Origin of the sequence: Paractinoplanes durhamensis (genome assembly GCF_016862175.1) — a bacterium.
Taxonomy (GTDB): Bacteria; Actinomycetota; Actinomycetes; order Mycobacteriales; family Micromonosporaceae; genus Actinoplanes; species Actinoplanes durhamensis.
Map to the genome: position 1 here is coordinate 223,619 of NZ_BOML01000021.1, position 57,671 is coordinate 281,289.

The 57,671-nt window shown below is 70.5% G+C and carries 48 protein-coding genes (2 of these 48 running past the window's edge); 37 read left to right on the plus strand and 11 right to left on the minus strand.

The features are described from left to right. The 3 genes from Adu01nite_RS13035 to Adu01nite_RS13045 form a co-directional block, all read left to right on the plus strand. On the plus strand, window positions 1-337 hold the end of the coding sequence (locus Adu01nite_RS13035; protein WP_203726879.1) for an NAD(P)H-binding protein. The gene continues 584 nt to the left of window position 1, outside the view; only the last 337 of its 921 coding nucleotides appear in the window; its start codon lies beyond the left edge, outside the window; the stop codon is at window positions 335-337. Further along, window positions 334-1,050, plus strand: a complete 717-nt coding sequence (locus Adu01nite_RS13040) for a CPBP family intramembrane glutamic endopeptidase (RefSeq protein WP_203726880.1) — start codon at window positions 334-336, stop codon at window positions 1,048-1,050. Before Adu01nite_RS13035 ends, Adu01nite_RS13040 begins: the two co-directional genes overlap by 4 nt. A 106-nt stretch (window positions 1,051-1,156) precedes the next feature. Further along, entirely contained in the window at window positions 1,157-2,599 is a 1,443-nt protein-coding gene (locus Adu01nite_RS13045) for an RNA-guided endonuclease InsQ/TnpB family protein (protein ID WP_203726881.1), read from the plus strand. Here the strand turns inward: Adu01nite_RS13045 and Adu01nite_RS13050 are convergent. Beyond that, entirely contained in the window at window positions 2,596-3,663 is a 1,068-nt protein-coding gene (locus Adu01nite_RS13050) for a Gfo/Idh/MocA family protein (RefSeq protein ID WP_307836632.1), read from the minus strand. The genes Adu01nite_RS13045 and Adu01nite_RS13050 overlap by 4 nt on opposite strands. Between Adu01nite_RS13050 and Adu01nite_RS47745 the strand changes: the two genes are divergently transcribed. The 17 genes from Adu01nite_RS47745 (at window position 3,613) to Adu01nite_RS13135 (ending at window position 19,506) form a co-directional block, all read left to right on the plus strand. Then, a complete protein-coding gene (locus Adu01nite_RS47745; RefSeq protein WP_239132354.1) occupies window positions 3,613-4,032 on the plus strand; it encodes an aldo/keto reductase in 420 nt (139 codons plus the stop codon). The two genes, Adu01nite_RS13050 and Adu01nite_RS47745, sit on opposite strands and share 51 nt — an antisense overlap. A 167-nt stretch (window positions 4,033-4,199) precedes the next feature. Next, window positions 4,200-4,868 (plus strand): GntR family transcriptional regulator, encoded by a 669-nt coding sequence (locus tag Adu01nite_RS13060; RefSeq protein WP_203726884.1) that lies wholly within the window; start codon window positions 4,200-4,202, stop codon window positions 4,866-4,868. Window positions 4,869-5,024: 156 nt separating this feature from the next. Next, complete coding sequence (locus Adu01nite_RS13065) at window positions 5,025-6,053, plus strand: BMP family lipoprotein (RefSeq protein ID WP_203726885.1); 1,029 nt, start codon at window positions 5,025-5,027, stop codon at window positions 6,051-6,053. A 1-nt stretch (window position 6,054) separates the two neighbouring features. Continuing rightward, the gene (locus Adu01nite_RS13070; RefSeq protein ID WP_203726886.1) at window positions 6,055-7,578 is read left to right on the plus strand and encodes an ABC transporter ATP-binding protein; all 1,524 of its coding nucleotides are present in this window, start codon (window positions 6,055-6,057) and stop codon (window positions 7,576-7,578) included. Window positions 7,579-7,663: 85 nt separating this feature from the next. After that, window positions 7,664-8,764, plus strand: coding sequence for an ABC transporter permease (locus Adu01nite_RS13075; protein ID WP_203726887.1), 1,101 nt, complete (start codon window positions 7,664-7,666; stop codon window positions 8,762-8,764). Continuing rightward, window positions 8,764-9,822, plus strand: coding sequence for an ABC transporter permease (locus Adu01nite_RS13080; RefSeq protein ID WP_203726888.1), 1,059 nt, complete (start codon window positions 8,764-8,766; stop codon window positions 9,820-9,822). Before Adu01nite_RS13075 ends, Adu01nite_RS13080 begins: the two co-directional genes overlap by 1 nt. Window positions 9,823-9,825: 3 nt before the next feature. Beyond that, complete coding sequence (locus Adu01nite_RS13085) at window positions 9,826-10,704, plus strand: amidohydrolase family protein (protein ID WP_203726889.1); 879 nt, start codon at window positions 9,826-9,828, stop codon at window positions 10,702-10,704. After that, entirely contained in the window at window positions 10,697-11,350 is a 654-nt protein-coding gene (locus tag Adu01nite_RS13090) for a cupin domain-containing protein (protein ID WP_203726890.1), read from the plus strand. Before Adu01nite_RS13085 ends, Adu01nite_RS13090 begins: the two co-directional genes overlap by 8 nt. Continuing rightward, window positions 11,347-11,865 carry a YbhB/YbcL family Raf kinase inhibitor-like protein gene (locus Adu01nite_RS13095; RefSeq protein WP_203726891.1) on the plus strand — a complete coding sequence of 173 codons (519 nt, stop codon included), beginning with the start codon at window positions 11,347-11,349 and terminating at the stop codon, window positions 11,863-11,865. Before Adu01nite_RS13090 ends, Adu01nite_RS13095 begins: the two co-directional genes overlap by 4 nt. Further along, window positions 11,866-13,008 carry an FAD-dependent monooxygenase gene (locus tag Adu01nite_RS13100; protein WP_203726892.1) on the plus strand — a complete coding sequence of 381 codons (1,143 nt, stop codon included), beginning with the start codon at window positions 11,866-11,868 and terminating at the stop codon, window positions 13,006-13,008. It begins immediately after the preceding gene. Further along, entirely contained in the window at window positions 13,005-13,898 is an 894-nt protein-coding gene (locus Adu01nite_RS13105) for an MBL fold metallo-hydrolase (RefSeq protein WP_203726893.1), read from the plus strand. The genes Adu01nite_RS13100 and Adu01nite_RS13105 overlap by 4 nt, the downstream gene beginning before the upstream one ends. Before the next feature lie 11 nt (window positions 13,899-13,909). After that, the gene (locus Adu01nite_RS13110) at window positions 13,910-14,278 is read left to right on the plus strand and encodes a carboxymuconolactone decarboxylase family protein (protein WP_203726894.1); all 369 of its coding nucleotides are present in this window, start codon (window positions 13,910-13,912) and stop codon (window positions 14,276-14,278) included. After that, window positions 14,275-15,108 carry an NAD(P)-dependent oxidoreductase gene (locus Adu01nite_RS13115; protein WP_203726895.1) on the plus strand — a complete coding sequence of 278 codons (834 nt, stop codon included), beginning with the start codon at window positions 14,275-14,277 and terminating at the stop codon, window positions 15,106-15,108. The genes Adu01nite_RS13110 and Adu01nite_RS13115 overlap by 4 nt, the downstream gene beginning before the upstream one ends. Beyond that, a complete protein-coding gene (locus Adu01nite_RS13120; RefSeq protein WP_203726896.1) occupies window positions 15,105-16,382 on the plus strand; it encodes an aldehyde dehydrogenase family protein in 1,278 nt (425 codons plus the stop codon). The genes Adu01nite_RS13115 and Adu01nite_RS13120 overlap by 4 nt, the downstream gene beginning before the upstream one ends. Window positions 16,383-16,433: 51 nt before the next feature. After that, window positions 16,434-17,294, plus strand: coding sequence for a TIGR03619 family F420-dependent LLM class oxidoreductase (locus Adu01nite_RS13125; RefSeq protein WP_203726897.1), 861 nt, complete (start codon window positions 16,434-16,436; stop codon window positions 17,292-17,294). A gap of 50 nt (window positions 17,295-17,344) precedes the next feature. Continuing rightward, window positions 17,345-18,814: an ATP-binding protein gene (locus Adu01nite_RS13130; RefSeq protein WP_203726898.1), complete on the plus strand. Its 1,470-nt coding sequence runs from the start codon at window positions 17,345-17,347 to the stop codon at window positions 18,812-18,814. 26 nt (window positions 18,815-18,840) lie between these two features. Next, the gene (locus Adu01nite_RS13135) at window positions 18,841-19,506 is read left to right on the plus strand and encodes a TolB-like translocation protein (RefSeq protein ID WP_203726899.1); all 666 of its coding nucleotides are present in this window, start codon (window positions 18,841-18,843) and stop codon (window positions 19,504-19,506) included. 8 nt (window positions 19,507-19,514) lie between these two features. Here Adu01nite_RS13135 and Adu01nite_RS13140 read toward each other — a convergent pair whose 3' ends face one another. Beyond that, on the minus strand, window positions 19,515-20,045 hold the full coding sequence (locus Adu01nite_RS13140; RefSeq protein ID WP_203726900.1) for a peptidase M23: 531 nt from the start codon (window positions 20,043-20,045) through the stop codon (window positions 19,515-19,517). Window positions 20,046-20,148: 103 nt separating this feature from the next. Here Adu01nite_RS13140 and Adu01nite_RS13145 point away from each other — a divergent pair, with 103 nt between their 5' ends. After that, window positions 20,149-20,391 (plus strand): hypothetical protein, encoded by a 243-nt coding sequence (locus Adu01nite_RS13145; RefSeq protein WP_203726901.1) that lies wholly within the window; start codon window positions 20,149-20,151, stop codon window positions 20,389-20,391. A gap of 19 nt (window positions 20,392-20,410) precedes the next feature. Here the strand turns inward: Adu01nite_RS13145 and Adu01nite_RS13150 are convergent, their stop codons facing one another. The 3 genes from Adu01nite_RS13150 to Adu01nite_RS13160 form a co-directional block, all read right to left on the minus strand. Next, a complete protein-coding gene (locus Adu01nite_RS13150; protein WP_203726902.1) occupies window positions 20,411-22,543 on the minus strand; it encodes a transglycosylase domain-containing protein in 2,133 nt (710 codons plus the stop codon). 200 nt (window positions 22,544-22,743) lie between these two features. Further along, window positions 22,744-23,700 (minus strand): ABC transporter substrate-binding protein, encoded by a 957-nt coding sequence (locus Adu01nite_RS13155; RefSeq protein WP_239132355.1) that lies wholly within the window; start codon window positions 23,698-23,700, stop codon window positions 22,744-22,746. Between the two features lie 245 nt (window positions 23,701-23,945). After that, a complete protein-coding gene (locus Adu01nite_RS13160) occupies window positions 23,946-24,953 on the minus strand; it encodes a LacI family DNA-binding transcriptional regulator (RefSeq protein ID WP_203727040.1) in 1,008 nt (335 codons plus the stop codon). A gap of 204 nt (window positions 24,954-25,157) precedes the next feature. Here Adu01nite_RS13160 and Adu01nite_RS13165 point away from each other — a divergent pair, with 204 nt between their 5' ends. From Adu01nite_RS13165 to Adu01nite_RS13210, 10 genes are all read left to right on the plus strand, one after another. Beyond that, window positions 25,158-26,468 carry an ABC transporter substrate-binding protein gene (locus Adu01nite_RS13165; protein ID WP_239132357.1) on the plus strand — a complete coding sequence of 437 codons (1,311 nt, stop codon included), beginning with the start codon at window positions 25,158-25,160 and terminating at the stop codon, window positions 26,466-26,468. A 2-nt stretch (window positions 26,469-26,470) separates the two neighbouring features. Then, entirely contained in the window at window positions 26,471-27,370 is a 900-nt protein-coding gene (locus tag Adu01nite_RS13170) for a carbohydrate ABC transporter permease (RefSeq protein ID WP_239132358.1), read from the plus strand. Beyond that, window positions 27,370-28,176, plus strand: coding sequence for a carbohydrate ABC transporter permease (locus Adu01nite_RS13175; protein WP_203726905.1), 807 nt, complete (start codon window positions 27,370-27,372; stop codon window positions 28,174-28,176). The genes Adu01nite_RS13170 and Adu01nite_RS13175 overlap by 1 nt, the downstream gene beginning before the upstream one ends. Before the next feature lie 5 nt (window positions 28,177-28,181). After that, window positions 28,182-30,053, plus strand: coding sequence for a glycoside hydrolase family 127 protein (locus Adu01nite_RS13180; RefSeq protein WP_239132359.1), 1,872 nt, complete (start codon window positions 28,182-28,184; stop codon window positions 30,051-30,053). 3 nt (window positions 30,054-30,056) lie between these two features. Continuing rightward, window positions 30,057-35,537 carry an OmpL47-type beta-barrel domain-containing protein gene (locus Adu01nite_RS13185; RefSeq protein ID WP_203726907.1) on the plus strand — a complete coding sequence of 1,827 codons (5,481 nt, stop codon included), beginning with the start codon at window positions 30,057-30,059 and terminating at the stop codon, window positions 35,535-35,537. Between the two features lie 14 nt (window positions 35,538-35,551). Next, window positions 35,552-38,557: a family 43 glycosylhydrolase gene (locus tag Adu01nite_RS13190; protein WP_239132360.1), complete on the plus strand. Its 3,006-nt coding sequence runs from the start codon at window positions 35,552-35,554 to the stop codon at window positions 38,555-38,557. Between the two features lie 11 nt (window positions 38,558-38,568). Next, the gene (locus Adu01nite_RS13195) at window positions 38,569-39,186 is read left to right on the plus strand and encodes a hypothetical protein (RefSeq protein ID WP_203726908.1); all 618 of its coding nucleotides are present in this window, start codon (window positions 38,569-38,571) and stop codon (window positions 39,184-39,186) included. A 74-nt stretch (window positions 39,187-39,260) separates the two neighbouring features. Then, complete coding sequence (locus Adu01nite_RS13200) at window positions 39,261-40,250, plus strand: COG1470 family protein (protein ID WP_203726909.1); 990 nt, start codon at window positions 39,261-39,263, stop codon at window positions 40,248-40,250. Further along, the gene (locus Adu01nite_RS13205; RefSeq protein ID WP_203726910.1) at window positions 40,250-43,582 is read left to right on the plus strand and encodes a beta-L-arabinofuranosidase domain-containing protein; all 3,333 of its coding nucleotides are present in this window, start codon (window positions 40,250-40,252) and stop codon (window positions 43,580-43,582) included. The genes Adu01nite_RS13200 and Adu01nite_RS13205 overlap by 1 nt, the downstream gene beginning before the upstream one ends. A gap of 23 nt (window positions 43,583-43,605) precedes the next feature. Further along, the gene (locus Adu01nite_RS13210) at window positions 43,606-44,580 is read left to right on the plus strand and encodes an NAD(P)-dependent oxidoreductase (RefSeq protein WP_203726911.1); all 975 of its coding nucleotides are present in this window, start codon (window positions 43,606-43,608) and stop codon (window positions 44,578-44,580) included. Here Adu01nite_RS13210 and Adu01nite_RS13215 read toward each other — a convergent pair. Both Adu01nite_RS13215 and Adu01nite_RS13220 read right to left on the minus strand, forming a co-directional pair. After that, complete coding sequence (locus tag Adu01nite_RS13215; RefSeq protein WP_203726912.1) at window positions 44,567-45,028, minus strand: DUF3291 domain-containing protein; 462 nt, start codon at window positions 45,026-45,028, stop codon at window positions 44,567-44,569. The genes Adu01nite_RS13210 and Adu01nite_RS13215 overlap by 14 nt on opposite strands. A 57-nt stretch (window positions 45,029-45,085) precedes the next feature. Next, window positions 45,086-45,760, minus strand: a complete 675-nt coding sequence (locus Adu01nite_RS13220) for a helix-turn-helix transcriptional regulator (RefSeq protein WP_203726913.1) — start codon at window positions 45,758-45,760, stop codon at window positions 45,086-45,088. Between the two features lie 68 nt (window positions 45,761-45,828). On the opposite strand from Adu01nite_RS13220, the gene Adu01nite_RS13225 reads away from it, so the two are divergent. Further along, window positions 45,829-46,845: an NADPH:quinone reductase gene (locus Adu01nite_RS13225; protein WP_203726914.1), complete on the plus strand. Its 1,017-nt coding sequence runs from the start codon at window positions 45,829-45,831 to the stop codon at window positions 46,843-46,845. Between the two features lie 133 nt (window positions 46,846-46,978). On the opposite strand, the gene Adu01nite_RS13230 is transcribed toward Adu01nite_RS13225, so the two are convergent. The 3 genes from Adu01nite_RS13230 to Adu01nite_RS13240 form a co-directional block, all read right to left on the minus strand. Beyond that, window positions 46,979-48,595 carry a methyl-accepting chemotaxis protein gene (locus Adu01nite_RS13230; protein ID WP_203726915.1) on the minus strand — a complete coding sequence of 539 codons (1,617 nt, stop codon included), beginning with the start codon at window positions 48,593-48,595 and terminating at the stop codon, window positions 46,979-46,981. A gap of 199 nt (window positions 48,596-48,794) precedes the next feature. Further along, window positions 48,795-51,533, minus strand: coding sequence for a LuxR family transcriptional regulator (locus tag Adu01nite_RS13235; RefSeq protein WP_239132361.1), 2,739 nt, complete (start codon window positions 51,531-51,533; stop codon window positions 48,795-48,797). Further along, window positions 51,500-51,694: a hypothetical protein gene (locus Adu01nite_RS13240; RefSeq protein ID WP_203726916.1), complete on the minus strand. Its 195-nt coding sequence runs from the start codon at window positions 51,692-51,694 to the stop codon at window positions 51,500-51,502. The genes Adu01nite_RS13235 and Adu01nite_RS13240 overlap by 34 nt, the downstream gene beginning before the upstream one ends. Window positions 51,695-51,850: 156 nt before the next feature. Here Adu01nite_RS13240 and Adu01nite_RS13245 point away from each other — a divergent pair, with 156 nt between their 5' ends. From Adu01nite_RS13245 to Adu01nite_RS13265, 5 genes are all read left to right on the plus strand, one after another. Next, window positions 51,851-52,828, plus strand: coding sequence for a metallophosphoesterase family protein (locus tag Adu01nite_RS13245; protein ID WP_203726917.1), 978 nt, complete (start codon window positions 51,851-51,853; stop codon window positions 52,826-52,828). Between the two features lie 156 nt (window positions 52,829-52,984). Then, window positions 52,985-53,950 (plus strand): glycosyltransferase family 2 protein, encoded by a 966-nt coding sequence (locus Adu01nite_RS13250; protein ID WP_203726918.1) that lies wholly within the window; start codon window positions 52,985-52,987, stop codon window positions 53,948-53,950. After that, complete coding sequence (locus Adu01nite_RS48460) at window positions 53,947-55,149, plus strand: mannosyltransferase family protein (RefSeq protein ID WP_203726919.1); 1,203 nt, start codon at window positions 53,947-53,949, stop codon at window positions 55,147-55,149. Before Adu01nite_RS13250 ends, Adu01nite_RS48460 begins: the two co-directional genes overlap by 4 nt. A 169-nt stretch (window positions 55,150-55,318) precedes the next feature. Further along, window positions 55,319-56,392 carry a hypothetical protein gene (locus Adu01nite_RS13260; protein ID WP_203726920.1) on the plus strand — a complete coding sequence of 358 codons (1,074 nt, stop codon included), beginning with the start codon at window positions 55,319-55,321 and terminating at the stop codon, window positions 56,390-56,392. 65 nt (window positions 56,393-56,457) lie between these two features. Continuing rightward, window positions 56,458-56,607 (plus strand): type II toxin-antitoxin system HicB family antitoxin, encoded by a 150-nt coding sequence (locus tag Adu01nite_RS13265; RefSeq protein ID WP_239132363.1) that lies wholly within the window; start codon window positions 56,458-56,460, stop codon window positions 56,605-56,607. Window positions 56,608-56,631: 24 nt separating this feature from the next. Here Adu01nite_RS13265 and Adu01nite_RS13270 read toward each other — a convergent pair whose 3' ends face one another. Beyond that, a protein-coding gene (locus tag Adu01nite_RS13270; RefSeq protein WP_203726922.1) for a DUF2786 domain-containing protein crosses the window boundary here: on the minus strand, window positions 56,632-57,671 show its 3' portion. The gene runs 316 nt beyond the window's last position; the window shows 1,040 of its 1,356 coding nt (coding positions 317-1,356); the start codon falls outside the window, past its right edge — the gene reads right to left on this strand; its stop codon occupies window positions 56,632-56,634.

Here is a 57,671-nt window from a genome sequence, read left to right on the forward strand (position 1 = left end):
CCGCGGCGCCACCTACGAGATCGGCGGCCCGGAGGTGCTGCGGTACATCGACATGCTGCAGCGGGTGGCCCGGGTCCGGGGCAGCCGGCTGCCGAACCTCACCGTTCCGCTGCTGACCCCGCGGTTGTCGTCGGCGTGGCTGCGGTTCGTCACCGACGTCGACCTGGCGACCGCCCGCAACCTGGTCGACTCGATGGCCACCGAGGTCGTCGTCCGGGACGACGCCATCACCCGGCTCCTGCCGGGAAAGCTCCTCGGCTACGACGACGCGGTGCGGCTCGCGCTGGCCGACCGTGAGCGGGCCGCCCGGCAGGATCGGGAGCAGGCCGCCCGGTGACCGCGGCGTGGCTGGTACGCGTCCGGCGGGCCGTCGGCCCGTCGCTGATCGACCCGGTGGAACGCGACCACCACCAGACCGACCAGGCGTTCCGCCGGCGCCGCATCGTCGTCGCGATCACCCTGGTGGCCGGGGCCGTCCTGCTCGGGTTCAGCCTGTCGGTGCGCCCGGGCGACAACGTCTTCTACCTGCTGACCGGGCTGGTCGCGCTCTCCTGGATCGGCGGGGCGCTGCTGTCCGGGCCACTGCATCTGGGCCGGATCGTGTTCCGTGAGCGGCTCCGGCGCCCGATCGTCACCCCGATCGTCACCGGGCTCGTGCTCGGCGCCGTCTTCGTGGCCGGCGCGCTCGTCGTCCGCGAGCTGCCCGCGCTGCGTGATCTGGTCAACAGCGTGCTGGCCCACGCACGGTACGGCGCGCTCGTCCCGATCGTGGCGGTCACCCTGCTCAACGGCGTGGCCGAGGAGGTCTTCTTCCGCGGTGCGCTGTTCGCCGCGATCGGCCGCCGGCACGCCGTCCTGATCTCCACCGTGATCTACGCGGCGGCGACGGTGGCGACCGGCAACCTCATGCTGGTCTTCGCCGCGTTCCTGCTCGGCCTGGTGGTGGGCTTGCAACGGCGCACGTCCGGCGGCATCCTCGCCCCGATCCTGACCCACGTGACCTGGTCGACGGCGATGCTCTTCGCCTTGCCGGCATTGATCCACAGCTAGTGCGGTGTCCGCAAACGTTCGCCGGGTCGGAGTCCGGGCTGGTTGGTCGATTCCGCATCATCCAAAGGTATTGTCGTACGCCTAGCTGTCCAGCAATAATTGCCACATGCCTAGACACCGGGATGCGGGAACAGGCCCGGTGGTGCACCGCACCGCCCGGATCGGGTTACGCATCACCCGCGCCCAGCGGCAACGCTGCTTCGGGTTGCTGCGCTCGGCCGGTGACGTGTGGGCGTGCGTGCTGGAGGTCAACGCGTGGCGGCGCCGCCGCCGGGACAAGCCGGCAGCCGGTTTCCAGGAGTTGTGCCGGTTGTTGGCGCAGTCGGGTCCGGGCACGTTCGGTGAGCTGGACAGCGTCGGCGCCCGGTCGGTACTACGCAACTACTCCGACGCCTGGTTCTCCGCCGCCGCCCGCCGCAAAGCCGGGCACTCGCAGGTGCGTTTCCCCCGGCGGCGTCGCGGGCTGATGCCGGTCCGCTGGTATCACGGCACCTTCACCGTGACTGGCCAGGTCATGCGGATACCGACCGCCCGGGGCTGCCCGCCACTGGCGGTCCGCCTCGACCGGCCGATCCCGTATCCGGCAGACACGGTCCGGTCGGTGACGTTGCTGTTCGCCGACGGCCGCCTGTGCGTCGACGTCACGGCAGAGTTGCCGGTCACCGTCTACCCGGCGGGGCAGGAACCCGACCCGCGGCGGGTGGCCGGCGTCGATCTCGGCATCATCCACCCGTTCGCCGTCGCTACCGCCGACGGCGAACACAGTCTGCTGGTGTCGGGGCGGGCGATCCGGGCCGAGCATCGCATGCATCTGGCCGACACGAAGACCCGCCGCCGAGCGACGGCCGCCCGCGCACCCAGCAAAGGCGAGCGCGGTTCGCGGCGGTGGCGCAAGACCCGGCGGCGGGCCCGCCTGATCGAGGGCCGACACCGGCGCCGCGTCCGGCAAGCCCTGCACGAAGCCGCGAAAACAGTGGTCGGCTGGGCCGTGCACCAGCGGGTCGGGACGTTCACGGTCGGTGATCCCCGCGGGGTCCTCGACCTGCCGGCCGGGCGGCGGCACAACCTGCGCCTGCGGCAGTGGCAGATCGGCCGCACCCTGCAGATCTTGCAGGACAAGGCCGCGCTGGCGGGGATCCGGGTGCATCTGGTCGACGAACGCGGCACCTCCTCGACCTGCCCCGCCTGCCACCGCAGGATCAGCAAACCCCGCGGCAGGAACATGACCTGCCCGCACTGCGCGTTCGCCGGGCATCGCGACCTTGCCGCGGCGTACACCATCGCCGGCCGAACCCCGGACGGCGCCACCACCACCCCACCCGCGACACCGGGTGGAATGGTCACGCACCGTCGAGCCGGACGACACCTCCCCGGTGTCGCCCGCGCACGGCGTGACCCCCGCCGCCGACCACCAAGGACGGCGACGGAAGGGTCCGTTGGCCGGCGGAGGCCCGCCCCACCACCTGCGGTGGGGAGTCGCTCGCCTAACGGCGAGGATCCACAGCTACACCGGACCACACCCGGTGAACGTTCGTGGACACCGCACTAGATGGACACGCGTCGTCCGTCGGCGGCCGATCGGATGATCGCGTGCAGGAGTCGGTGCCGTCTGACGGCGTGGGCGAAATCCGGGGCGGTCGCGGTGCCGTCGAGGAGATCGTTCCGAATGGCCGCATACATGTGCGCCAGGTTGTGCATCGGTGTTCCCGCCAGGTGGGGGTAGTCGTCGTGGCCATCGGGCAGGGTCAGCCGGGACAGCGGGGCGCGACCTCGTGCGCCGCGCACCGTAACGGGCCCGAGGTGTGGATACCCGCTCGCGGACGTGATTTCGAGAGTTCCCTCGGTACCGTCGATGAGCAGGGAGAACCCCGGTCCGGACATGGTTGCTCCACGGTGATGGACGGAGAGGATCGCGCCGTCCGGCAGCGTGCCGGAGACGGCGATCTGGTCCTCGGCGGTCATCGGGACCGTCTGTCCGGTGCGGCCGAGCGGAACGATCGGGCGCCGGGTCGCCGTCGAGGCGATCACGTCCTGCAGCTCACCGACGACCATCGACACCACGTCGATGGCGTTTCCGAAAGCAATGGTGAGCATCGTGGCGCCGAGCGTGCGATCCAGGGTGTATCGCATCCGCTCGGAGACCGGGTTGCCCCACTCGATCGATGACGCCAGCACCGTCGCGGACAGCACGTCCCCGACGTACCCGTCGGCGACGAGGCCGGCCGGCCAGCGGATGGCGGGCGAGGAACGCCCGTGCAGCCCGATGAAGGTACGCGTGTCGCGGGCGGCGCCTTCCATCTCCACGGCCTCGGCCAGGTCGACCGCGAAGGGCCATTCGCTGAGCACCGGCACTCCCGCCCGGAGCGCGGGCAACACCAGCTCGCGGTGCCGCGGCACCTTGACCGCGACGACCACGAGGTCGACGTTCTCGTCCGCCACGAGCTGTTCGACCGAGGCGTAGCCGGGCACCCCGAACGCGGCGCCGGCGACGGCGGCCGACGCGCGGGAACTCGTCGCCAGGGCGGTGAGCTCCATGCCGTCGACTGCCGACAACGCGGGCAGGTGGGCCCCGGCCGCCCATCCGCCCGAAGCGCTCAGCCCCACGATCCCCACCCGCTGGGCCGCGGGTTCCTCACCGGCGGCATCCGCACGCTGGACGACCTCGACGCCGACGACTGGCGCCGTACCAACCCGCGCTTCGCCGGCGGCAACCTCGACCGCAACATGCGCATCGTCGACGATGTCCGCGCCGTCGCCGCCGAGGCCGGGGCCACGCCCGCGCAGATCGCCCTGGCCTGGCTGCTCGCCCAGGGCGACGACGTCGCCCCCATCCCCGGCACCACGCGCATCGACCGGATCGAGGAGAACGCCGCCGCCGACCGCATCAGCCTCACCGACCGCCAGATCGCCCGACTGGACAACCTGACGCCGGCCACCGGCGACCGCTACGACGAAGCCAACATGGCCGCCCTCGACCACTGAGCGGATGAGAGCCGCCGGGGCCGCGGCGCGCCCGGCTGAAGAGCGCTGAGTCGGTGTGTGGAAGTCGGGGCGGTGCGGGTGCGGCGATAGGGTGACGTCAGCCGTCTAGTGGGGGAGGGGTGCGGGTGCCGAGGTCTGAGCGGGGGCCGGCCAATCCCGGTGGGCTGGTGGAGGAAGAGCTTGAGGGCTCGAAGAAGCACGCTATTGCTCAGCAGCTTCGGCGGGACATCGCGGCTGGGGTGATCAAGCCGGGGGAGAAGCTGTCCGAGGCTCGGCTGGCCGCTCGGTTCGGGGTCAGCCGGATGCCGGTTCGGGAGGCTCTCAAGGAGCTCGAATCGGCCGGGTTTCTCACCGTTGAGCATCGGCGGGGCACGTTTGTGAAGAGCCTTCGCCGGCACGAGATCCTTGATCTGTTCGAGGTTCGTGAGGCGGTGGAGGGGATGGCCGCCCGGCTCTGTGCGGGGCGCGGCAACAACGAGTTTCTCACCCAGCTCGATGAAATCATGGCCGAGATGAGCCTCGCGGTGGAGGCGGCCGACTCCGATGGCTACAGCGCGATCGATGCCCGGCTGCATGCTCTGATCGCGGCCGGGTCCGGCAACGGGCGGCTTCTGGAGCACTACAACCTGCTGGTGCAGCAGCTCAACCGGGGCTATCTGTCGTCGATCGTGACCCGGCGTGCGGGCCGGATGCGGCGGTCGTTCGAGGAGCACCGGGCCGTGGTTCAGGCGCTGCATGCGCATGACGCCGATGCCGCCGAGAGCGCGATGCGGGTGCACGTGCGCACCGGGCGGGCCGAGCTGCAGGACGAGGTCGCGAGCAAGTTCGACCTCTAAAGGCCGGCTGGTATGGCAGTTTCCGGCACGTCTCGTTTGTGAAAACTGGGTAACGGCCCCCAGGACTATTGACTTCTAGTATGGCAGATTCCCAGACTGGTGACCGCGCCTCAGGGAACAGCAGGTAAAACTGCCATACCAGAAGAGAGTCACCCCATGCGCCTTCGGATTGCCTTGATCTCCCTTGCGACAGCCATACCAGTAGCCCTCGCCGGTTGCGACGGGAATTCCGCCGGTGAGAAGACCGACGGCGTCACCAACATCGGCTTCCTCGCCCCGGCGCCGCGCAACGACGGCGGCTTCACGCAGTACGCCCTGGCCGGCGTTCAGGCCGCGGTCGACGCCGACCCCACGCTCAAGCTCACCTCGATCGTCGACAACGCCGCCGAGTCCCAGCAGCAGATCGACGGCCTCACCTCGCTCGCCGCCAAGAACAAGGTGGTGGTCGCGGACGGCGCCGTGCTCAACAAGGCCGTCGCGGTGGTCGCGCCGAAATACCCGGACACCCACTTCGTGCTGATCGCCTCCGACCTGGAGAGCCTCGCCAACAACGTCAGTTCGGTGACGGTCGCGGTCGGCCTCAACGCGATCGTGGCCGGCGCGGTCGCCTCCAACCAGTCGAAGAGCAAGAAGATCGGCATGATCGCCGGGCCCGAGGTGCCGTCCTCGACCGCCTGGTACTACGGCATGAAGCAGGGCGCCGCCGCCGAGAACGCCCAGACCCAGGTGTCGCAGGCGTACACCAACGACTACAACGACGTCGGCAAGGCCAAGCAGGCGGCCGAGGCGATGATCGCCAACGGGGTCGACCAGATCCTCTCCGACCTGGACTCCGGCTCGACCGGCATCTACCAGGCGGCCGACGGCAAGGCCGGCACCGGCGTCTACAACGTCTTCGCGCTGCACTGCGACGACAACCCGAACATCATCGGCTCGGGCATCGTGAACTGGTCCGATGTGCTCAAGACGGCGGTCACCGAGGCGGCCGCGGGCAAGCTGCCGGCCGGCGCGATCAGCTTCGGCCTCAAGTCGGGGGCGCTGTCCTACCAGTTCTGCCCGGGCAAGGGCACCGACGCCCAGAAGGCCCTCGCCGAGAAGATCACCTCGCAGATCTCGGACGGCAGCATCACCCCGGCCGAGGGTGTCCTGCTGCCCAAGCCGAGCTACGCGTACGAGCAGCGCTGACATGACCACCGATCCCGGCCCCGCACTCCAGTTGACCGGCATCACCAAGCGGTTCGGCGCCTTCGTCGCCAACGACCGGATCGACCTCGGCATCGCCTGGGGCGAGGTGCACGCGCTGCTCGGTGAGAACGGCGCGGGCAAGACCACGCTGATGCGGATCGTCACCGGCCTCTACCAGCCGGACGAGGGCACCATGCGCCTCGACGGCGAGCCGGTCACGTTCCGCCGGCCGGAGCAGGCCCTGCGGGCCGGGATCGGCATGGTCCACCAGCACTTCACCCTGGTGCCCACGCTGACCGAGCTGGAGAACCTCACGATGGCCCCGGCCTTCCTCCCGTGGGCGAACGGCCGGTCGGCCGCCCGGAGGAAGGCCGCCGAGGTCGAGCGGGCCACCGGCCTGCGGATCGAACCGGACCGCCTGGTCGCCGACGCGGCGGTCGGCGAGCGGCAGCGACTCGAGATCGTCAAGCTGCTGTCCCGCGGCGCCCGGCTGCTGATCTTCGACGAGCCGAGTGCCGCGCTCAGCCCGGGGGAGTGGGACGAGCTGGCCAAGCTCATGCGGCGACTGGCCGGCGAGGGCCACGCGGTCGTCCTGATCTCCCACAAGCTGTCCGAGGTCTTCGCGGTCGCCGACCGCTGGACCGTGCTGCGCGGCGGCGCGGTGGCCGGCACCGGCGACATCGCCGGCACCACACCGGCCGAGCTGGTCGCGCTGATGGTCGGCGAGTCCCTGGCGCCGCGCCGGGAGCGCACGCCGGCCACCCCGGGCGGTCCGGCGCTGGTCATCGAGGGCCTGACGGTCGCCCGGGACAGCGGCGCGACCGCCCTCGACGAGGTCGGCCTGGAGGTCCGGGCCGGCGAGATCGTCGGGATCGCCGGAGTGGCCGGCAGCGGCCAGAGCGAGCTCGTCGAGGCGGTGCTGGGCATTCGCCCGGTGGCCGGCGGCACGATCGAGATCGGCGGGCGACGGCTGGAACGCCGTACCCCGGAAGGGTTTTATGCCGCCGGCGGCGCACTGATCCCGGAGGACCGCCATCATGTCGCCGTCATCGGCGGCATGAGTCTCGGCGAGAACATCAACCTGCGCGCCCTGCGCCACGCGCCGCTGGCGCGGCGAGGCCGGATCGACATCGGTGCGGCCAGGGTGCGGGCGCGGCGGCTTATTGAGGAGTACGAGGTACGCGCGACCGGCGAGCACCAGCCGATGGCCCGTCTGTCCGGCGGTAACCAGCAGAAAGCCGTCCTGGCCCGGGAGTTGTCCACCGATCCGTCGCTGGTCATCGCCGTGCAGCCGGTGCGTGGCCTGGACGTGCGCGCCACCGAGTTCGTCTACCGGCGGCTGACCGAGCACCGCGACCGCGGCGGCGCCGTCCTGCTCATCTCGATGGACCTGGACGAGGTGCTGGCCCTGTCCGACCGGATCGCCGTCCTCGCGCACGGCCGGGTCCGCGGCGTCCTCGACGCGGCCGACGCCACCCGCGCCGGGATCGGCTCGCTGATGACCTCGTCCGAGGTGACGGCATGACCGCCTGCACCGAGCGGCACTTCCGTAAATTGCACGCCCAGACCGCAGGCGAGGGCCAGAAGGGCATGCCTAAGGAGGGCACAGCATGACCGCGGCGGCCGGGTTGATCCGGCGCGACCGCGGGATGCCGGCCTGGGTGGGCCGCGTGGTCACCCAGCTCGGGGTTGCCGCCGCCGCGCTCGTGGTCGCGGCGCTGCTGCTCCTGGTGATCGGGGTGTCGCCGGTCGACGCGGCGTCGGCGTTCTGGAGCGGCACGTTCGGCTCGCCGACCAACGCCGGCACCACGCTCACCCAGGCGGTTCCGCTGTTCCTGGTGGCGCTCGGCTGGATCGTCGCCGACAAGGCCGGGCGCATGCACGTCGGCTTCCCCGGCCAGGTCGTCACCGGCGGCTGCGCCGCGGCGGCGGTCGGCCTGCACAGCGGCGGCCTGCCCGGCGTCGTCGCGGTGGTGCTGTGCGCGCTGGCCGGGATCGCCGGTGGCGCGCTGTGGGCGGGCATCGTGGCGTGGTTGTGGGCGTCCCGCGGCGTACTCGAAATCGTCTCGTCGTTGTTGTTGAATCTGGTCGCCCTGCAAACGCTGGCGTGGCTGGTCCGCGGGCCGCTGCAGGGCTCGCTGGACCGGCAGCCGCAGTCGGCGAACTTCCCGGCGTCCGCCCTGTGGCCGGCGGTGGAGTCGGTGCCCGGCCGCACCCTGTCCTACGACGTCATCCTGCTGCCGCTGCTCGCGGCCGGGCTGATCTGGGTGTTCGCCCGCACCACGTTCGGCTTCGAGCTGCGCGCCTCCGGCGGCAACCTGGAGGCGGCCCGCTGGTCCGGCATCAACCCGGTCCGGCAGGGCGTCACCGCGATCGTGATCTCCGGTGGCCTGGCCGGGCTGGCCGGGGCGGCGCTGCTGTTCGCCGGCTCGGCGCCCTGGCTGAGCGAGGGCTTCGAGGCCGGGATCGGGTTCAACGGCATCGCGGTGGCGCTGCTGGCCCGTAACTCGCCGGTCGGCGCAATCCTCACCGCGATCGTGTTCTCCTCGCTCAACGTCGGTGGCACCTCGCTGCAGGCGCTGCTGGACGTGCCGTCGTCGCTGGCGTCGGTGCTGCAGGGCGCCGTGATCGTCCTGGTCCTGGTGGCCGCCGTGCTGGCGCACCGCCGCCGCCGGGCCGCGCCGATAAAGATGAAAGAGCTGGTGGCGTGATGGGTGTCCTCGACATCGCGTTTCTCGTTTCCGCGCTGACCATCGCCGCGCCGATCCTGCTGGCCGCGACCGGTGAGCTGATCGCCCAGCGGGCCGGGGTGATGAACGTCGGCCTGGAGGGCGTGCTGCTGGCCGGGGCGTTCGCCGGCTACCTGACGATGACCCGGATCGACAACCAAGCGCTTGGTTTCCTCGGCGGGATCGCCGGTGGGCTGCTGCTGGCCGCGCTGATGGGCGTCCTGGCGATCGAGGTGAAGGTCGACCAGATCGTCGCCGGCATCGCGATCGGCGTGCTCGGCACCGGCCTGACCTCGTTCCTCGATCAGCATTTCGTGCCCGAGCCGCGGACGTTCACCCCGCTGCCCCGGCTGTCCGTGCCGCTGCTGTCGGACGTGCCGGTGCTCGGTGAGGTGCTGTTCCACCAGGACCTGTTCATCTACGTCACGGTCGCGCTGGTGGTGCTGGCCGGGCTGGCCATGTACCGCACGACCTGGGGCATCAACCTGGCCGCGACCGGCGAGACCCCGATCGCCGCCGACGCGGCCGGGATCAGCGTGCGCGGCGTGCGCTGGGCCGCGGTCCTCATCGCCGGGGCGTTCGCCGGGGCGGCCGGGGCGTACATCTCGATCGGTGATGTCGGTGTCTTCCGTGAAGCCATGACCGGGGGCCGTGGTTATCTCGCGATCGCCGCGGTGCTGTTCGGCTCGTGGCGGCTGCGCGGGCTGCTGGCCGCGGTGACCATCTTCGCGGTGACCGACGCGGTCCAGCTGCGTCTGCAGTCCCTGCCCACCGTCCCGGGCGAGGTCTGGGGCGTGGCCGCGCTCCTGGTCGCCGTCGGTGTCGCCCGAAGCCGGCGCCCCCGGGCCCGGCTGATCGGCGCGGCCGTCCTTCTCGGCCTGGTCGCGCTCGCCGTTCTCCGTCCCCAGCTCACCCTGCCGGCGTCCCTCTGGCTGGCGATGCCCTACGTGCTGGCCCTGGTCGCGCTGGCCGCCGGTCGCGCGTCACGGCACCGTGCGCCGTCGGCCCTCACCGTCCCGTACATCCGAAGCGAGGCCTGAACAGTGATCACCGATGTGCACACCCATTTCTGGGTGCCGGACCACCAGGGCTCACCCTGGACCGACGACCTGACCCGGGTGGCCCGCAAGCACGCCGACGGGTCGATCGACGAGGTCACCCTGGAGGGCTACCGGCGGCAGGTGGCGCCGGCCGAGCAGTCCATCGTGTTCGGCCTGCAGGCCCAGGCGTCCGGGATCATGGTGCCGAACGACGCGGTCGCCGCGTTCGTCCGCGACGTCGGCGGCCGGACCGTCGGGTTCCTGTCGGTCGACCCGACCCGGCACGACGCGGTCGCCGAGATCGAACGGGCGCACCACGACCTCGGGCTGGTCGGCATCAAGCTCGGCCCGATCTACCAGGGCACCTCCCCGCTGCACCCGCTCTGCCTGCGGGTCTTCCGCACCGCCGAGCGGCTCGGGCTGCCGGTGATGATCCACCAGGGGGCGATCTTCACCAACGCCGGCCGGCTCAGCGACGCGAACCCGCTGCTGCTCGACGACGTGGCGACCGCGTTCCCCGACCTCAAGATCGTCATCGCGCACATGGGTCACCCGTGGATCTTCGAGGCGGTGACGGTGATGCGCCGGCACCCCAACGTCTACGCCGACACGTCGGCCATCCCGAACCGCCCGACCGTGCTGGCCAACGCCCTGTGCGCGGCCAAGGAGTACGGCGTGCTGCACAAGGTGCTCTTCGGCAGCGACTCGCCGATGGTCGGCACCACCAACGCCATCGAGACCCTGCGGCGGGTGGTGTCCCACACCCAGAAGTTCGGGATCACCCCGATCACCGACGAGGAGCTGCACGACCTGCTGCACCGCCCGTCGTTCGACCTGCTCGGGATCCCGGCCCCTTCATCGGAAAGGATCATCAGTGTCTGACCTGCCCTTCCTCGACGGCGCGCACGTGCGCGGCGGCGAGCTTCCGGTCGAGATCTCGATGGAGCCTCGGCTGGCCGGCGCGCCGTTCGCGTACGAGACGGTGGTCTCCGACGATGCCGACGGCTTCTTCGCGGTCTGGGCCTGCGACGCCGGCGTCTACCCGCGGGTCAAGGACCGGCGTGGCTCGTTCATGTACATCCTCGAGGGCGACGCCACGATCACCGACCAGGACGGTACGCAGCACCTGCTCACCGCGGACAGCGTGATCGTCCTGCCCTACGGGTGGGCCGGGCAGTGGGACATCCGCAAGACGATCCGCAAGGTCTACGTGCACACCACGCCGGTGCCGCCGTTCCGCGCGGGCGTGCAGCCGTCGGTGTTCGGCACCGAGCCGGGCCTGATCTTCGACGGACCGGACGGTCAGTGCCTGCTCCACAACGTTCCGGCCGGTCCGGAGGTCGTGCCGGACGACGGTCGTGCCCGCTTCCTGTACGTCATCTCCGGGGCCGGCTCGGTCGGTTCCCGGCAGCTTGCCGCGGGCGATGTGCTCGCCCTGCCCAGCGGCTGGTCCGGCGTCATCGAGGTCACCGCGCCGATGCGCCGCTTCGACGTCCTCACCTCTGGCTCTCTTGGAGAAGATCAATGACAACTGATGATCCGTACGCCTCCGTCACGCCCGCCCCGTCGTTCGAGGTGCGCAGCGCCGACTTCGAGCACGGCGCCGAGATGCCCCTCGAGTTCCGCGACCCGGACATCGGCGGCAAGCAGACCTCGCCGTCGCTGTCCTGGTCCGGCTTCCCGGCCGGGACGCGGAGCTTCGCCATCACCTGCTACGACCCGGACGCCCCGACCGGGATCGGCTTCATGCACTGGGCGGTCGCCAACATCCCGGCCGGGGTCACCGCGCTGTCGGCCGGCGCCCCCGAACTGCCCGGGACCGTGCTGACCCTGCCGAACGACGTGCGGCTCGCCCAGTACGTCGGGCCCAACCCGCCGCCCGGCTCGGGACGGCACCGCTACGTGTTCGTCGTTCACGCGGTCGACGTACCCGCACTCGAGATCGACCCCACGCTGACCCCGACCGTGCTCGGGTTCAACCTGCACTTTCACACACTGGCACGCGGTCACGTGACCGCCTGGGTAGACGCGGTGGAGGCCTGAATGGAAGCGAGACGGCACGCCGAGGTGGCCGGGGGCGGGTTCGCCGGCCTGACCGCCGGGATCGCGCTGGCGAAGGCCGGCTGGAGCGTCCGGCTGCACGAGCAGAACGACGAGCTGCGCGACTTCGGCGCCGGCATCCTGCTGTGGCGCAACGCGATGCTCGCGCTCGAGGTGATCGGGGTCGCGCCGGCGATCCGGGCGCACGGGGTCGTCCCGGACGTCTACGCGACGAGCCTCAACGGCGAGATGTTCCCGCCCGAGCTGGGCGGCTACCCGTACTGGGCGATCACCCGGCCCAAGCTGCACGAGCTGCTGTCGCAGGCGGCTCGCGACGCCGGCGTCGAGGTGGTCACCGGGTCGGAGGCGGTCGGGGCCGACCCGGCGGGCGCGCTGCTGCTGGCCGACGGCACCCGGCTGGCGGCCGACCTGGTCGTGGGGGCGGACGGGGCCGGTTCGGCGGTCCGCAATTCGCTGCCGGCGCTGGCGCAGGAGCGCAAGAAATACCAGGACGGCGTGTGCCGGGTGCTCGTTCCGCGGCCGGCCGAGTTCGCCGGGCCGGAGTGGAACCGGGTGATCGACTTCTGGACCCTGGAACCGGACGCGATGCGGATCCTGTTCATCACCACCGGGCCGGACACGGTCTACATGGGGATGATGGCGTCGACCGCCAACGAGCGGGCCTCCCGGATCCCGATCGACCCGGAGATCTGGGGCGAGCGGTTCCCGCACCTCAAGGCGGTGGTCGACCTGGCCGCCGAGGCGACCGGCGGGCGGCACGACGCCTACCAGACCAACCGGGTCACGCCGTGGTCGAGCGGGCGGGCGGTGGTGGTCGGCGACGCCGCGCACGCCATGTGCCCGGCGCTCGGGCAGGGCGCCAGCGTCGGCATCGTCAACGCCGTCGAGCTCGCGCACACCCTCGGCCAGTTCGACGACATCGACGAAGCGCTCGCCGCGTGGGAGGCGAAGGAGCGGGCGATGACCGACGCCGCCCAGGCCCGCAGCGCGTACATGGCCGAGACCCGCACGCTGGCCCGCGGCAACGGGTTCACGTCCGAGGTGATGGAGACGGCCAACTTCGTGCTCGACGCCGCGACCCCGGCGCAGATCGCGCTCTATCCCGTGCCGGAGGCGAACCGGTGAACAACACGGTCGTCATCGGCGACGTCTCGATCACCCGGGTGCAGGAGTTCGCCGGAGCTTCCCTTTCCCGGCCTGGTTTCCTCTTCCCGGACAGCGACCCTGCGTTCTGGGCGACTCTCGACGATCCGGACTTCTACGACAGCGCCAGCGGCACCCTGCGGACGGTGCTGCACACCTGGCTGATCCGGAGCGGCGGGAGGACCATCCTGCTCGACACCGGGGCGGGCAACGGCAAGGAGCGGCCGTACGCGCCGGTCTACGGCCACTTCGACAACGCTTACCTGGCCAACCTCGCCGCGGCCGGGGTTGCCCCGGGCGACGTGGATCTCGTGATCAACACGCATCTTCATGTCGACCACGTCGGCTGGAACACCCGCCTCGACGGCCGCTCGTGGGTGCCGACCTTCCCCAACGCCACCTACCTGATGCCGGCCCCGGACTTCGACTACTGGAACCCGCTGAAGCATCCCCGCCCGCCGGGTGACGGCAACCAGAACGTGTACGAGGACAGCGTCGCCCCCGTCCACGCGGCCGGTCTCGTCCAGCTGTGGAGCGGCGAGCACCGGATCGACGCCGATCTCGTGCTCGAAGCCCACCCCGGGCACACCCCCGGCTCGTCGGTGCTGCGACTCGAATCGGGTGCCGCCGGCGCCCTGTTCGTCGGCGACATCCTGCACAACCCGGTGCAGATCGCTGCCCCCGACGTGAACTCGTGCTGGTGCGAGGACCCGGCGATGGCCCGGGCCGCCCGGCGCCGCCTGCTGGCCGAGGCCGCCGACCGCCGGCTCGTCGTCTTCCCCGGCCACTTCGGCGGCCACTCGGCGTGCACCGTCGCTTCCTCCGGCGGCGTCTTCGTCGTCGACTCCTGGGCTTCCCTCGCCCGCATCTGAAAGGACCCCCCATGAACGACGAACTCTTCGAAGCCGGCCTGAAGGTGCGGCGTGAGGTGCTCGGCGACGCCTACGTGGACGCCTCCCTGGCCGCGGTCACCGACTTCTCCCGGGACCTGCAGCAGTACGTCACCCAGTACTGCTGGGGTGACATCTGGAACCGGCCCGGCCTGAGCCTGCGCGAGCGCAGCCTGCTCAACCTCGCGATGCTGACCGCCCTCAACCGCGGTCACGAGTTCAAGGCGCACGTGCGCGGCGCCCTGAACAACGGCGTGACCAAGGACGAGATCAAGGAGGTCCTCATGCAGACCGCGTTCTACTGCGGCGGGCCGGCCGCGCTGGAGTCGTTCCGGCTGGCCGCCGAGGTGTTCGACGCATGAGGATCGGCTTCGTGGGCCTCGGCAAGATGGGCCGCCCGATGGCCCAGCGGCTGGTCGAGGCCGGCTACGACCTCGTCGTCGCGGACTCGGCGCCGGGCGCTACGGAAGGATTCACCGCCGCCGACGGCTTCGAGGATGTCGACCTGCTCATCCTCATGCTGCCCAACTCGGCCGTCGTCGAAAAAGTGCTCGACGACCTGGTACCGGCGCTGCGGGCGGGCACGCTCGTGGCCGACATGAGCTCGTCCGAACCGCTGCGTACCCGCGCCCTGGCCGTCCGGCTGGCCGAGCGCGGGCTGCGCTTCGTCGACGCGCCGGTCTCCGGTGGGGTGCGCGGCGCGGTCGCTGGCACCCTGGCCGTGATGACCGGCGGCGCCGAGGCCGACCTGGCCGCGATCCGGCCGGTCCTCGACGTGCTCGGGCGGACCGTGCTGCACGTCGGGCCGGTCGGTTCCGGGCACGCGGCCAAGGCGCTGAACAACCTGGTCTCGGCGGCCACCCTCGCGGTGACCGTGGAGGCGCTGCGGGTCGGCGCCGCGTTCGGGATCGCGCCGGAGACGATGAACGCGGTGCTCAACAGCTCGTCCGGCCGCTCCAACACGAGCGAGAACAAGGTGGCCCAGTTCATGCTCGACGGCAGCTTCGCCTCCGGCTTCGCACTGCAGTTGATGGCCAAGGACGTACGCATAGCAATTGATCTTGCTCGTGCCCTTGAACAGCGGACCGAGCTCGGTGACCGGGCCGAGGAGCAGTGGACGCGCATCGCCGCCGAGGTCACCCCGCAGACCGACCACACCCGGATGTACGAGCTGCTCGGCGGGCCGCGATGACCGCCGAGGTCGATCGCGCCGTGCGGGCCGCCGCCGCGGCCGCGCCCGGCTGGCGGCACGTCGCGTCGTTCGACCGGGGGCGGGTGCTGATGGCCGTCGCGCGCCGGCTCGTCGCCGAGATCGACGAGCTCGCCCGGATCGAATGCGCCGAGACCGGCAAGCCACCGGCCCTGGCCGAGGCCGAGATCCGCGGCGCCGCCGAATACTTCGAGTTCTACGCCTCACTCGTGCACCTGCCGGCCGGCGACGTCCTCGACGTCCGTCCCGACCTGCACGTCTACACGGTGCGCGAGCCGTTCGGCGTGGTCGGCGTGATCACCCCCTGGAACCTGCCGCTCAACCAGGCGGCTCGCGCCGTCGCCCCCGCCCTTGCCGCCGGCAACGTCGTCGTGGTCAAACCGGCCGAGAGCACGTCCGGCACCACGGTCGCGCTGGCCCGGCTGGCGGCCGAGGAAGGCCTGCCCGCGGGCGTGCTCACCGTGGTCGCCGGCCCCGGCGCGACCGTGGGCACGGCGATCGTCGAGCATCCGCTGGTCCGCAAGGTCGCGTTCACCGGCTCGGTGCCGGTCGGGCAGGCCATCGGCCGGATCGCCGCCGAGCGCATCCTCCCGCTGACCCTGGAGCTCGGCGGCAAGTCCGCCAACATCGTCTTCGCCGACGCCGACCTGGCGTTCGCGGCGACCGAGGCGGTCCGCGCGTTCACCACCAACGCCGGCCAGGTCTGCTCGTCCGGCACCCGGCTGCTGGTCGAGCGCTCCATCCACGACGAGTTCGTCGCCGCGGTCGCCGCCGCCGCGGCCCGGGCCGAGGTCGGCCCGATGATCACCGACAAGCAGTTCGCCACCGTGCGGCACTACTTCGAGGTGGCCGCGGCCGAGGGCGCGAAGGCGGTGGTCGGCGGCCACGTCGCCGGCGGCCGGCACGTGGAACCGACGGTCTACACCGGCGTCACCAACGACATGGCGATCGCCCGCGAGGAGATCTTCGGCCCGGTCCTGGTGGTGATCCCGTTCGACACCGAGGCCGAGGCGGTAGAAATCGCCAACGACAGCGACTACGGCCTGGTCGGCGGCGTCTTCACGGCCGACATCGGCCGGGCGTTCCGGGTGGCCCACGCGATCGAGGCCGGCCAGGTGTACGTGAACTCATGGTCCACCCAGTCGGTCCAGATGCCGTTCGGCGGCCACAAGGCGAGCGGGTACGGCCGGGAGAAGGGCATCGAGGCCCTCAACCACTACTCCCACGTCAAGAGCATCAGCGTGCGGATCGCCTGACTGTTCGTTACCCTTGCCTTGACGCCGACGGCAAGCCTTAGCCTGCAGGCGATGAAGTTTGCCATCAGTTACAGCACCGCCTCGCTCGGCCTCGACCCGGACCGCATGGTCGTCTATGCGCAGCATGCGGAAGCGTGTGGGTTCGAGGCGCTGTACATGCCCGAGCACATCGCGCTCTACCGGGGAGCGATGCTCGGCTCGATGGAGTTGCCGACCGACCTGGCGGTGGTCGATCCGCTCGACGCGCTGGGGTTCGTGGCCGCCGCGACCAGCCGCATCCTGCTCGGCACCGGGGTGCTGCTGGTGCCGTACCAGCATCCGGTCGTGCTGGCGAAGCGGCTGGCGACGGTCGACGTGCTGTCCCGGGGGCGGATGCGGCTGCTGACCGTGGGGCTCGGCAGTCTGCCCGGCGAGGCGACGGCGGTGGGGGTCGACTTCCGCACCCGGGGCCGGCGCGCCGACGAGGCGATCGACGTGCTGCGCCTGCTGTGGTCCGGCGGCGCCGAGGGCGTCAGTTTCCACGGCGAGTTCTTCGACGTCGACGACCTGTGCATCTTCCCGAAGCCGCACGACGCGACCACCCTGCCGATCCACGTGGGCGGCTCGAGCCGGGCCGCCGCCCGCCGCGCGGGCCGGAGGGGCGACGGCTACTTCCCGGGCGGAATGCTGACCCCGGAGGAGCGAGTCGCGCAGCTGGAGTTGGCCCGCTCCGAGGCGGCAGCGGCCGGCCGCGACCCGGCCGCCCTGGAATACACGAGGTGGTCGTCGATCGCGATGACGCGGGAGCGAGCGGAGACCTTGGCTGCCGAGGGCGTGACCCGAGTGGTGGTCAACGTGACCTCAACCGACCCCACCGAACAGCAGGACGAGATGTCCGCCCTGGCCCAGCGCTTCGGACTTACAGAAGTATAGTTCTGAGAACTATACTTCTGTGACCTGTCCGGCTCGGGAAGGCTACGTTAATGGACAAACCATCCCGCATCTTCGGCCGAGTCCGTGAGTGGGAGGGCCTCGCCGCCTTCGCGACGAGATCTACCGAAGCAACGGCGGGCGCCGCGTCGCTGGGTGTGGTGAGTGGCCGTCGCCGTCAGGGCAAGAGCTTCCTGCTGCAGTCGATGGCCGAGGCCGCCGGAGGGATGTACTTCGCGGCTACCGAGGCCACCGAAACGGAGTCATTGCGGCTCTTCACCGAGGCACTCGCGCGGCATACCCGCGAGTTCATCGAGGCGCCGTTCCCCGACTGGAACGACGCGATAGCGCGCATGTTCCACAGTTTCCGCGACCGCCCGGGCATGGTCGTGATCGACGAGTTCCCCTTCCTGTCCAAGGCGTCGCCGGCACTGCCGTCGATCATTCAACGCGAACTCGGCCCCGGCGGCAGCGGCCGGCCGAGCTCGGCGCGCCTGGTGCTGTGCGGATCGGCGATGTCGGTCATGGGTGGCCTCCTGGCCGGGCAGGCACCCTTGCGCGGCCGGGCAAGCCTGGAACTCGTCGTCCAGCCCTTCCGGCATCGGGAATCGGCCGAGTTCTGGGGCATCACCGACCCCCGGCTCGCCGTCCTGGTCAATGCGGTCGTCGGCGGTACTCCGGCCTACCGTTACGAGTTCACCGGGGGAGATGCGCCGGCCACGATCGACGACTTCGACGCCTGGGTGATGCGGACCGCGTTGAACCCGCAGACGCCGCTGTTCCGGGAGGCGCGCTACCTGCTGGCCGAAGAAGCAGCCATCCGCGACCCCGCCCTCTATCACTCGGTGCTGGCGGCGATCGCCGGTGGCAACAAGACCAACGGCGGGATCGCGAGCTTCATCGGGCGAAAGTCCGACCAGATCACGCATCCGCTCAACGTCCTGGAGGACTGCGCACTGATCGCCCGCGAACCGGACCTGTTACGTCCGGGCCGGGCGCAGTACCGGATCGTCGAACCGCTGATCACGTTCTACGAGGCGATCATGCGCAAACGCTGGGCCGAGTTGGAGATCCACCGCGCCGAGCAGGTCTGGACTTCGGCGCGGCAGACTTTCCTCACCCAGGTGGTCGGTCCACATTTCGAGGCGTTGTGCCGGGCATTCGCCCTGGAGTCCGGCGAGGCCCTTTTCCCCGAGCAGCCCTCAGAGGTCGGGTCCGGCACGGTCAACGACCCGGCGAGCCGCACCCAGATCGAGATCGACGTCGTCGCACTGTCCGCGCAGGAGTCGAACAACCCCCGACGCATCCTGTCTCTGGGCGAGGTCAAGTGGGGTGAGGTGATCGGCCATCATCATCTCCAGCGCTTGGCAACAGCGCGCGATCTGCTGCGCCCGAAGGGCTACGACACCGAAGCCACAGTGCTTGCGCTCTACGGCGGCGCCGGTTTCACCGCCGAGCTGACGGCCGCCGCCGCGACCGACGACCGAATCCTCCTCGTCGACCTCAACCGCTTGTACTCCTGAAGCCTCCGACCCAGCGACTAGCGGCGGTGGTCTTGGGCCGCCGGGTGGCGTTCGGTGAGGCCGGGAAGCTCTACACGGTCGACGCGAACGGCAACGATCGGCGGTGGATCGGCGATGGCCCGTCGGGTGTGGAGATCCCGCGGTGGGCGCCCAACGGCACCGAGATCGGCCTCAACAGCGGCTCCGTCCATGTGGTCGAGCTCGCCGGGCCGGTGCTGCGGCAGATACTCGGACTCGTGTCGGCCTCGATCTTCGACTGGTCGCCTGACGGTCGCCTGATCGCCGGCGTGAAGACCTGGATGATCGGCGGCGAGCCGTGGGATCCGATCTACGCGGCCGACATCTGGATCGCGCCGTCCGACGGGCGAGAGGTCTCCTACCGGCTGACCGATCGCGAAGGGGCCTGGCTTCCGTCGGCGCTGGCGTGGAGCCCGGACGGCCGGACCCTGGCCGTGGCGGACGCCGGCGACCTGTGGGCGGTGAACGTCCGGACCGGTGCCGTGACCAACCTGACGAACACGCCCGCCATCGCCGAGTCGAGCCCGATCTGGTCGCCGGACGGGCGGCTGCTCGCCTTCGCTCGCCGATCGGGCGACGGCACGCCGCCGCAGGTCTGGCTACGACCCGCGCTGAGCCGGGGCGCGACCGGGTGGCCGCTGAACGTGACCGGCGTGCCGAGCAGCTGGCACTGAGCGGGGGATCAGGTCGCGGTCGTGCAGGTGGCCGCGGCCTTGGCGCTGAAGGATTCGACCAGGCGGGTGGCGGCGGGGACGTGCTTTGCGTACGCCTCGGGGAAGGCGGAGATCTGCACCGCCTGGGCGGCCTCGGTGGGGCGCATGTCCTGCCAGTTGTGGATGCGCAGCAGCTTGTCGTAGAACTTCTGGGTCTGGTAGGCCGGGTCGGTCAGCTGCTTCAGGGTTCCCCAGCCCTTGCTGGGGCGCTGCTGGAACAGGCCGATGGAGTCGCGGTCGCCGCCCTTCAGGTTGCGCAGGCGGGATTCCTGCATGGCGGTGGCTACCGCGATCACCTGGCCCTCCTTCGGCACGCGCCGCTGATTGCCGATGGTGACGATGGTGCGCGCGTTGGCGACCTGCTCGTCGCTCCAGTCGTTGCGGGGCGGTGCGGAGCCGGCCGCGGCGGGCGTTGCGGTGCAGGCGGCGTCGGCCTTCAGCAGGGGACTGATGAGGAAGCCGACCAGCGCGGCAGCGAGGATCACGAAGAGGGCGCGCACGACGAACGTACCTTCCGGGGTTTGGGGTCCGGCGAAGGGTACAGGTCCACATCGACAGGTCGGCAACCCCGGAGAAGAGCAACGGCCGGGTAGCGTACGAAACGTGATCTCAGTCTGTCCTGAATGCGGCGCCACGGGTGTTCCGCTGCTTTTCGGTCTGCCCGTTCCGGAGGCGGTCGCGGCGGCCGAGGGCGGGGAGCTCGCGCTCGGCGGCTGCATCATGCCGGAGCCGGCGCCGAACTGGGAGTGCCCGCAGCACCACCGATGGCGCGAACTCGACGAGAGCGCCTGGGATCAGCGCCTGCTGGCCGTGCTGGCCGCCCACGGTTACGAGCGGGATGAGTGACCGTGGGCGGCGCCGGTGACTATTCGCCGGGGCGTTTGAACTGCTCGTCCGGCTTGTCCTTCATGTAGTCGGCGACCGTGTTCCAGACCGCGGGGTTGACCACGTCGTGCTTCATGTGGTCGGTGTGTGCCTGCCAGTCGGGGTTGACCAGGTAGCCCGCCACCACGATGTCCTGGGTGCCGACCACCAGCGCTGCCGTCTTCTCCGAGTCGGTGGTGCCGGTCTTGCCGAAGATCGGGTGGCCGACCGCGCCGCGCGCGCCCTTCGCCGTGCCGGTGCCGCCGCAGCTGCCCAGCTGGGCCGAGTCGCCGACCGGGCAGCGGGCCGCGTCCAGGGCCGAGCGGGCCACATCCGCCGTCGTTGCCTGCTTGCAGCTGGGCGCGCCGACCTTCAGCTTCTCGCCGTCGTGCGTGGTGATCTGCTGGATCGGGGTGGGCGCGCAGTATTTGCCGTCGGCGGCCAGCGTCGCGTACGCGTTGGCGATGTCCAGCGGGGTCGACGCCGAGACGCCCAGGGTGAACGCGCCCCAGTCGTGGGCGGACTGGGTGGCCAGGTCGTTGTCGTTCTTCTCGCGGAACTGGACGCCGAAGCGCTTGGCCACGTCGACCACCTTCTCGGCGCCGATCTTCTCCTGCAACGGCACGAAGTACGTGTTGACCGAGGCCCCAAAACCGGTCCACATGTTGTACGGGCCCAACTCCTTGGCGCTGGAGTTGGACGGGCAGTAGTGGCCGTTGCAGGCGGCGGGGGCGGCCGAGTCCCGGTAGAGCGGAGACACGTACCTCGGAACGGTGTTGATGGTGAAGTCGAGGCCGACGCCGTCCTCCAGTGCCGCGACCATGGTGAACATCTTGAACACCGAGCCGGCCTGGTAGCCGTGGATGTCGCCGCCGCCGGTGATGATCGGGTTGGTGGTGTTGGGGTAGGTGGCGCGGACGCCCGCCTCGCGCTTCTTCGGGTCGGAGGAGAGCGGGTTGGGCTTCGCCGAGGTGGGCAGCTTGAACTTGCGGTTGGCGGCCAGCGCCATCACCTTGCCGGTGCCGGGCTGCACCGCCGCGACCAGCAGCGCGTTCACCGAGTTGTCGCCGCTCTCCTGCAGGACCCGCTTGCGGGCCGACTTCTGCGCCTTCAGGTCGAGGGTGGTGACGATCTTGTAGCCGCCGGTCTTGAGCTTGCGCTCCCGGTCGTACTCGTTGTCGCCGAACGCCGACTGGCCCAGCCACCAGCGCTGGAAGTAGTCGCAGAAGAAGCCCCACTCGTTCTGCGACACCGCGGTGCAGCCGTTGCCGACCGACCGGGTGTTGTGCGGGATGGCCTCGGCCTTGGCCTTGGTGGCCTGGTCGGCGGTGACGTAGCCGAGCGACAGCATGTCGTTGACCACGTAGTCGCGGCGCTGCTTCGCCCGCGGGTAGCCGTCGGTGGTGGTCGGGTCGTAGTAGGTGGTGCCCTTGACCATGCCGGCCAGCAGCGCCGACTGGGCCACGTCGAGGTCCTTGGGCTTCTTGCCGAAGTAGACCTGGCTGGCCGCGTAGATGCCGTAGGCGCGGTTGCCGAACGGTGCCACGTTCAGGTAGCGCTCGAGGATCTGCTCCTTGGTGAGCTGCTTCTCCAGCTCCAGGGCGTACTTCATCTCGGCGACCTTGCGCTCGGGCGTCTTGGCGGTGGCCGCCACCACCTCGGCCGCACTGGTCGCCGAGTAGGCCAGCGACATCCGGACGACCTGCATGGTCAGCGTAGAGGCGCCCTGCTGGTCGCCGCCGTTCTGGTTGTTGACGAACGCGCGGGCCAGGCCCTTGAAGTCGACGCCGTGGTGCTCGTAGAACTTGTGGTCCTCGGCCGCGACGATGGCGTGCTGCATGTTGACCGAGATGTCCTTGAGCGGGACGTCGCTGCGGAACTCGTCGTACATGACCGCGATCTGGGTCTTGCCGTCGGCGGCGTAGACCCGGCTCATCTGCGGCGACGTCTGCTGGGTGAGCTCGCTGGGCAGGCTGGCGAACTCCTCGGCGCCGGCCTTGGCGACCAGCCCGGAGAGGGCGGTGGCCGGTAGCGCGGCGGCCGCGACCACCACTCCGGCGAGCAGCCCGCAGAACAGCAGGGAGCTCACGTTGGTCAGCGGGTGGCGTTCACGGCGGCGAATAGCAAAGGGCACGGCGGTCAGGCTAGCCGCACCGATCAATTCGATCTTCGGCGAAGTCGGCGGATAACCGGCCGTCCATGACCGAGCGTGACCGCCGGTTGGCCGAGGGGCGAACACTGCGCGATGTTGCGCCGTTCAAACGCCGACAGATGTGGTTATTCCCACGGTTCGCCGGTCACCGCCGCCGCGCGCAATCCCAGCAAACCGGACAATCAGTACTCGCGGTCGTTGAGGTACTGCTTGACGTTCTCCGGGAAGAAGACCGTCTCCCGGGTGTCCACCCGCTTGGGCACCTCGATGCCGAGGAAGACGTCCTGGATCAGGTCCATCAACTGCGGGCCGATCAGTGGGTTGCATTCGGCCACGAAATTGATCTTTCCGTTCTCCAGGGCTACCAGGCCGTCGTGGATGGCGTCGATGCTGGCGATCTTGATGTCTTTCCCGGGTTTCTTGCCGGCCGCCTCGATCGCGGCCATCGCGCCCAGGCCCATGTCGTCGTTCTGGGCGAATACGACGTCGATGTCGTCGTGCGTCTTGAGTAGTCCGGCCATCACCTTCTTGCCGTCGGCGCGGGAGAAGTTCGCCGTACTGGAAGAAATGATCTTGAATTTGTTGGCGTCGCCCAGGCCCTCCTGGAAGCCCTTCTTGCGCTGCACCGCGGGCGCCGAACCGGGCGTGCCGCTCAACTCGACCACATTGACCGGGCCGGGTGTCGTGCGGAACTCGTTCTTCATCCAGACCGCGGCGCTGATGCCCTCGCTGATGAAATCGGAACCGAGCGACGACGTGTAGAGCGACGGATCGCTCGTCGCGATCATCCGGTCGGTCAGGATGACCGGGATCTCGGCGTTCTTGGCGTGCTGCAGGACCTCGTCCCAGCCCGCCTCCACCACCGGCGAGAACGCGATGACGTCGACCTTCTGGCTGATGAAGGCTTCGATGTCGGCGATCTGTTTCTGCTGACTGAGCCCGGCCACCGAGAAGATCAGCTTGACGTTCTGGATGCGGGCCGCGTCCTGGATGGACCGGGAGTTCGCGGCCCGCCACCGGCTCGATTCGCCGATCTGGGAGAAGCCGATGGTGATCTGCCCTTTTCGGGCGGGCTGAAGCTTTACGTCCGGATCGTTCCCGCAGGCGGTCAGTGCCGTCGCTATCAGCGTGACCGTCAATACGGCAGAAATTGGCCTGAGCATGGTTTGTGGAGCCCCCCGTTTTATGGACTGCACCGCATAGGGAAACGGGGTCAGGGGGAGTGGCCGCATGTTTCCCGGGTGTTTCAGTCGCAACTGGGGGAATGTTAACGCTCTCCAATGGAGCGTCAAGACCGCAACGATGCGGCCCGTCCGCATATATCCGGACGGGCACCGCAATGTCGGGGCGAAGAAAGATCAGCCGCGAAAGCCGGCGAGAAAGATCAATCGAGCGGCGCGGTCGATTCGCGGGTGATCAATCGCGGCCCGACAGTCTCGATGCCGGAGCCCAATGTGCCGTCGATCGCGGCGAACAGACGCTGCGCGGCGAGCCGCCCGAGCTCCTCGAGGTTCATGTCGATCGTGGTCAACGGCGGCCGGGCGTTGACCGCGAGGATGTTCCAGTTGTCGAAGCCGATCACCGCCACCTGGGTCGGAACGGCGAGCTTCTCCTGGTGCAGCACGTCGAGAACCCCGCGGGCGATCTCGTCGGAGCCCGCGAAGATGGCGTCGATGTCCGGGTCGCGCTGCAGCAGCATCCGGGTCGCGCCCCGCCCCCACGCCTCCGACCAGGCACCGAACCAGACCTGATCGCCGGCCAGCGGGAGCCCTTCCTCGGCCAGCCGGTCGAGCGCACCCCGGGCCCGATCCTGCGCGGCGCCGTAGGACGGATCCCCGGTGATGTGCGCGATCCGCCGCCGCCCGTGCCGGATCAGGTGGTCGACGGCCATTCGCCCGCCGCCGACGTTGTCGGTGACCAGGGACAGGTCGGCCGGGTCGGCCGAGGGGGCGTACGCGTAGATCACCGGGACCGGCAGGTCGCCGAGCGACGGCCGCGCGTCGGGCCGGGCACCGACCACTATCAACCCGTCGACCCGCCGGGACAGCAGCGCGCGCAGGTGATGGCGCTCGCGGAGGTTATCGCCGCGCGCATCGCAGAGGAAGACCGACGTTTGGTCAGAACCGAAGGCATCTTCGGCTCCCATCAAGATCGGAATGGAGAAACGTCCTTCGAGGTCGGACGTGAGCAGGCCGACCGTGCCACTACGTTGCGTGATCAGACCCTGTGCCAGGGTGTTGGGTGAGAACGAGAGCTGCTCGGCGGCCCGGATGACCTTGGCACGGGTCTCGGCGCGGACCTGCGGCTGGTCGTTGAGCGCCTTCGACGCGGTGGCGATCGAGACTCCGGCGAGCTTGGCGACGTCACGCAGCGTTGCCCGGCCGGTCGGCAGTGGACCGTCCGGATCGGACTGCCGTCCTGTGGGGACTCTTGACAACGGTTTTTCCTCCGTATTACGTTCCTGAAAACCTTTTCGGTCTTCCGCAAACTCCCCCGGAAACGCAAGCAGCTGCTCCCTCTGAAGCTGAGAGTACCTGCAATGTCGTCATGACCGAAACGGGACGAAAACCTTTTTTGGTGGGTCTCGGAGGACATCGTGCGGCTGGATATATCGAAGAAGGCGATCGCTGGGATCGCCGTGGCAACCCTGACCATGACCGGCCTCGCCGCCTGCGGCGGGGACAGCGACAAGGGCTCGACCGCCGCACCCGCCGCCGCCGGCGTGGACGGCGTGGACGACGGCTCGGAGCTGGCCCTGTGGACCCGTGCTCCGCTGGAGCTGCAGGCCAAGGCGCTGGTCGACAAGTACAACAGCGGTCACAAGAACCAGGTGAAGCTCACCATCGTCCCCAATGACGACTACGTGGCCAAGGTGGGCGCGGCGGCCGGCGGCGGTCAGCTGCCCGACCTGTTCGCGGCCGACATCGTCTACGTGCCGAACTGGGCGAAGGCCGGCCTGTTCGCCGACCTGACCGACAGCATCGCCAAGCTGCCGTACGCCGACAAGATCAACCAGGCGCACCTGGCCGCGGGCACCTACGAGAACAAGAAGTACGTTCTCCCGTTCGTCCTCGATCTGTCGGTGATGTTCTGGAACAAGGATCTGTACAAGGAGGCCGGGCTCGACCCGGAGAAGGGCCCGACGACCCTCAAGGAGTTCAAGGAGCAGGCGCTCGCCGTCCAGAAGCTCAACAAGCCGGGCGTCAACGGCACCTACTTCGGCGGCAACTGCGGCGGCTGCAACGTCTTCACCTGGTTCCCGATGGTCTGGGCCAGCGGCGCGGACGTGATGAACCCGGAGGGCACCAAGTCGCTGCTCAACGGCACCGCCGCCAAGGAGGTCTACGCGACCTGGCGGGACCTGCAGGCGGCCGGCGCGATCGCGGCCGGCTCCAAGGACGAGACCGGCGCCACCTGGGTCGCGGCCTTCCAGCAGGGCAAGATCGGCGTGATGCCGTACCCGGCGACCCTGCTGCCCACCGCCGACAAGACGGTCAAGGTCGGCGTCGCTCCGCTGCCCGGCGTCAGCGGCGGCGAGTCCACCTTCGTCGGCGGCGACGGCATCGGCGTCTCCAAGGACTCGAAGAAGTCGTCGCAGGCCTGGAACTTCCTCGCCTGGCTGATGTCGGAGAAGGCCCAGGTCGACGTGCTCGCCGCGAACAACACCTCGGTGGCGCGCAGCGACCTCGCCGACAACAGCTTCTCGGCCAAGGACCCGCGGGTCGCCCTGATCAACAAGGTCGCCGGTAGTGCGCAGAGCAAGACGCCGGTGGCGATCAACTTCCAGCAGGCGTTCAACGCGCCGGGCAGCCCGTGGGTCACCCTTTTCCGCAACCAGGTGTACGGCGACGGCTCCACCCTGGACAAGGACAACGAGGCCGTGACCCAGGTCCTCGGCCAGCAGTGACCGTGCCCGCCGTAAGGGTGCACAGCCTTCCCGGCCGGCGACGGCGGCGCTTGTCGTCGTCGCTGGCGGGGTGGGGGTACGCCACTCCCACCGCCGCCTTCGTCCTGATCTTCTTCGTCGTCCCGATCGGCATCGTGGCCCGGATGTCGGTCTCCGACTGGAAGCTGTTCACCGGCGACCAGGGCTGGAACTCGGGTAAGAACTTCCAGTCCGCGATGGACGACAACCTGCTGTGGCCGGCCGTCTGGTTCACCGTGAAATACACGGTGGTCACCACGGTCATCCTGCTCGCGCTGGCGCTCGGGCTGGCGCTGCTGGTGCAGGAGTCGAACCGCTGGACCGGCTTCCTGCGGACGTCCTTCCTGATCCCGTCCGCGCTCGGCCTGGCCTCGGCCTCGCTGCTGTTCTACGCCCTCTACTCGCCGCAGAGCAGCCCCCTGCTGGGTTTCACCGACAAACCCATTTCCTTCCTGGGTACGCCGATGTCCGCGCTCTGGTCGACGGTGGCGCTGATCGTCTGGCGCTACGCCGGCTTCTACATGCTCCTGCTGCTGGTCGGGTTGCAGAGCATCTCCGGTGACGTCTACGAGGCGGCCACCCTGGACGGCGCCAACCGCTGGCAGACGTTCCGCCGGATCACCCTGCCGCTGCTGCGGCCGTCCCTGGCGCTCAGCACGATCATGTGCGTCACCGGCTCGCTGCTGGCGTTCGACCAGTTCTACATCCTGACCAAGGGCGGGCCGGACAACAGCACCATCACCATCGTCCAGCTGATCTACAACTCGGCCTTCCAGGGTCGTAACGACCTCGGCCGGGCGGCTGCGCTGTCGGTCCTGGTGCTGGGCGTCCTGCTGATCATCAATGTCGTTCAGTTCCGTGGCCTCCGCGGCAAGGAGAACTGATGCTGCGCACCCCCTCGCGCGTCCTGACCGGCGCGCTGGCTCTGCTGTTCCTCTTTCCGCTCGTCTGGGCCGCGGTGGCCTCGGTCAGCCCGCAGGCCGGCACCGCCCAGGTGCACACCTGGGGGTTCGGCAACTACCAGACCCTGGCCAACTATCAGGCCGGCATCACTCAATACCTGCTGAACTCGACCGCGGTGTCGCTGATGACGGTCGCGTTCACGCTGATCGTCTCGGGCCTCGGCGGCTACGCGTTCGCGATGTTCACGTTCCCCGGGCGCAACGCACTGTTCCTGGTGACCCTGGCGATCCTGATGGTGCCGTACGCGACGCTGCTCATCCCGCTCTACGTCCTGCTCAACGACCTCGGCCTGCAGAACTCGCTGGTCGGACTGTCGCTGGTGCTCACCATGTTCCAGCTGCCGTTCGCGGTGTTCATGATGCGCATCTCGTTCGAGTCGGTGCCGGCGGAGCTCCGCGAGTCGGCGCTGGTCGACGGCTGCGGCAACTTCCGGGCGCTGCTGCGCATCCTGCTGCCGGCCGTGCGGCCGGGGCTGGTGACCGTCGGCATGTTCGCCTTCCTGGCCGCCTGGAACGACTTCATCACCCCGCTGGTGCTGATCAGCGACTCGGAGAAGGCACCGCTGCCGCTGGCCGTGGCCAACATGCGCCAGCAGGTGATGGGGATCGTCGACTACGGCGCCACCGAGGCCGGCGTGGTCGTCCTGGCCCTGCCCTGCATCGTGCTCTTCCTCGCCCTCCAGCGGCACTACGTCCGCGGGTTCATGTCCGGCGCACTCAAGGGTTGACACACGTGATCACAACAGCCACACCCGCCGCCCCCAGCGCCGGCCGACTGCGTCCGCTCGGCCTGCGCGAGGTCACCCTGCGGCCGGGCTTCTGGCAGCAGCGCCAGGACACCAACCGGACCGCGTCCATCGCGCACATCGAGCAATGGCTGGAGAAGGCCGGCTGGCTCGGCAACTTCGACGCCGCCGCGCAGGGCCGGCTGCCCGGCGACCGCCGGGGCCGGGAGTTCTCCGACACCGAGATCTACAAGCTCCTGGAGGCGATGTCCTGGGAGTACGGCCGGACCGGCGACGCCGAGCTGGAGGAGCGCTACCAGGCGATCGTGCGCCGGGTCGCCGCCGCCCAGGAGGCGGACGGCTACCTGAACACCAACTTCGGCCGGCCCGGCCAGCAGCCGCGCTACAGCGACCTGGAGTGGGGGCACGAGCTCTACTCGTTCGGTCACCTCATCCAGGCCGCGGTGGCCCGGGCCCGGGTGTCCGGCCCCGATCTCCTCGTGCAGATCGCGGTGCGGGCCGCCGACCACGTCTGCGACATGTTCGGGCCGGACGGGATCACCTCGGTGTGCGGACATCCGGAGATCGAGCCGGCGCTGGCCGAGCTCTACCGGGTCACCGGCGAGCGCCGCTACCTCGACCAGGCCCGGCTGTTCGTGGAGCGGCGCGGGCACCAGGTGCTCGCCGACATCGAGTTCGGCCGCTCCTACTACCAGGACGACGTGCCGATCCGGGACGCCGACGTGCTGCGCGGGCACGCCGTCCGGGCCACCTACCTCGCCGCGGGGGCGGTGGATGTGGCCGTCGAGACCGGCGACACCGAGCTGCTCGACGCGGTGACCCGGCAGTGGCACCGGACGGTGGCCCGGCGCACCCACCTGACCGGCGGGATGGGCTCGCGGCACCAGGACGAGGCGCTCGGCGAGGACTTCATGCTGCCGCCGGACCGGGCCTACGCGGAGACCTGCGCGGCGATCGGGTCGGTGATGCTGAGCTGGCGCCTGCTGCTGGCACACGGTGATCCGGCCTACGCCGACCTGATCGAACGCACCCTGTTCAACGTCATCGCCACCTCGCCGGCCGACGACGGCCGCGGCTTCTTCTACACCAACACGCTGCACCAGCGGGTGCCCGGCACCGAGCCGGCGCCGGACGTGCTGGTCCCGCGGGCGGCGTCCAGCCTGCGCGCACCGTGGTTCGCCGTCTCCTGCTGCCCGACCAACCTGGCCCGCACCTACGCGAGCCTCGCCGCCTACCTGGCCACCGTCGACGACGACGGACTCCAGATCCACCAGTACGCCGCCGCCTCGATCTCCTTCCGGGACACCGCCGTCGAGATCGACACCAACTACCCCGACGAAGGGCGTATCGCCGTCCGGATCCTGGAGAGCCCGGACACCCCGTGGACTCTCAGCCTCCGGGTGCCGCAGTGGGCCGCCGGCGCCACCCTCGACGGCCGGCCCGTCGTGCCGGGCTGGGCCCATCTGACCCGCCGTTTCGAAACCGGCGACGTGGTCGTGCTCGAACTGCCCCTGCAACCCCGCATCACCGCGCCCGACCCGCGCATCGATGCCATTCGCGGCTGTGTCGCCGTCGAACGCGGACCCGTCGTGCTCTGCGCCGAGTCCGTCGACCTGCCCGCGGGCGTCGACCTGAACGCCCTGCGGGTACTCCCGCACGCCGAGGAACGCGACGGTGCCGTCACCGTCACCGGGCACACGGTCCAGCCGCCGGCCCACGGCTGGCCCTACGGCATCGGCCCGGACCACAGAACCGCCGGGACCCTCGACATCCCGCTACGTCCTTATCACCGCTGGGCCCGTCGCGGCCCCTCGACCATGCGCGTCTGGCTTCCCCTTGCCGACGGAAGGACCGAGTAAGTAGTGAAACCCCTCACCTACGGGGCCGTCGCCGCACTTCTGGCGACGTTCCTGCTGCCGAGTGCGGCCCAGGCCGCCCCCACCGCCGACACCCCGTACCCGACCTTCAAGGGCGACGCCGACCCGGTGCCCGCCGAAGGTACGAGCTACCACGTCCGCAATCAGCTCCAGGCCATCTACGACGCCGACGTCGCGGCCGGTGCCGGATCGAGCGCCGACAAGGACTTCTGGTTCGACCGGATGCTGGCCCGCACCGGGAACCTGCCGGGCGGGTCGAACGGCGACGCCAACCAGTACCTGTTCAGCCGCGGCCGGGCCGTCTTCATGAAGACGCACTCGCCGGGCGTGCTCGGGTTCGGCGGCGAGGTCGCCTACATCGAGTCGATCGCCGGTGGCCAGGGCGCCTACACCGTGACCGCCTCGGTCAACGGCGCCGACGTGACGCTGACCGAGGACACCGCGTCGCGTAAGCAGACGCCCAGCTACTTCCGCGGGGTCTTCAACAACACCGCGGCCGGCGTGCGGATCGTCGAGACCAAGTTCATCACCGACGCCAACGTCGCGGTGACCGACCTCGACGTGTCCAGCACCAACGGCTCCGCCAAGAACGTGGTGCTGACCGCGACCTCGGCCTTCGCCAAGACGATCGCCGACGACAGCGGCGAGCTGACCGGGTCGGCGATCGCGTTCAACAAGCTGACCACGATCTTCCCGCGGTTCTCCGGCGACGGCTTCGCGCCGGTCGACGGCACCCTCAAACAGACCGTCGCGGTGCCGGCCAGCGGTGCCGTGAAGACGAAGCTGCAGCTGGGTTTCATCACCAAGGAGCAGCCGGGTTCGACGGCCGAATACGCGGCGGTGAAAGGAAAGACGCCGGCCGCGGCCTACACCGACCACGTCACGGCCTACAACAAATGGTGGGCCGACAACGTGCCCTACCTGGACACGCCCGACAACAACATCGACAAGACGCTGTTCTACCGCTGGTGGCTGATGCGGTACAACTTCCTCGACGCCGATCTGCCGGGCAACGACTACCAGTTCCCGACGTCGATGGAGGGCGTGCTCGGCTACAACAACGCGATCGTGCTGACCGTCGGCATGTTCGTCGACGACCTCAAGTATTTCCGCGACCCGGTCTACTCGTACGGTCCGTGGGTCTCCGCCGGTGAGGTCGCCAAGAGCTCGAAGTACGTCGACAACCCGGGCGATCCGGCCAACTGGTCGAACAGCTACACCGAGTACATCTCCGAGGCGGCCTGGCGCTCCTACCAACTGCACGGCGGGCCTTCGGCCATCGCCGGCAACCTTGCGAAGTACGCCGAAAACGATGTCAAAGGCCTTCAACAGGCGTACGACACCAACGGCAACGGGCTCATCGAGTACAACTGGGGCGCGATGACCGGCAACGACGCCGACGCGGTGTCGTTCGACTGGAAGTCCGGCAACATGGACCGCGCCGAGAACGCCTACCTGTACTCGAACGCGACGGCATCGGCCGCTGCCTATCGTCTGACCGGCAACACCGCCAAGGCCGACAAGATGGAGCAGTTCGCCGCGCGGATCAAGGCGGCCGTCCTGCAATACCTGTGGGAGCCGGCCCAGTCCACGCCGGACGTGATGGGCCTCAAGGGCAACCTGCTCAAGCACAGCCTGGTCAACGGCAACGAGAAGGTGCCGTGGAAGGAGATCAACAACTATTACCCGTACGCCGTCGGGCTGATGCCGAAGCCGGGCGACGCCGACTACACCCAGCCGTACGTCGAAGCCCTGCGCCTTTTCGCCGACGACGCGCAGTATCCGATCTTCCCGTTCACCACCGCCAACCAGGCCGACAAGGCGGCGGCCGCGGCGGCCGGCGACCCGGGCAGCAACAACTTCTCGGTGATCAACTCGACCGTGACGTTCCGGATGCTCAGCTCGGTGCTGCGTAATTATCCTTCGCCGTACCTCAATGCCGAGTGGTACAAGAAGCTCCTCTACTGGAATGCCTTTGCGCACTACCAGAACGGTGACAACCGCTACCCGGACCAGAACGAGTTCTGGGCGGACGGCACGACCGCGGGCGGCGGCGCGATCAACTACCGGTCGTGGATCCACCACACGATCCTCGGTGCCACCAACTTCACCGTCATCGAGGACGCGATGGGTCTGCGCCCCCGCGACGACGCGAAGGTGGAGCTCGACCCGATCGACATCGGCTGGGACCACTTCACCGCCAACAACATCCGCTACCGCGACAAGGACCTCTCGGTCGTCTGGGATGCGCCGGGCGGCACGAAGTACTACGGCGCCGACGTCCCCGAGGGCTACTCGGTCTACCTCGACGGCCGGCTGGCCTTCACCGCCGACAAGCTGGGCAAGATCGTGTACGACCCGGCCACCGGCACCGTTGACGCGGCTTCCGGCGTCACGATCCTTTCCCACACTCAGAGGGACCTGCAGGCGCCGCAGGACGTGCGGTTCCCGGCCGACGCCCGGATCGTCGACGTGATGGCCAAGGCCGGCGCCGACATCAACCCGGCCAGCACCGGCAAGCCGAACGTGGCCGCCGGGAAGACCGCCACCGCGACGTTCTCCGCGTCGGGTCGCGGCCCGGCCGGTGCGGTCGACGGCACCACCGTCAACGAGCCGTTCTGGGGCACGGCCGGATCGCCGAACGCGTCCGACTCCCTCGACATCGACCTGGGCTCTTCTCGCAAGATCGACGACGTCCGCGTGTACTTCTACAAGTCGTCGACGTCCGCGACCGTCGCCGGATACTCGGCCCCGGCCCAGTTCATCGTCCAGTACGACAACGGCGACGGCTGGAAGACCGTGCCGAGCCAGACCCGGTCACCGGCCTACCCGCAGGGCAACCTCAACCAGGTCCGGTTCCCGTCGGTCGAGGCGAGCAAGCTGCGCGTCACCGTGCAGCACGCGCCCGGTTCGAAGACCGGCATCAAGGAGGTCCAGGCCTACGACAGCGGCGTCGCCGCCCCGGCCGCGGTCAACGCCCCGCCGCTCGCCGACGCGTGGCTGGACTCCTCCTACAGCCAGGCCGGCTCGGCCCGGATCATCGGGCTCGCCCAGGACGACGGCGACCCGGGCACCGCGCTCACCTCGGCGTGGACCGTGGTGGACGCGCCGGACGGCGGGTCGGCCGCGTTCGACCCGGCCACCGCGGCCAGCACCGTGGCCCGGTTCACCAGGTCCGGCCGCTACACGCTGCGGCTGACCGTCAGCAACGGCACCGCCACCGCCGTCAAGGACGTCGTCGTGCAGGCGACCGCGCTCAGCGAGGGCGAGATCAACGTCGCGTCGACCGCGACCCCGTCGGCGAGCTTCACGGCCGGCTGGAACTCGGTCACGGCGGTCAACGACGGCAAACCGGCCCTGTTCACCGGCGGCGCGCAGACCGACCTGTGGGGCACCTGGACCGGCAGCGAGCCGGCCACCCGCTGGCTGCAGTACGACTTCCCGTCGTCGGTGCGGGTCAACAAGGCGTCGATCGACTTCTGGTCGGACTCCACCACCGGCGGCAGCGGGGTGGCCGTACCCAAGTCCTGGAAATTGCAGTACTGGGACGGGACCGCGTTCAAGGACGTGACCGGGGCTACCGGATTCGACCCGGCGGTGCGTGGGAGCACCAACAACGTGTCGTTCGACCCGGTCACCACGACCCGGTTGCGGGCCACCTTCAACGCCTTGCCCAATGCGGCGGGTACGGCGTACTCCGCGGTCGGGGTCTCCGAATGGCGGGTCCTCGCGGCCGCCGCCAGCTCGATCCAGGGCGTGGACGCGCGCACCCCGGTCGGCGTCGCGCCGGCGCTGCCGGCCACGGTGGACGTCACCTACGCGGACGGCAGCAGGCTGCCGGTCGCGGTGGCCTGGGGCTCGATCGACCCGGCCAAGCTGGCCGCGGTCGGCGACTTCACGGTCTCCGGGTTCGTCGCCGGCACCACCCTCAACGCCACCGCCCATGTGTGGGTGCGCGGCAGCGATCCGGTGCAGATCAACACGGTCGACCCGGTCACCGTGACCACGAAGGTCGGCGTCGCGCCAACGCTGCCGGCCGGGGTGACGGTCGGCTACAACGACGGCTCGCGGCAGAGCGGCATCGGCGTCACCTGGGCCGCGATCGACCCGGCGTCGTACGCGTCGGCGCGGACCTTCGACGTGACCGGCCAGGTGGCCGGCACCGACAAGACCGCCACCGCGACCGTGGTGGTCGGGGACGGCGGGTCGAAGGACGAGGTCGCCCCGATCGCTCTGCTCACCACCAACCCGGCGCTGCCGGCCGGCTGGGCGAACACCGACGTCACGGTGACCGCCACCGCGACCGACAACCAGGACGACCACCCGTCCATCCAGGTCGCGGTGGGGTCGGGGGCCTTCGCGGCCTACACGGCGCCGATCACGGTCAGCGCCGAGGGCTCGACCAGCGTGAAGGCGCGGGCCACCGACAAGGCCGGCAACGTCTCGCCGGTCACGTCGGTCGACGTCGGCATCGACAAGACCGTGCCCACCGCCACGGCGGCGCTGGACGCGGCCGCCCGCGCGGTGACCGTCACCGGCGCCGACACCGGATCCGGGATCTCCTCGGTGCAATATCGGCTCACCGTCGGCGGGGTCGTCACCCAGGACTGGACCACGGCCAGTGGCCCGGTGCCGATCGGGTCGTCGGCCACCACCGTCGACTACCGGGCGGTCGACAAGGCGAGCAACACGTCCGCGGTCGGGACCCTCGAGGTCGCGGCCGGGCCGGCGCCGGTCAACGTGGCCCGTACCGGGACGGCGTCCGCGTCGTACACGCCGGGCTGGGTCACCGCCGACAACATCGCCGACGGGGTGCAGCCGAGCGGGCCGGTCGGGCCGAACACCGACGTCTGGAACACCTGGCCGCAGGTCGGCGAGCAGTGGATCCAGCTCGACTGGAGTTCGCCGGTCACGGTCGACCACAGCCGGATCTGGTTCACCCACGACGTCGACGAATCCGGGGCCGGTGTTGCCCCGCCGGCGTCCTGGAAGATCCAGTACTGGGACGGCGCGGCTTTCCAGGACGTTCAGAATCCGTCCGCCTACGGCACCTCGGCCACCGGCTGGAACACGGTGACCTTCGGCAAGGTGACCACCACCAAGCTGCGGGCACTGCTTGCCTCCGGCGAGGTCTCGCCCGGTGTGCAGGAGTGGGAGGTCTACGACGTCCCGGGCACTCCGGACCCGCAGTTTGACGTGCAGGTTCAGGCCAAGACCCAGTGTGTCGGCGGCAAGGTCTACGTCGCGGTCAATGCGGTCAATGCGGACTCGGTGTCGCTGGACATCGAGCTGGTCACGCCGTACGGCTCGAAGAAGGTTGTCGGGGTTGTCCCTGGCAAGACCGCTTATCAGCAGTTCAACTCGCGGGCCGCGATCGTGGCCGCCGGTACCGCGACCGTGAAGGTCACCGGCGGGGCGGTCACCACCGAGATCCAGGCGCCCTACGGCGCCGCCAGCTGCGGATAAACAGGAGACGCACCGTGAGACTGCTGCGTATCGCGGCGGTCGCGGGGATGGTCGTGGCCGGGATGCTCATCGCTCCCGCCACGGCCGCCCTGGCCGCCGACCCGTACACGTTCACCCACGCCGGCAACCCGATCCTCGCCGACGGCACCTACTACTCGGCCGACCCGGCGCCGCTGGTCGCCGGCGATCAGCTGTACATCTACACCGGCCACGACGAGGCCGGCCCGACCACCAACGACTTCCAGATGAACGAGTGGGGCGCCTTCCGCACCTCGGACGTCGCCGCCGGCACCTGGACCCACTATCCGTCCCTCGCCCGGCCGGAGACGCTGTTCAGCTGGGCCACCGCCGGTCGCGCCTACGCCGGGCAGGTCGTGCAGGGCCCGGACGGCCGCTACTTCTGGTATCTGCCGGTCAGCGAGCGGGTCTCCACCGCGGCCGACAAGTTCGCCATCGGCCTGGCCGTCTCGGACAGCCCGACCGGACCGTGGACCGACTACCTCGGCGGGCCGCTGATCTCGCAACGCGTGCCGAGCACCAACGACATCCAGAACATCGACCCGACCATCCTGGTCTCCGGCAACCGCGTGTTCGTCTACTGGGGAACCTTCGGTCAGCTGCGCTGGCTCGAATACCAGCCGGACATGAGGACACCGGTCGGCACCCAGAAGTCGATCACCGGGCTGACCGGCTTCTTCGAGGCTCCGTGGATCTTCGAACGAAACAACACCTATTACCTTGCGTACGCCGGGAACAACGCCGGCCCGACCTCCGCGTGTACGCCCGCCAACTACCACGCCTGCATCGCCTATGCGACCGCGTCGTCGCCGGAAGGGCCGTGGACCTATCGCGGAACCGTGCTCACGCCGGTCTCGTCGACCACGTCGCACCCGGGCATCATCCAGTACAAAGGACAGTGGTACATCGCGTATCACACCGCCGATGCCGCTGGTGGCGGGCACTTCCGGCGGTCGGTCGCGATCGACAAGGTGGAGTGGGACGACACCCTCTCCCCGCCGCGGATGAAGCCTGTCGTCCAGACGCCGGTCAAGCAGCGCGATCGCACGCCGCGCGCCAACATCGCCCAAGAGGCCAAGGTCACCGTCGCCAACGATCCGGTGCCGACGCAGTACTGGGTGAAGGCGCTCAACGACGAGATCGTCCGGGGCAACCCGCTGCCGCCGGACATGTGGGGCACCTGGACCGGCAGCAACCCGCCGCAGCAGTGGGTGCAGTACACCTGGGACCAGCCGATGCGGATCGCCGGTTCGCAGATCGACTTCTGGAACGACCAGGCCCAGGGCACCGGCGTCGGGGTGGCCGCCCCGGCCAAGTGGAAGATCCAGTACTGGAATTCGGCCACCGCGCAGTGGGCCGACGTGCCCAACCCGAGCGGCTATCCGACCGGCACCGCCGGCTTCCAGAACACCACCTTCGACGCGGTCACCACCACCCAGGTGCGGGCGACCTTCGACGCGTCGACAAACGGCAGCACCTACTCGGCCGTCGCGGTCGAGGAGTGGAAGATCCTGGCCGCCCAGCCCGCTTCCGTGGCCGCGCCCGCCCTGGTGGTGGAGACGGGGGAGACCGAGCTGCCCGGCACGGTGCCGGTCACGTTCGGCACCGAGACCCTGCAGGTGCCGGTCTACTGGGATCCGGTCACCACCGCCGAGCCGGGGACGTTCCCGGTGGCGGGGGACGTGCTCGGCTACGCGGCCGGGAAGGTCACCGCGACCGTCACGGTCATCTCTCCCGGTGACACCGAGGGTGACGTGACCGCGCCGACGCTGACGCTCACGCCGAGCGGCAGTGCCGGGACCAACGGCTGGTACCGGTCGTCGGTCAAGGTGCGGGCCGCCGGCGTGGACGATCGCGGTGGCCGGATGACCATCTCCACCGTCGTCGACGGCGGGGCTGCTGTCGCGGTCGACTCGGTTCGCTACGCCGACGTCACCGTCACCGGCGACGGGCAGCACACCGTCACCGCGACCGCGACCGACCGGGCCGGCAACAGGTCGGCCGCGGCCAGTCTGCCGGTGAAGATCGACGCGGCCGTGCCGGTCAGCACCGGGACCGTTGCCGATCGGGCCGTGACCGTCACGGCCACCGACGCCACCTCCGGTGTCGCGCGGATCGAATATGCGATCGACACCGGCGCCTGGGCCGCTTACGCCGGGCCGATCGCGGCGCCCGACGCGAGCAAGCACACGGTGTCGTTCCGGGCCACCGACAACGCCGGCAACCTGGAGACCGCCAGGACGGCGACCATCCCGGCCGACCTGTCCGCGCCGCTGTCCGGCAACGTCGGGCCGATCGCGGTGCCGACCGCGTCCTACACGGCCGGCTGGAACAGCGTCGGTGCGCTCAACGACAACGCCGACGTGGCCAACCCGGGGCAGGCCCAGATCTGGGGCACCTGGTCCGGGACCCGGCCGGCCACCCAGTGGATCCAGTACGACTGGGCCCGGCCGATCCGCTTCACCGGGGCCGAGCTCAAGTTCTGGCGCGACTCGGCCAAGGGCACCGGCGACGGGGTGGCCGAGCCGGACGGCTGGAAACTCCAGTACTGGGACGGCGCCGCCTGGCAGGACGTTCTTTCCCCCTCGGGCTACGGAACCAGCTCGACCGCGTTCAACACGGTCACGTTCACGCCGGTCACCACCTCCCGGCTGCGGGCCACCATCAACGCCAACTCCAACGGCACCACCTACTCGGCGGTGGCCGTCACCGAGTGGCGGGCGTTCGCCGACGAGCAGGCCGCACCCGCGGTCACCGCGACGGCGGCGCCCCGGTGCATCGCCGGCAAGGCATACCTCGCGGTCAACGCCCACAACGCGGGCTCCTCCGCCGTGGACATCACGATCGAAACCGCGTACGGAAGCAAGGTTTTCGCCCTGGTGACCGCCGACGCCTATCAGTCCTTTGCGGTGCGCAGCGCCGCGATCCCGGCCGGCACCGCCACCGTGACCACCTCCGGGACCACCATCAACGCCCCCCACAGCGCTCTTACCTGCAACTGATCGGAGTACCCATGAACGTCCGCCATCGGCTGGCCGCCGTTGCCGTCATCGCCGGCGTGGCCGCCTTCCCGACCGCTGCCGTCGCCGACCCCGGGGACTCGGCCGACGTCGACGTCACCGTCACCATCACCCCGATCAAGGTGCCGGGCGTGCTCGCCCTGACCGTGGCCGGCAGCGCGGTGTCGCTGACCGAGAACGGCTCGACGCCGCTGATCCGGCAGTTCACCGGCACCCTGCCCACGGTGACCGTCACCGACACCCGCACCGCCGACGAGATCCCGGCCGGCTCCAGTTGGGCCGTCCTCGGGTCGTCGAGCGACTTCACCGGCAGTGCCGGGCAGGCCCCGATCACCGCCGACCACCTCGGCTGGAAGCCGCGGCTGGTCGACGCGGGCAACAGCGAGGGCCAGGTCAGTGAGGGCGAGGAGGTGGTCACCTCGCTCGACCAGCCGACCCAGCCCGGCAACAACGTCGGCCTCACCGACCAGGAGCTCCTGGTCTCCACATACGACTCGGCCTCGGTGGCCGGCGACGCCTACTCGGTGAACGCCGACCTGTTCCTGCGCACCCCGGCCGACGTGGCCGCCGGTTCCTACAGGTCGAAGCTGACGCTCTCCCTCTTCGAATAGACCCGGTCCGGCGGGCCGCCCCCTTGCGGCCCGCCGGTCGTTTTGCGGCCCGCCGGCCCGTCGAAAGGATTCCCATGCTTTTCCAGGTCTTTGCCGCCGTCGTGCTGGCCGCCACGCCCCTACCTATCGCCGACGCCGGCAAGGTCACCTGGACCGTCCAGCCGGCCAACGCCTCGGCCGTGGACGGGCGCCGCTGGATCGAACGCATCCTCGACCCTGGCCAGCAGGTCACCGAGCACCTGGCGGTCCGCAACCTCGGCACCACCAGCGCGGTCTTCGCGCTGTCGGCGGCCGACGGCTACCTCACCGCGACCGGCCGCTTCAACATGCTGTCGTCGGACAAGAAATCCACCGACGGCGGCACCTGGATCGACGTGCAGAACACCATCACGGTCGCGCCGAACGAGACCAGGATCCTCCCGTTCACCATCACCGTCCCGGCCGGCGCGACCCCCGGCGACCATCCGGCCGGCATCGCCGCGTCGGTGCTGAGCAGCTCCGGCACCGTGCAGATCGAGAGCCGCGTCGGCTTCCGCGTCATGCTCCGCGCCAGCGGCACGGCCCAGGCCTCCCTCGCGGCCCAGGGGGTCAAAGCCCGTTACGAGCGGTCCTGGAATCCGCTGCGGTCCGGCGCGATCCATGTCACCTACACCGTCGCGAACATCGGCAACGTGCGGGCCGACGCCCGCGCCAGTGTCTCGGTGAGCGAGCTCTTCGGCGCGCATCGCCGCGACGGCGGCGCGGCCGCGGGTGAGCTGCTGCCGGGCGGCAACCGCGCGGCTGACGGCCGCATCCGCGGCGTGTGGGGCCTCGGCCCGGTCCGCACCACCGTTCTGCTCACCCCGGCCGTGCTCGGCGAGGCCGGTGGGGGAGCGCAGATCCTCCCGGCGTCCACCGAAATGACGGTCTGGATCGTTCCATGGCCGCAACTCCTCGCGGTGGCTCTGCTCGTCGTCCTCCTGTTCGTCCTCCGCACGTACCGCCGCGCCTCCCGGCGCCGTCTGGCCCGACTGCTCGACGACGCCCGGCGGGAAGGGCAAGCCCTGAGAAAGGACACCCCCTAGTGACTTCGCTCAGCCGACGCCATCTCCTCCAGCTTTCCGCCCTCGGCGCCGCCTCCACCGGCTTCGCCGCCGCCCTGCCCGCCGATCTTGCCTGGGCGGCGGCTCCCGGCCTCGCGGAAGGTCTCGCGGCCGCCGGCGACGTCGGCCCCGGATCCACCGCCCCGATCCGGCCTTTTCCCCTGGCCGACGTGCGGCTCGGCAACGGCCTGCTGCAGAGCAAACGCGACCGCACCAAGGCGTTCCTGCGCGCCTACGACGAGCGCCGCTTTCTCGTGCTCTTCAACAACCAGGCCGGCCGCACCAACCCGTCGGGCGTTGCCGTGCCCGGTGGCTGGGAGGACGGCGGCCTGCTCAGCGGCCACTGGGCCGGCCACTACATGACCGCGCTTGCCCAGGCGTACGCAGATCAGGGTGAAGCTGTTTATAAGACCAAGCTCGACTGGATGGTCACCGAGCTCGCCGCCTGCCAGACCGCGATCACCGTGCGGATGAGCGGCGGCGGCGGCAGCGGCGGCGAGGAGCCGGCGCCGGTGATCGACCGGGTGCCGGGCAAATTTGGCAGCGCGCTGAAGCTGAACGGGACCAGCCAGGCGCAGTACTGCACGCTGCCGCAGGAGGCGATCAACCAGCTCACCAGCTTCACCATCGCCACCTGGATCAACCTGGGCTCGACCGCGAGCTGGACCCGGCTGTTCGACTTCGGCCAGTCCACCGCCGTCAACATGTTCCTGACCCCGCGGGCCGGGGTGACCGGCAACGTGCCGCGCTTCGCCATCACCGTCGGCGGTTCCGGTGCCGAGCAGCGGATCGACGGCTCGGCGGCGCTGCCGGTCGGCTCCTGGGTGCACGTGGCGGTGACGCTGTCCGGCTCGACCGGCACGCTCTACGTCAACGGCCAGCCGGCCGGCACCAACACCGCCATGACGCTGAACCCGGCCAACCTCGGCAACCCGGGCAACCGGTGGATCGGCCGCTCCCAGTACGGCGACCCGTTCCTGGACGCGACGATCGACGAGTTCCACATCTTCGACCGGGCGCTGAGCCAGGCCGAGCTGACGTCGCTGATGAACACGGCAGCCGACGGCGGCAACATCGCCTGGTATCGGTTCGACGAGACCGGGGGCACCGCCCTCAAGGACTCCTCGCCCAACGGCCGCGACGCCGGAGTGGTCGCCGCCTCCACGGCCGGCGCCGCCGACTGGGTCCCGACCCACCCCGGCTACCTCGGCGCCATTCCGGAGGACGCGGTGCTGCGGCTCGGGCCGCCGCGGTGGGCGGTCTACGGCGGGAACGCCGACACCAACACGTGGGCGCCCTGGTACACCCAGCACAAGATCATGCGGGGGCTGCTCGACGCGTACTACCACGCCGGCAACGCCCAAGCCCTCGACGTCGTCATCAAGATGGCCGACTGGGCGCACCTGGCACTGACCGTCGGCGACAAGAACCACCCCGACTATCCGGGGCCGCTGACCCGCGACGACCTCAACTACATGTGGGACCTCTACATCGGTGGTGAGTTCGGCGGCGCCAACGAGGTGTTCCCGGAGATCTACCAGCTCACCGGCGAGGCCAAGCACCTGGAAACCGCCAAAGCGTTCGACAACCGGGAGTCGCTCTTCGGCGCGACCGTGGAGAACCGCGACATCCTCGTCGTCACCGCGGCCAACCGGCCCGGCCGGCGCCGCGCCGAGCGACTGCACGCCAACACCCACGTGCCGCAGTTCATCGGCTACCTGCGGGTCTTCGAGCACGACGGCGCCCCCGAGTACTTCGCCGCCGCCAAGAACTTCTACGGCATGGTGGTGCCGCACCGGGCCTTCGCCAACGGCGGCACCGGCGGCAACTACCCGGGCTCCAACAACAACCTCGAGCTGTTCCAGAACCGCGACAACATCGCGAACGCGGTGCAGACCAGCGGCGCCGAGACCTGTACGACGTACAACCTGATGAAGTTGGCCCGGAATTTGTTCCTGCACGACCATGACCCGGCCTACCTGGACTATTACGAGCGCGGGATGCTCAACATGATCGCCGGGTCGCGGGCCGATACCACGTCGACGGGCGACCCGCAGGTGACCTACTTCCAGCCGCTCGGCTCGGGCACGGTCCGCAGCTACGGCAACACCGGCACCTGTTGCGGCGGCACCGGTCTGGAGAACCACACGAAATACCAGGAGACGATCTATCTCAAGGCGGCCGACGGCGGCACCCTCTGGGTCAACCTGTACGTTCCGTCCACGCTGACCTGGGCCGCGAAGGGTTTCACCGTCACCCAGGAGACGCTGTTCCCGCGATCGGACCGGGTGACGCTGACCGTCGACGGCAGCGGGCCGCTCGACCTCAAGCTGCGGGTGCCCGGCTGGGCCACCAAGGGTTTCACCGTCACGGTCAACGGTGCTTCGCAGAACGTGGCGGCGCAGCCGTCGTCCTATGTGACGCTCAGCCGCGAGTGGAGCCCGGGTGACGTGGTGGAGGTGCGGATGCCGTTCAGCATCCGGATCGAGCGGGCCATCGACCGGCCGGACAGCCAGGCGATCTTCTGGGGGCCGGTGCTGCTGCAGATCCTCGGCGCGGCGAGCACCTGGCGGGAGCTGACCCTCTACCGCGATCTCAAGCGGGACGGCGACTACTCCCGGGCGGCGATCACCGCCGGGCCGGACACCGCGGCCGGCGATCCGACTTTCACCGCCGCCGGCCTCACCCTGCGGCCCTACTACCTCGGCGACAACCAGGCCGCGTCGTCGTACTTCCGCCGCGTCGAACCGGCCATCGTGTTCGGCACGATCGACGCCGGGGTGCCCAACCGCAGACGCAACGACGGGCTCCCGAAGTACGACGTACCCGTCACCGGGGTTATCTCGCCCGGCACCGACGGGCCGACCTTCCTCGACCTGGTCTGGGATCAGGCGCCGTTCGCCACCCATGACCGTTTCGTCACGGCGGTCACCGACACGGCCACGAGCTTCGTCGCCGCGGGCGTGTTCACCGCGGCCGAGAAGAACGCGGTGGTCGCGGCGGCGGTCGCGGCCCGCGCCGACCTGGCCACCGAGGAGCCGTTGCAGGTCGCGGCCGAGGCTCGGACGCAGCGGATCGGCGCGTCCATCTACGTGGCGGTCACCGCCCGCAACACCGACCAGATCCCGCTGACGATCGAGCTGATCACGTCGTACGGCTCAAAAACCGTCCCCGACGTCGCCCCCGGCAAATCGGCCTACCAGTCGTTCAACACGCGGGCCGCGGCGATCCCGGCCGGCACCGCTCGCGTGCGGGCCACCGGCACGATCGACGGCCAGTCGGTGACCGCGGAGTTCGAGGTCGCCTACGGCTGACCCGATGCGGTTGGCTGGTGCCCATGACGATCATTGGTTTGGTGGGTGCCGGGCACATGGGTTCCGGGCTGGGCTGGGCACTGCGCGCGGGCGGACACGACGTGGTCACCTCCCTGGCGGGTCGATCCGCCCGCACCGCCGGGCTGGTGCGGGCGGCGGGGTTGCGCGTCGTCGCCCGCCCGGCCGACGCGATCGCGGAGGCGGACGTGATCCTCGTCGTCACCCCTCCGGGGGCGGCGATCGACGCCGCCACCGAGATCGCCGCCCTGGCGCAGGTCACCCTCCCGGCGCAGGCTGGGCTTGCCGCGCAGGCTGGGCTTGCCGCGCAGGCTGGGCTTGCCGCGCAGGCTGGGCTTGCCGCGCAGGCTGGCCTTCCCGCGCCGGGCGGTCTCCAGGCGCCGGCCGGGCGGAAGCTTGTGGTCGATCTGAATGCCATCGCGCCGGCGACGGCCGGCCGGGTCGCCGAGGTGATCGGCGCTGCCGGTCTCGACTTCGTGGACGGCTCGATCTCGGGTCCGCCGCCCACTGTGCGGCCCGGGGCGACCGTCTACCTCTCCGGTGCGCGCGCCTCGGAGGTGGCCGGCCTGCACTGGACGCACGCCGTTCCGGTGGTGGTCGGGCCGCGGGCCGGCGCGGCCAGCGCGGTGAAGATGTCCACCGCGTCGGTCTACAAGGGCCTGATGGGGCTGATGGCGCAGGCGATGCGATCCGCGTCGTCGCACGGCGTCCTGGAACCCGTCATGGCCGATCTCGGGGCGAGTTTCGGCACCCCGTACGAGGTAGCGCTCGCCTCGACCAAGGCGAGTCGCTACGTCGCTGAGATGCGCGAGATTGCCCGGTCGCAGGCCGAGGCGGGGCTGACCCCGGCGTTGTTCGAGGCGTTCGCGGCCGTCTGGGCGGACATCGCGGACCGGCCGCTGGCCGAGGGCAAGCCCGAGACGGTCCCGGCGGAGATCACCGCCGGCCAGGTGGTCGAGGGTCTGCCTACAGCTGGCTGAGCTCGGGCGCCGGGAACAGCTGCCGGAAGGTGAAGGCGTCCGGGGTGGGGCCATTGCCGTCCAGCCGGCCGAGCCGGGAGATGCCCTGCCGCAGGGTGGGGACCTTCCCGGCCGGGAGCCACCACAGCACGAGCGCGGCTCGCGGCCCGTTCGGCACGAACCAGTCCCGGCGGCGGCGCAGGTAGTCGAGGTGGCCGGACTGGTAGACGTACGCCCGGAGGTCTTCGGGGGATTCCCAGACCGAAAGCGTGTAGATCCGGCTCGGGTCGGTGGGGGCGACGATCGTGCCGTCGCCATTTTCGCCGGCCAGACGCCAGACGAAGCCGGGCGAGCGGTCGGCGAGATCGTTCATCAGCGAGAGGCCCTCGGCAAACTCGATCATCGAGGGGTCTTCCAGCGGGGCGCGGAGACGGGCGGTGTTCATCTGGGCCAGGTGGAAGTCGGTCATGTCCCCAGCTCACCAGCCCTTCGTTCTATTGTCAATGGGATTACTTTTTAGAGAGCGTCACACGGCCTCTTGGGGAGATTCACGTAGGTTTTTGGAGAGCGTCACGCAGCAGCGGCCGGGGGCCGCGTCCATTCGGGCGGTCCACTCGCCGTCCAGGCCGGCGCCGTCCAGCAGGCCGCTGATCATCGCCAGGTTCATTCCGCAGATCACCGGCGGGAACTGCTCGGCCAGCCGGTGGAACGGGCAGTTGCGCAGCTCGATCCGGTCGGGCCCGGCCGCCACCGGCCCGTAGCCCTGGCCGGTGAGCAGGGCGGTCGCGTCGGCGCAGGCCGGCGTCCGGCGGCCGTGCCGCTGGGCCACCCGGTTCAGCGTCTCCTCGGCGCCCGCCTCCTCGAGGGCCTCGGCCAGCAGTTCGGCGGCACCGCGGTAGGCGCGCGGCGGCACGCTCACCGCGTGCTCCGCCGCGGCGACCTGGTACAGCTTGGCGGGACGCCCGGCGCCGGGGCCGGTTTTTCCCGACCTTCTTGCGTACGAGACCGCGAGCAGCCCCGCCGCCACGAGTTTGTCCAGGTGGAACGCGGCAAGCGTACGGCCGATGCCGAGCGCCTCGGCCACGTCGTCCCGCCCGGCCGGTCCGGCCGCGTCCGCGATCGCCTGGTACGCCCGGCGCCGCACCGGGTCGGTGAGGCTGGCCAGGGCGTCGAGATCGCGAAGATCATCCGGGGAGGTCACCGGCCAATCGTATTACCAACGCCGCTTGTCGCTAGAGCCTCGGCCGGGCCGGTGGAAGGATCGGAGGCATGAAGGCGATCATCTACCGCGACAACGGTGCACCCGGCGTTCTCGAGCTCGTCGACCGGGAGGTGCCGGTCCCCGGCCCCGGCGAGGTCCGGGTGCGGGTGGCCGTGTCCGGGGTCAACCCGACCGACTGGAAGACGCGTTCCGGCGCCACCAACCCCAAGCAGTTCCCCGAGGTCACCCCGCACCTCGACGGCGCGGGCGTGATCGACGCGGTCGGCGCCGGGGTCGATCCGGGCCGGGTCGGCGAGCGGGTGTGGGTGTTCATGGCCGCCGCCGGGCGCCCGACCGGCACCGCCGCCGAGTTCACCGTGGTCCCGGCCGGCCGGGCCGCACCGCTGCCCGCGGCGGCCGGCTTCGACCTCGGCGCGTCGCTCGGCGTGCCCGCACTCACCGCGCACCGGGCCCTCACCGTCGCCGAGGGCGGGCCGTCGCGGCTGCACCCCGGCGCGCTCGACGGCAAGGTGGTGCTGGCCGCGGGCGGGGCCGGGGCGGTCGGGCACGCGGCGATCCAGCTCGCCCGCTGGGCCGGCGCCACCGTGATCAGCACGGTCAGCGGCCCGGCCAAGGCCGCGCTGGCCACCGCGGCCGGCGCCCACCACGTGGTCAACTACCGCGCGGGCGACCCGGCTGCCGCGATCCGGGCGATCGCGCCGGACGGCGTCGACATCGTCGCCGAGGTGGCGCTCGGCGCCAACCTCGCCCTCGACCTGGCCGTCCTGCGAACGCGGGGCACGATCGCGACGTACGCGAACGACGGCGCCAAGCCGGTCGAGCTCGACGTGCGGCAGAACATGATGCTGAACACCCGCTTCCAGTTCCTGGTGCTCTACACGGTGGGGGAGCAGGCCCTCGCCGCGGCCGCCGAGGACGTGACCGCCGCGGTCGAGGCCGGCGCCCTGCCGGTCGGCGAGGAGCACGGCCTCCCGCTGGTCCGCTTCCCACTCAGCCGCTCCGCCGACGCCCACCAAGCGGTCGAGGACGGCACGGTCGGCAAGGTCCTGGTCGACGTGGCATAGGGCCGGCCCTGCCGATCACGTGGGTGCGAGGCAAGGTCCAGGTGGTGGCCTGCGTTGGCCGGCAGGTTTGTTGTGTCTGGGCGTTCTTCCGCCGCCGGGCCTTCGCCGGGCCGCCTGATCGGCGGGACCGGCCCTAAACCCGGAACTGGGCGACCAGCGTTCGCAGGCCGTTGCTCAGCTGGGACAGCTCCTGGGTTGCGGCCTGGATCTCGATCACGCCGCTGGTCGTGTGCTGCGCGCCGGTCGAGATGGTGGCGATGTTCGCCGCGATGTCCGCGGAGCTCGTCGTCGACTCGCTGATCGTGCGGCTGATCTCGTCGGTGGTGGCGGTCTCCTCGGCGACGGCGGCCGCGATCGCCGTCTGGAACGAGCCCAGCCGGGTGGCGATCTCCACGATCTCGCCGATCGCCGTGGTGGCCGTCGTGGTGTCCTGCTGGATGATCTGCACCTTGGTGACGATGTTCTCGGCCGCGCTCTCGGCCTCCTGGGCCAGGTCCTTCACCTCGCCCGCCACCACCGCGAAGCCCTTGCCCGACTCGCCCGCCCGGGCCGCCTCGATCGTCGCGTTCAGGGCGAGCAGGTTGGTCTGCTGAGCGATCGCGGTGATGGCCTGGACGATGTCGCCGATCTCCTGACTCGACCCGGCCAGCCGGCGGATCAGGACCTGGGTGGCCCGGGCGGCCTGCACGCTCTGCTCGCAGACCCGGCCGGCCTCGGTCGCGGTGCCGGCGATCCGGGTCAGCGAGCCGCCCATCGAGGAGGTGCCGGTCGCGACCGTACGCACGTTGGTGGCGACCTCGTCGGCCGCGAGCACCACCTCCATCGACTGCCGCGACGTCGCCTTGGCGTCCACCATGATCTGGATCGCGGTGGCGGTGAGCCGCTCGCTGGAGTGCGCGACCGTCTCGGCCGAGGCGGCGATCTGCCGCACGGTGCCGGCGATCTTGTCGACGAACAGGTTGAACGACCGGCTGACGTCGGTGAACTGGTCGTGGCCGGTGGTCTCCAGCCGCCGGGTCAGGTCGCCCTCGCCCTCGGCGATGTCGGCCAGCCGCTCCTGCAGCGCGCTCAGCGGCCGGATGATCGACCACGCCATCATGACCGCCAGCACCACCGAGGTGAGCACGGTCAGCACGCCGACTCCGGTGGCGACCCGGCCGGCCTGGATCGCGGTGCTCTCCGCGCGCTCGTGCGCGATCGTCTCGCGATCGCGGGCGCTGCCGAGGAGCCGGTCGACGCCGCCGGCGATCACCGCGTACAGGTCGAGGCCGGGGCCGGCCACCAGTTCGTTGGCCTTCTCGATCTGGGCGCGGGTGCCGGCCCGGTAGGCGGCGATCACCTCGTCGTCGAGGTCGGCGAACTTCTGGAACGCCGCCCTGATCGTCGCCACGTCGGTCTGCTCGGACGCGTTCAGCGGCAGCGCCGCCAACTCGTCCACCTCGGTGACGAACGCGGTCATCGACTTCATGAACGCGGCCCGCTCGGGCGCCGCGTCGCTGGTGGCGTCGGCGGCCCCGCGGACGATGTTGAAGGCGTAGCCGGCCTGCCAGCCGCTCACGTCGGTGACCCGGTATTTCAGCTGCTGGGCCGCGTCGAGCTGGGCCTCCGACCGGGCCAGGGCCTGGGCCGTGGCCCGGGTGGTGTGCGCCGACCAGACGGCCGCCATCCACATCGCCACCACGCACAGCGCCAGGATGAGCGATCCCGTCACCAGGCGTGTGGTCACCCGCATGCGCCGAAGCACGTTCACGTCGATCCTCCGCCGACCATCCTATCGGCTTAATTCACCAAAAATACGAAATTTGCCCGCGGATCACGCCGCCCGGCGGCGGTCTGGCCTCTCGCCTGGTCGGCGCATGGAACTCGCCGGTACCCGGCCACCGTGGCGAACGTGGCCACCGCTGCGCCGGCGCCTTGCTCCCGCGTGGTCGACGGGACAGACCCTGATTTCAGCTGCGGCCGACGACGTCGCCCACCTCGGTGCGGGACGAGACGCCCAGCTTTCGCAGGATGTTCGAGACGTGTACGGCGGCGGTCTTCGGTGAGATGTAGAGGCGCCGGGCCAGCTCGGTGTTGGTCAGGCCGTCGCTGATCAGCACCGCCACCTCGCGCTCGCGCGGGGTGAGCGCGGCCGGGCCGGTGACCGCGGCCGGCGCGTCGGCCGGGGCCAGGCCCAGCTGGGTGCGGACCCGGTCGAGCTGGGCCACCCGCCAGCCGCGCCACTGGCCCAGCAGCGACGTCGCCGCCGCCACGTGCGCGGTGGCCTCCGCCCGCCGGTCGGCGGCGAGCAGGCAGCGGGCGGCGCCGACCCGGACCGTGCCGCGGGTCGCCGGCGCCAGGATGTGCGCCTCGATGATCGACTCGTAGCCGGCCAGGGCGTCCGCGTGCTGCCCGCGCACCTCGGCGAGCTGCGCGTCGACCAGGGTCCGGTAGGCGTCCCACACGTCGGCGTCGAGCAGCTCGCGGCCCATCTGGTCGAGCCGGTGCGCCGGCAGGCCGGCATCCAGCGCGGCGGCGACCAGGTCCTGCGCCTGCTCGCCGCTGCGCCACGACTGCCCGGCCAGCGCGGCGATGAACTCGTCCAGCGCCGCCTCGGCACGCGGCAGGTCACCGCGGCGGCAGGCGAGGTTGAAGGCCAGGCCGGGAATCACGGTCGGCGGGTTGTTGGGCACCGCGGCCAGGTCGGCGATGATCCGCTCGACCCCGTCCAGCTCGCCGGCCTCCAGATAGAGCCCGGCCAGGAAGACCCCGTGGTAGTCGGCCCAGCGGCCGCGGCGGCGCAGCCCGCTGTCCTGCTCGCGGCCCTCCTCCAGCGCGGCGATCGCGGCCCCCAGGTCGCCGGCCCGCACCGCCAGCCGGGCCCGGCCCTGGAAGTAGGTGGCCACCGCCATCGACTCGAAGCCGGCCCGCTCGGCGTCGACCCGCATCCGCTCCAGGGTCTCGGCGTGCTCGATCGGCGAACTGGGCGGCTCACCCTGCACCAGCATGTTGAGCGCACTGGCGGCGAGCACCCACTGCTCCGCCTTCTCCGCCTCGTCGACGACCGTGGCCAGGATCTTGCGGCCGTCGGCGGCGGTGTGCGGGCGCTCGGTGAGGGCCGACCCCTTCTCCAGCAGCGCGGTCAGCCGGATCGTCGGAAGGTCGAACTCCTCGGCCAGGGCGAGGGCCCGCTCGCACCAGAGCAGCGCGGCGTCGAGCTCGTCGCGCAGGTAGGCCGACTGCGCGATGGCGTTCATCGCCCGCGCCTGCCCCTCGCCCGGCGGGAGCTCCGCGATCAGCGTCTCGATCTCGTGCGTCAGGGTGCGCATCTCGGCCGGCTCGCGGGACTCCCAGGCGATCCGGACCAGAAGGTAGAGCGCCTCGGAGCGGTCGATCGCGGCGCCGGCCAGATCGCGCCACCGCCGGCCGTAGCGCAGGGCGTCGTCGAGCAGGCCGGCCAGCCACGCCGCGCGGGCCGCGCCGGCCAGCAGGCCGGGGTCGTCGGGCAGCTCGTCGAGACCCATCTCGGCAAGTTGCAGGGCCTGATAGGCCGAACCGATCGACAGGTAGAGCGCGGTGCCGCGGCGGGCGGCGGCGATCAGGTCGTCATAGCGCCCGGCGCCGCGCGCGTGGTGGGCCACCATCGCCGGATCGGAGGCGCCACCGGCCAGCAGCACGTCGAGCGCGGCCTCGTGCAGCCGGCGCCGCTGCCGGCCGAGCATCTGGTCGGCGATCGCCTCGCGGACCAGCGCGTGCCGGAAGGCGAACTCGTCCTCACCGGACTCGACCAGGACACCCCGGGTCACCAGGTCGCGCAGGACGGTGATCAACTCGTCCTCGCCGGTGCCGGTCACGTCGGCGAGCAGGTCGAACGGGATGCGGTGGCCGAGCACCGCGGCCGCCTCGACGATCCGGTGACTGACCGGGTCGAGGTCGTCGACCTGGCGGCGCAGCACGTCAGCCAGGCTCCACGGCAGCGGCTGCTCGACGAGGTCGTCCACCGCGTACCCCGGGAGGGCTCTTAAAAGCTCTTCCAGGAAGAAAGGGTTGCCGCCGGTGCGGTGGTGAAGAGCGGTGGCGGCGCGCAGCGGCGCCGGAGCGCCGGTGGCCGCCGCCAGCAGCGCCGCGGTCTGCGCGGGGGTGAGCCGATCCAGCCGGACGTGGGTGACCGCGTGCCGGCGTTCCAGCCGGGCCAGCAGGCCCGCCACCGGTTGCCGCCGGGTCACCTCGTCCGGCCGGTAGGTGCCGATCAGCAGCCGCGGCCCGCGCTGGTCGGCGATCCGCTCGAACAGCGCCGCGCTCTCCGAGTCGGCCCAGTGCAGGTCCTCGAAGACGACGACGGCGGGGGAGTCACCGATCAGGTCGGCCAGGATCGCGAGACCGATGTGCAGCCGCTCGACCGGGCTGTGCGCCGCGTCGGTGAGCGCGGCCAGCTGCTCCTCGTCGACCTCCGGCCGGCCGTCGATGGCGTCGAGCAGCACCTCGTAGGGCCGGGACAGCGAACCCGGCTCGGCCTGCCCGACCAGCACCACGGTCTCGGCCGGCAGGGTCGCCAGCAATTCGCTGACCAGGCGGGTCTTGCCGATGCCGGGCTCGCCCGCGACGACCGCGACGGCCGGCTCACGCGCCGAAGCGAGCCGCGCCAGACGGCGCAGCTCGCTCTCCCGCCCGATCATCACCGGGCTGGCACCACCGCGGAGGTTTCGCACGACGCAAGGTTACCGGCGGGCCGGCCCCGAACCGCCGGGGCTTTCCGGGCCTTGCGGGCGTCCCGCGCGCTTGCCAGCAGCCGGCGGCGGTCGGCCTCGGCGATCAGCTCACGGTGCCGGTCGTTGGCGAGGGTCAGCATCAGGTCCGAGTGGATCAACATGGCTTGGCTCCCTTGTTTCTCTGTCCGCCGGTGATGACTCAATTCTTGGCTGAGGCGGGCCTGGCCACATCGGGAGCGTTGCCCTATCTTCGCTGGTCAGGGGTACTTACGCGGGCCGGTCGGAGCCGTCTAGGCATACCTACTAGGGTCGCTGCGATGGGGCGTACGGTCATCGTCGGCGACATCCACGGCTGCTTCGACGAGCTGGTCGAGCTGCTCGATCGGGTCGATCTCCAACCGGACGATCTGCTGGTCAGCGTGGGTGACCTGGTCGACCGCGGCCCCGCGCCGGGCGAGGTGACCGGGCTGTTCCGGGAGCGCCCGAACTCGATCGCGGTCATGGGTAACCACGAACGTAAGCATGTCCGCGGGATCTTCTCCTATGCGCAGGAGATCACCCGGCTGCAGCTGGGCGACCGGTATGCCGAGACGGTCGACTGGATGCGGACGCTGCCCTACTTCTTCGAGAACGACGACGTCCGGGTGGTGCACGCCGCGATCCTTTCCGGAATTCCGCTCGCCGAGCAGCGGGCGGCGATCCTGTGCGGCTCGACCAGCGGTGAGCAGGAACTGGCCGCGATGTTCCCGGGCACCTACTGGCCGGAGCACTACACCGACGCCAAGCCGGTCGCGTTCGGCCACCACGTCACCGGCCCGGAGCCGATGGTCCTCGACGGCCGCATCTACGGCCTGGACACCGGCGCCTGCCACGGCGGGAACCTGACGGCCTTGTGCATCCCCGATTTCACCATCCACGCGGTCCCGGCCCGGACGGACTACTGGTCGATCGCCAAGCGCGCGTGGCAGTTGCCGGTCCTGCAGGCCCGGCCCTGGCTCGACCTCACCTGGGACGAGCTGGCCGAGGCGATCCGCCGCTACGCCCGCCCGGAAACGCAGGACTGGCTGGACGGCCGCGCGGACTGGGCCGCCGGGCTGCGGGCGAGGTTTCCGGCCATGGCGGCCGAGGCGAACCGGCTCGCCGCCGAACTCACCGCCGAGCAGATGCGGGCGCACCCGGCGGCGGCCCTGCTGTTCCAGGCCCGGGCCGGCCGGCTCGACGAGACGAGCCTCGCCCGCAAGTGCCGCACCCCGCGCCGGACCATCGAGCTGATCGATGCGCTGGGGCTCCCGTGACGAGTCGGCACGGCCGCAGGTTGCAGCATCGAGCAAGAAGAGATGTGCGTCTCCTGTGCAACTCCCATGAACGTGCCACGTCGTTGACCAGCGGTCCGGCAACGGCCGCTCGTTGGCCAGCCTTTCCCACGTAATGATCACGAAGGGGAGGGACCGATGAGCTGCGTGCCGCGATTGTCCGTAGTCGTGCCCGTGTTCAACGAGGAGGACGTGCTGCCGCTGTTCGCGGACCGGATCCGTCCCGTACTCGATGACCTCGCCGTGCCGTACGAGGTGCTGGCCGTCGACGACGGCAGCCGGGACGCCACCCCGGCCGTACTGGAACTGATGCGCCGGCGGTGGCCGCAGCTGCGCGTCGTGAGGCTGCGCCGCAACAGCGGCCACCAGAATGCGCTGACCGCCGGCCTGCACCGGGCCCGCGGGCAGTACGTGGTCAGCATCGACGTCGACCTGCAGGACCCGCCGGAGGTCATCGGCGAGATGCTGCGCCTGGCCGAGACCGACGGCCTCGACGTGGTGCACGGCGTGCGGGCCGACCGCAGCAGCGACAGCGCGTTCAAACGCGGGACGGCCGGGCTCTACTACCGGCTGGTGCGCCGGGTGGTCGGGGCCGAGGTGCCGCCCAACGCCGGCGATTTCCGGCTGCTCAGCCGGACGGCGGTGGACGCCCTGACCGGCCTGCCCGAGCACCGCCCGGTCTACCGCCTGCTGGTGCCGTGGCTGGGCCTGCCCAGCGGCGAGGTGACCTACACCCGGGAGCGCCGGGCGGCCGGCCGCTCGAAATACCCGCTCGGCAAGATGATCCGGCTCGCCCTCGACAGCTTCACCGGCTTCTCGGCCGCCCCGCTGCGGGTCGCGACCTGGCTGGGCTGCGCCGGCATCGTGCTGTGCATGATGCTCGCGGCGGCCGGCCTGGCCGCCCACCTGTGGGGCACGGTGGTGCCCGGCTGGACGTCGATCCTGGTGGCGATCGTGTTCCTGGGCGCGCTGCAGCTGCTCTGCCTGGGCCTGCTCGGCGAGTACGTGGCGCGCATCTTCACCACCCTGCAGGGCCGCCCCGACTACGTGGTCGCCGCCGACTCGGCCGTGCAAGAGACCCGTGACTATGCGGGCGTCCGGTGACCACTCTGCTCACCGCGCCCGCGCCGGTCGCCGACCCGGTCACCGCGCCGCTCGTCGCGCCCGGCCGCCGTCCCTGGCGGGCCGCGTTCCTGGCCTCGCCGGCCGTGTGGGCCGCGGTCACCGTCATGCACCTGGTGGTCAGCGCGATGGCCTGGCTGCCCCGCGCCGACGGCCAGACCCCGGACCTGGCCACGATGTTCCTGGGCTGGAACCGCTGGGACGCCGGCCACTACATCCGGATCGCCGAGAGCGGCTACCACCTGGGCCCCGGCTTCCCGGCGTTCTTCCCGCTCTACCCGCTGCTGATCCGGATCGGCGACGCGGTGCTGCCGGGCGGTGCCCTGGTCAGCGCCCTGGTCGTGGCGAACGCGGCCGCGATCGGCGCCCTCGCGGTGCTGCACCGCTTGGCCGAGTACGAGTTCGGTCCGCGGGTCGCCCAGCGGGCCACCTGGTACCTGGCCGCGTTCCCGACCGGCTTCTTCCTCTTCATCGGCTACAACGAGTCGCTGTTCCTGCTGCTGGCGGTGGGTGCGCTGTACGCCGGCCGGCGTGGGCACTGGTGGCTGGCCGGCGCGCTGGGCGCGCTGTCCTCGGCCACCCGGCTGTTCGGCCTGCTGCTGATGGTCCCGCTGGCGATCGAATACCTGCGCCAGATCGGATGGCGGCCGCGCCGGCTCCGCCCGGACGTGCTGGCGCTGGGCCTGGTGCCGGTGGGCGTGCTCGCCTACAGCGTCTACTGCTGGGTGGAGCTGGGCAATCCGCTGGCGTTCAGCGCCGCCCAGGACCAGTGGGGCCGCCGCTACACGGTCCCCGGCGAGGCGTGGCTGATCGCACTCCGCCAGATGGACCACGGCCTGCTGTCGAAGTCCACCTTGGGTGCGCTGCTCGACGCCGGCACCATCCTGGTCGCCGTGGTGCTGCTGATCCTGTGCGTGGCCGGCCCGGTCAAGTTCCGCCGGGACCAGCTCTACCTGGTGGTGCAGGGCGCGCTGACCCTGGTCTTCCTGATGTCGACGGAGGTGGGCGGCCGCTCGATGCAGTCGTCGGCCCGCTACGCGATGGAGGCGGTGGCGATCTTCCTCGTGCTGGCCCGGCTGGGCGCCAACCAGGTCGTGGACCGGACCGTCCTGCTGATCGGCGCCGGCCTGCAGGCCGTGTTCCTGGCCGTCTTCATGGCCGGAACGTTCCTCATCGCTTGATCGGCGGACTGAGCACCATCGACCGGCTCACCCAGACCCTGGCCGTGGAGCTCACCCAGGACGACGACTTCGCGGGACGCCACCGGCGCAAGACTTGAAGCCCGCCGCGCGGGCGGGTGCGAGATCATGGAATCGGGGCGCCGCGGGGGCGTGGAGAGGTGCCGAGTTCATGGTGACTGTGCTGTTCGACGAGCCGCGGGTATTTCTTTCGTACGGGTCCGCGTCGCTGATGTGCGGGGACGACCTCGACGACGTCGACCTCGACGCGCCGTGGGCCGACGAGAGCAACGGGTTGTGCGGCGCCGGTGTGCCGGGCTACCTGCAGTTCCAGGTCGGCACGCACACCGGGTGGGTGCCTTTCCGGCTCGAGTTGCACGACGCCGAGCCGGTGCTCGACCCGGCGTGGGAAGAGGTCGTGGAGGTTTCGTTCACGGCGCTCTCCGAGGAGGCGTCGCTGACCGGGCTGATGGGCGACCGGCACGAGTTCACCGTGCCACGCGGCGACTATCGGGTCCGATACTGCGTTCGCGGCTTCGAGGAGGCCGACGAGGTCGAGGGGACGCCGGACTCGTACCTGCTGCAGTTCTGGCCGGGCGCGCCGGCGCCGGGCCGGATCGTCAAGCAGACCGGCGAGCGAGCGGCCTACTGGCACCGGGCACGGCGCACGCTGACCGAGCCGGAACAGCAGGAGAACGAGCAGGCCGCGGTCGACGAGCTCGAACAGCGGGCGCGCGAGCGGTGGGGTGGCCGCGTGCCGTCCGAGCGGCTGCGCCGCACCTTGGAGTTCGGCGTCGGCCTCTACCTGGAGGTCCTTTCCCGGCTCGACATGGACCTGGAGTTCGCACTGGCCGACGCCGACGACCGGACGCACCGCCAGGTGGCGGCCTGGGCGGCGGTGCAGTGCCTGGAGGAGGCCGGCCTGATCGGGCTGCCGCAGCTGGCCCCGGCCGTAGCCGCGCTGCGCCGAGGCGACCCGGCCCCGCCGCCCTTCGACGACTCCGGCCATTGCTGGAGCGTGCTCCGACAGGCGCAGCCACCGCGCACCAGCCGACCGTCGCCGCCCGACGGCGACTACGAGCAGTCACCCCAGGACTGGGCCATCACCACCCTGTTCCACTCGGCCGAGGAGGACTCCCTGGTGGCCGCGATGGAGGTGGTGGTCTGCCTGGCCTTCGTACACGGCCGCGACGGCTACCACCAGGCCTACGCCGCCCTGCGAACGCAGTTCCCGCAGCTGCGATGAGCGCCAATGATGGTCGTACGACTATAGTCATGTGAATGTACTCGGGGCAGCTTCGGACCGTTGCCGTGTCGGTCCTCGTTGAGCAGGACGAGGACGGGGTGTGGTGCGCTCACGCCCGGCTGCGCCCAGGCTTGGGTGCACATGGCGAGGGTGACACCGCGGAAGCCGCACTGGATGACCTGCGAGAGGCGCTCGCCGGCCTGATCGCGCCCTGACCTCGCCCGGGCCGGCGGTGGGATTCACTCGTGGGCGACCGCTTTCCGGCCTTGCAGTGATGCGCGGTCGGCGGCGGCCCGGCCTGATGCCCAGCCCTGCCGGTTGTTGATGGTTGTCGTGTGCTGTGTCAGGTGGGGGAACTGTTTGTCGAACGCGTTGCGTACGGCCTCGTCGCGGGCCGCGAGCACGGGTAGCAGCTGGCTGCTGACTGCCGAGTCGGCCGCTTCCTCGCCGATCTCGTCGGTGGTGGCGCTGAGTCGTTCACCGATGCGCGTCGCGTACGCCGTCAGGAAAGACTGCCGGAACGAGCGGGTGGTGTTACGTCCGTACGCGTCAATGCTGGGTTTGGCCTTTGTCATTGCCCGGGTTGCCTGCACGAGCAGTGATGTGAACAGCAACTCGGTGGAGTCCAGATCCTGCGGGAAGCCGACTACGGTGGTGAATCCGAACCGCTTCGCCCATACCGCCCGGCAGCTGTTCGCCTCCGCGACGACCTGAAGCAGCAGTGACTTCGGCGCCTCGTACGGATTGTCGACGGCGATCCGGCGGGTGACCGGCTGGTCGCGTTGGCCGGTCGTGGCCACCAGCAGGGCGTGGTCGATCCGGTGCCGCGCCATCAACTCCTGGGCCTTGGCGGTGAACGCATCGGCCTCCTCCGGGAAGTCGGTGGACTCCGCCTTGGCCAGCAACGCCCGCACCCGGTCCAGCATCCGTTGATCGAGGTCCGCCGGCGCGGACACCGCGGCCGGGCGCGCATCCCCGGGCGCCGGGCCGACCACCTCGATCGCCGGCAACGACGCGAGCAGAGTGAGTACGTCGATGAACGCGGTGACCACGGTGGCGCGGTCCACGCCCTGCCGGTCGGCCCAGGTCGTCACGTAGTGGTCGTCGTGTTCCCACCAGACCTCGGCTTCGAGTGCGACCAGCTGTGCATGCCACCGCTGGTCGACGGTCGCCTTCGGATAGTCGCGCATCTGTGCCGCGATGGCATCGACAAGCAGACGGCCGTGCCGGGCGGTGGATTCGCGGCGCGCCACCCGGACCAACTCGGCCGGCTGCCAGC

Coding starts and splice junctions, on each gene's coding strand:
- Adu01nite_RS13045 (WP_203726881.1), top strand. CDS start 1,157: ATGCCTAGACACCGGGATGCGGGAACAGGCCCGGTGGTGCACCGCACC.
- Adu01nite_RS13065 (WP_203726885.1), top strand. CDS start 5,025: ATGCGCCTTCGGATTGCCTTGATCTCCCTTGCGACAGCCATACCAGTA.
- Adu01nite_RS13070 (WP_203726886.1), top strand. CDS start 6,055: ATGACCACCGATCCCGGCCCCGCACTCCAGTTGACCGGCATCACCAAG.
- Adu01nite_RS13075 (WP_203726887.1), top strand. CDS start 7,664: ATGACCGCGGCGGCCGGGTTGATCCGGCGCGACCGCGGGATGCCGGCC.
- Adu01nite_RS13080 (WP_203726888.1), top strand. CDS start 8,764: ATGGGTGTCCTCGACATCGCGTTTCTCGTTTCCGCGCTGACCATCGCC.
- Adu01nite_RS13095 (WP_203726891.1), top strand. CDS start 11,347: ATGACAACTGATGATCCGTACGCCTCCGTCACGCCCGCCCCGTCGTTC.
- Adu01nite_RS13100 (WP_203726892.1), top strand. CDS start 11,866: ATGGAAGCGAGACGGCACGCCGAGGTGGCCGGGGGCGGGTTCGCCGGC.
- Adu01nite_RS13110 (WP_203726894.1), top strand. CDS start 13,910: ATGAACGACGAACTCTTCGAAGCCGGCCTGAAGGTGCGGCGTGAGGTG.
- Adu01nite_RS13115 (WP_203726895.1), top strand. CDS start 14,275: ATGAGGATCGGCTTCGTGGGCCTCGGCAAGATGGGCCGCCCGATGGCC.
- Adu01nite_RS13120 (WP_203726896.1), top strand. CDS start 15,105: ATGACCGCCGAGGTCGATCGCGCCGTGCGGGCCGCCGCCGCGGCCGCG.
- Adu01nite_RS13125 (WP_203726897.1), top strand. CDS start 16,434: ATGAAGTTTGCCATCAGTTACAGCACCGCCTCGCTCGGCCTCGACCCG.
- Adu01nite_RS13130 (WP_203726898.1), top strand. CDS start 17,345: ATGGACAAACCATCCCGCATCTTCGGCCGAGTCCGTGAGTGGGAGGGC.
- Adu01nite_RS13175 (WP_203726905.1), top strand. CDS start 27,370: ATGCTGCGCACCCCCTCGCGCGTCCTGACCGGCGCGCTGGCTCTGCTG.
- Adu01nite_RS13195 (WP_203726908.1), top strand. CDS start 38,569: ATGAACGTCCGCCATCGGCTGGCCGCCGTTGCCGTCATCGCCGGCGTG.
- Adu01nite_RS13200 (WP_203726909.1), top strand. CDS start 39,261: ATGCTTTTCCAGGTCTTTGCCGCCGTCGTGCTGGCCGCCACGCCCCTA.
- Adu01nite_RS13210 (WP_203726911.1), top strand. CDS start 43,606: ATGACGATCATTGGTTTGGTGGGTGCCGGGCACATGGGTTCCGGGCTG.
- Adu01nite_RS13215 (WP_203726912.1), bottom strand. CDS start 45,028: ATGACCGACTTCCACCTGGCCCAGATGAACACCGCCCGTCTCCGCGCC.
- Adu01nite_RS13225 (WP_203726914.1), top strand. CDS start 45,829: ATGAAGGCGATCATCTACCGCGACAACGGTGCACCCGGCGTTCTCGAG.
- Adu01nite_RS13240 (WP_203726916.1), bottom strand. CDS start 51,694: ATGTTGATCCACTCGGACCTGATGCTGACCCTCGCCAACGACCGGCAC.
- Adu01nite_RS13245 (WP_203726917.1), top strand. CDS start 51,851: ATGGGGCGTACGGTCATCGTCGGCGACATCCACGGCTGCTTCGACGAG.
- Adu01nite_RS13250 (WP_203726918.1), top strand. CDS start 52,985: ATGAGCTGCGTGCCGCGATTGTCCGTAGTCGTGCCCGTGTTCAACGAG.
- Adu01nite_RS13260 (WP_203726920.1), top strand. CDS start 55,319: ATGGTGACTGTGCTGTTCGACGAGCCGCGGGTATTTCTTTCGTACGGG.